This is a genomic window from Marinomonas pollencensis (assembly GCF_003387375.1).
GTDB lineage: Bacteria > Pseudomonadota > Gammaproteobacteria > Pseudomonadales > Marinomonadaceae > Marinomonas > Marinomonas pollencensis.
The window spans coordinates 1-50,954 of the sequence record NZ_QUNG01000019.1 but is presented as its reverse complement, the minus strand read 5'-3'; the positions used below and the strand labels follow the sequence as shown (position 1 = coordinate 50,954).

Annotated in this window: 46 protein-coding genes and 1 tRNA gene; 33 read left to right on the top strand and 14 right to left on the bottom strand. The window is 44.5% G+C overall.

Going from position 1 to position 50,954, the window contains the following annotated elements; all coding sequences use genetic code 11:
• Window positions 1-84: 84 nt before the first annotated feature.
• From DFP81_RS17380 to DFP81_RS18140, 4 genes are all read left to right on the top strand, one after another.
• Window positions 85-279, top strand: a complete 195-nt coding sequence (locus DFP81_RS17380; protein ID WP_115899156.1) for a PAS domain S-box protein — start codon at window positions 85-87, stop codon at window positions 277-279.
• Window positions 280-406: 127 nt separating this feature from the next.
• On the top strand, window positions 407-913 hold the full coding sequence (locus DFP81_RS17375) for a PAS domain-containing protein (protein ID WP_115899155.1): 507 nt from the start codon (window positions 407-409) through the stop codon (window positions 911-913).
• Window positions 880-1,017 carry a hypothetical protein gene (locus DFP81_RS18270; protein ID WP_181903130.1) on the top strand — a complete coding sequence of 46 codons (138 nt, stop codon included), beginning with the start codon at window positions 880-882 and terminating at the stop codon, window positions 1,015-1,017. The genes DFP81_RS17375 and DFP81_RS18270 overlap by 34 nt, the downstream gene beginning before the upstream one ends.
• The gene (locus DFP81_RS18140; protein WP_281272049.1) at window positions 1,008-1,139 is read left to right on the top strand and encodes a methyl-accepting chemotaxis protein; all 132 of its coding nucleotides are present in this window, start codon (window positions 1,008-1,010) and stop codon (window positions 1,137-1,139) included. The genes DFP81_RS18270 and DFP81_RS18140 overlap by 10 nt, the downstream gene beginning before the upstream one ends.
• 280 nt (window positions 1,140-1,419) lie before the next feature.
• Here DFP81_RS18140 and DFP81_RS17365 read toward each other — a convergent pair whose 3' ends face one another.
• Complete coding sequence (locus tag DFP81_RS17365; protein ID WP_115899154.1) at window positions 1,420-1,815, bottom strand: ArsR/SmtB family transcription factor; 396 nt, start codon at window positions 1,813-1,815, stop codon at window positions 1,420-1,422.
• Window positions 1,816-2,439: 624 nt separating this feature from the next.
• On the bottom strand, window positions 2,440-3,450 hold the full coding sequence (locus DFP81_RS17360; RefSeq protein WP_115899153.1) for a permease: 1,011 nt from the start codon (window positions 3,448-3,450) through the stop codon (window positions 2,440-2,442).
• 210 nt (window positions 3,451-3,660) lie between these two features.
• Here DFP81_RS17360 and DFP81_RS17355 point away from each other — a divergent pair, with 210 nt between their 5' ends.
• Window positions 3,661-5,367: a proline--tRNA ligase gene (locus DFP81_RS17355; protein ID WP_115899152.1), complete on the top strand. Its 1,707-nt coding sequence runs from the start codon at window positions 3,661-3,663 to the stop codon at window positions 5,365-5,367.
• A 166-nt stretch (window positions 5,368-5,533) separates the two neighbouring features.
• Here DFP81_RS17355 and DFP81_RS17350 read toward each other — a convergent pair whose 3' ends face one another.
• Window positions 5,534-6,256, bottom strand: a complete 723-nt coding sequence (locus DFP81_RS17350; RefSeq protein ID WP_115899151.1) for an SDR family oxidoreductase — start codon at window positions 6,254-6,256, stop codon at window positions 5,534-5,536.
• Between the two features lie 227 nt (window positions 6,257-6,483).
• Window positions 6,484-7,419 carry a DMT family transporter gene (locus tag DFP81_RS17345; protein ID WP_115899150.1) on the bottom strand — a complete coding sequence of 312 codons (936 nt, stop codon included), beginning with the start codon at window positions 7,417-7,419 and terminating at the stop codon, window positions 6,484-6,486.
• A gap of 142 nt (window positions 7,420-7,561) precedes the next feature.
• Between DFP81_RS17345 and DFP81_RS17340 the strand changes: the two genes are divergently transcribed.
• From DFP81_RS17340 to pyrC, 3 genes are all read left to right on the top strand, one after another.
• Complete coding sequence (locus DFP81_RS17340; protein ID WP_115899149.1) at window positions 7,562-8,434, top strand: LysR substrate-binding domain-containing protein; 873 nt, start codon at window positions 7,562-7,564, stop codon at window positions 8,432-8,434.
• Window positions 8,435-8,658: 224 nt separating this feature from the next.
• Window positions 8,659-10,491, top strand: coding sequence for a DEAD/DEAH box helicase (locus DFP81_RS17335; protein WP_115899148.1), 1,833 nt, complete (start codon window positions 8,659-8,661; stop codon window positions 10,489-10,491).
• A 147-nt stretch (window positions 10,492-10,638) separates the two neighbouring features.
• The gene (pyrC, locus tag DFP81_RS17330) at window positions 10,639-11,670 is read left to right on the top strand and encodes a dihydroorotase (RefSeq protein WP_115899158.1); all 1,032 of its coding nucleotides are present in this window, start codon (window positions 10,639-10,641) and stop codon (window positions 11,668-11,670) included.
• Window positions 11,671-11,860: 190 nt separating this feature from the next.
• Here the strand turns inward: pyrC and DFP81_RS17325 are convergent.
• Window positions 11,861-11,945: transfer RNA gene (locus tag DFP81_RS17325), tRNA-Leu, on the bottom strand.
• Window positions 11,946-12,126: 181 nt separating this feature from the next.
• Here DFP81_RS17325 and DFP81_RS17320 point away from each other — a divergent pair.
• The 5 genes from DFP81_RS17320 to DFP81_RS17300 all read left to right on the top strand — a co-directional run bounded on the left by DFP81_RS17320 (window position 12,127) and on the right by DFP81_RS17300 (window position 17,425).
• Window positions 12,127-12,858 (top strand): DUF599 domain-containing protein, encoded by a 732-nt coding sequence (locus DFP81_RS17320; RefSeq protein WP_115899147.1) that lies wholly within the window; start codon window positions 12,127-12,129, stop codon window positions 12,856-12,858.
• Window positions 12,848-13,549 carry an O-methyltransferase gene (locus DFP81_RS17315; protein WP_115899146.1) on the top strand — a complete coding sequence of 234 codons (702 nt, stop codon included), beginning with the start codon at window positions 12,848-12,850 and terminating at the stop codon, window positions 13,547-13,549. Before DFP81_RS17320 ends, DFP81_RS17315 begins: the two co-directional genes overlap by 11 nt.
• A gap of 184 nt (window positions 13,550-13,733) precedes the next feature.
• Window positions 13,734-15,662, top strand: a complete 1,929-nt coding sequence (htpG, locus tag DFP81_RS17310; RefSeq protein ID WP_115899145.1) for a molecular chaperone HtpG — start codon at window positions 13,734-13,736, stop codon at window positions 15,660-15,662.
• 190 nt (window positions 15,663-15,852) lie between these two features.
• Entirely contained in the window at window positions 15,853-16,698 is an 846-nt protein-coding gene (locus tag DFP81_RS17305; RefSeq protein ID WP_115899144.1) for a DNA ligase, read from the top strand.
• Window positions 16,699-16,723: 25 nt separating this feature from the next.
• A complete protein-coding gene (locus DFP81_RS17300; protein WP_245959207.1) occupies window positions 16,724-17,425 on the top strand; it encodes an alpha/beta fold hydrolase in 702 nt (233 codons plus the stop codon).
• 665 nt (window positions 17,426-18,090) lie between these two features.
• Here the strand turns inward: DFP81_RS17300 and DFP81_RS17285 are convergent.
• Window positions 18,091-18,408 (bottom strand): ArsR/SmtB family transcription factor, encoded by a 318-nt coding sequence (locus DFP81_RS17285; protein WP_115899140.1) that lies wholly within the window; start codon window positions 18,406-18,408, stop codon window positions 18,091-18,093.
• Window positions 18,409-18,588: 180 nt separating this feature from the next.
• Window positions 18,589-19,401, bottom strand: coding sequence for an exodeoxyribonuclease III (xthA, locus tag DFP81_RS17280; protein WP_115899139.1), 813 nt, complete (start codon window positions 19,399-19,401; stop codon window positions 18,589-18,591).
• 176 nt (window positions 19,402-19,577) lie between these two features.
• Here xthA and gorA point away from each other — a divergent pair, with 176 nt between their 5' ends.
• The 18 genes from gorA to DFP81_RS17190 all read left to right on the top strand — a co-directional run bounded on the left by gorA (window position 19,578) and on the right by DFP81_RS17190 (window position 40,261).
• The gene (gene gorA / locus DFP81_RS17275; protein WP_115899138.1) at window positions 19,578-20,954 is read left to right on the top strand and encodes a glutathione-disulfide reductase; all 1,377 of its coding nucleotides are present in this window, start codon (window positions 19,578-19,580) and stop codon (window positions 20,952-20,954) included.
• 253 nt (window positions 20,955-21,207) lie between these two features.
• Window positions 21,208-21,789 (top strand): DedA family protein, encoded by a 582-nt coding sequence (locus DFP81_RS17270; RefSeq protein ID WP_115899137.1) that lies wholly within the window; start codon window positions 21,208-21,210, stop codon window positions 21,787-21,789.
• Entirely contained in the window at window positions 21,786-22,922 is a 1,137-nt protein-coding gene (locus DFP81_RS17265; protein WP_115899136.1) for an ATP-grasp domain-containing protein, read from the top strand. The genes DFP81_RS17270 and DFP81_RS17265 overlap by 4 nt, the downstream gene beginning before the upstream one ends.
• A gap of 32 nt (window positions 22,923-22,954) precedes the next feature.
• Window positions 22,955-23,503, top strand: coding sequence for a DinB family protein (locus DFP81_RS17260; protein WP_115899135.1), 549 nt, complete (start codon window positions 22,955-22,957; stop codon window positions 23,501-23,503).
• Window positions 23,504-23,506: 3 nt separating this feature from the next.
• Window positions 23,507-24,265 (top strand): NRDE family protein, encoded by a 759-nt coding sequence (locus tag DFP81_RS17255; RefSeq protein WP_115899134.1) that lies wholly within the window; start codon window positions 23,507-23,509, stop codon window positions 24,263-24,265.
• A 9-nt stretch (window positions 24,266-24,274) separates the two neighbouring features.
• Window positions 24,275-24,712 carry a YHS domain-containing (seleno)protein gene (locus DFP81_RS17250; RefSeq protein ID WP_115899133.1) on the top strand — a complete coding sequence of 146 codons (438 nt, stop codon included), beginning with the start codon at window positions 24,275-24,277 and terminating at the stop codon, window positions 24,710-24,712.
• A gap of 11 nt (window positions 24,713-24,723) precedes the next feature.
• Window positions 24,724-25,188, top strand: coding sequence for a hypothetical protein (locus tag DFP81_RS17245; RefSeq protein ID WP_115899132.1), 465 nt, complete (start codon window positions 24,724-24,726; stop codon window positions 25,186-25,188).
• Complete coding sequence (locus DFP81_RS17240) at window positions 25,182-26,942, top strand: bifunctional lysophospholipid acyltransferase family protein/GNAT family N-acetyltransferase (RefSeq protein WP_115899131.1); 1,761 nt, start codon at window positions 25,182-25,184, stop codon at window positions 26,940-26,942. Before DFP81_RS17245 ends, DFP81_RS17240 begins: the two co-directional genes overlap by 7 nt.
• Before the next feature lie 61 nt (window positions 26,943-27,003).
• Window positions 27,004-27,891: an alpha/beta fold hydrolase gene (locus DFP81_RS17235; protein ID WP_115899130.1), complete on the top strand. Its 888-nt coding sequence runs from the start codon at window positions 27,004-27,006 to the stop codon at window positions 27,889-27,891.
• A 135-nt stretch (window positions 27,892-28,026) separates the two neighbouring features.
• Window positions 28,027-29,499: an aminoacyl-histidine dipeptidase gene (locus DFP81_RS17230; protein WP_115899129.1), complete on the top strand. Its 1,473-nt coding sequence runs from the start codon at window positions 28,027-28,029 to the stop codon at window positions 29,497-29,499.
• A gap of 150 nt (window positions 29,500-29,649) precedes the next feature.
• A complete protein-coding gene (locus DFP81_RS17225) occupies window positions 29,650-30,621 on the top strand; it encodes a transposase (RefSeq protein WP_115899128.1) in 972 nt (323 codons plus the stop codon).
• A gap of 285 nt (window positions 30,622-30,906) precedes the next feature.
• The gene (locus tag DFP81_RS17220; RefSeq protein ID WP_115899127.1) at window positions 30,907-31,749 is read left to right on the top strand and encodes a 2Fe-2S iron-sulfur cluster binding domain-containing protein; all 843 of its coding nucleotides are present in this window, start codon (window positions 30,907-30,909) and stop codon (window positions 31,747-31,749) included.
• Between the two features lie 49 nt (window positions 31,750-31,798).
• Window positions 31,799-33,076 (top strand): exonuclease subunit SbcD, encoded by a 1,278-nt coding sequence (gene sbcD, locus DFP81_RS17215; protein WP_115899126.1) that lies wholly within the window; start codon window positions 31,799-31,801, stop codon window positions 33,074-33,076.
• Window positions 33,073-36,807 carry an SbcC/MukB-like Walker B domain-containing protein gene (locus DFP81_RS17210; protein ID WP_115899125.1) on the top strand — a complete coding sequence of 1,245 codons (3,735 nt, stop codon included), beginning with the start codon at window positions 33,073-33,075 and terminating at the stop codon, window positions 36,805-36,807. Before sbcD ends, DFP81_RS17210 begins: the two co-directional genes overlap by 4 nt.
• A gap of 315 nt (window positions 36,808-37,122) precedes the next feature.
• Window positions 37,123-37,848: a septum site-determining protein MinC gene (gene minC / locus DFP81_RS17205; protein ID WP_115899124.1), complete on the top strand. Its 726-nt coding sequence runs from the start codon at window positions 37,123-37,125 to the stop codon at window positions 37,846-37,848.
• A gap of 66 nt (window positions 37,849-37,914) precedes the next feature.
• Window positions 37,915-38,724: a septum site-determining protein MinD gene (gene minD / locus DFP81_RS17200; protein WP_115899157.1), complete on the top strand. Its 810-nt coding sequence runs from the start codon at window positions 37,915-37,917 to the stop codon at window positions 38,722-38,724.
• A 1-nt stretch (window position 38,725) separates the two neighbouring features.
• Window positions 38,726-38,980, top strand: coding sequence for a cell division topological specificity factor MinE (gene minE / locus DFP81_RS17195; RefSeq protein ID WP_115899123.1), 255 nt, complete (start codon window positions 38,726-38,728; stop codon window positions 38,978-38,980).
• 225 nt (window positions 38,981-39,205) lie between these two features.
• Window positions 39,206-40,261, top strand: coding sequence for an aldo/keto reductase (locus DFP81_RS17190; protein WP_245959206.1), 1,056 nt, complete (start codon window positions 39,206-39,208; stop codon window positions 40,259-40,261).
• Between the two features lie 236 nt (window positions 40,262-40,497).
• Here the strand turns inward: DFP81_RS17190 and fusA are convergent, their stop codons facing one another.
• The 5 genes from fusA to DFP81_RS17165 all read right to left on the bottom strand — a co-directional run bounded on the left by fusA (window position 40,498) and on the right by DFP81_RS17165 (window position 46,881).
• Window positions 40,498-42,594 (bottom strand): elongation factor G, encoded by a 2,097-nt coding sequence (fusA, locus tag DFP81_RS17185; protein ID WP_115899121.1) that lies wholly within the window; start codon window positions 42,592-42,594, stop codon window positions 40,498-40,500.
• Between the two features lie 187 nt (window positions 42,595-42,781).
• Complete coding sequence (locus tag DFP81_RS17180; RefSeq protein ID WP_115899120.1) at window positions 42,782-43,951, bottom strand: cation:proton antiporter domain-containing protein; 1,170 nt, start codon at window positions 43,949-43,951, stop codon at window positions 42,782-42,784.
• 12 nt (window positions 43,952-43,963) lie between these two features.
• Window positions 43,964-44,635, bottom strand: coding sequence for a TIGR04211 family SH3 domain-containing protein (locus tag DFP81_RS17175; protein WP_115899119.1), 672 nt, complete (start codon window positions 44,633-44,635; stop codon window positions 43,964-43,966).
• A gap of 124 nt (window positions 44,636-44,759) precedes the next feature.
• Window positions 44,760-45,236 carry a DUF934 domain-containing protein gene (locus tag DFP81_RS17170; RefSeq protein WP_115899118.1) on the bottom strand — a complete coding sequence of 159 codons (477 nt, stop codon included), beginning with the start codon at window positions 45,234-45,236 and terminating at the stop codon, window positions 44,760-44,762.
• The gene (locus DFP81_RS17165) at window positions 45,220-46,881 is read right to left on the bottom strand and encodes a nitrite/sulfite reductase (protein WP_115899117.1); all 1,662 of its coding nucleotides are present in this window, start codon (window positions 46,879-46,881) and stop codon (window positions 45,220-45,222) included. The genes DFP81_RS17170 and DFP81_RS17165 overlap by 17 nt, the downstream gene beginning before the upstream one ends.
• Window positions 46,882-47,119: 238 nt before the next feature.
• Here DFP81_RS17165 and nfuA point away from each other — a divergent pair, with 238 nt between their 5' ends.
• The gene (nfuA, locus tag DFP81_RS17160) at window positions 47,120-47,701 is read left to right on the top strand and encodes a Fe-S biogenesis protein NfuA (protein WP_115899116.1); all 582 of its coding nucleotides are present in this window, start codon (window positions 47,120-47,122) and stop codon (window positions 47,699-47,701) included.
• Between the two features lie 87 nt (window positions 47,702-47,788).
• On the opposite strand, the gene DFP81_RS17155 is transcribed toward nfuA, so the two are convergent.
• Together DFP81_RS17155 and DFP81_RS17150 are read right to left on the bottom strand one after the other, a co-directional pair.
• Window positions 47,789-48,865 (bottom strand): 3-deoxy-7-phosphoheptulonate synthase, encoded by a 1,077-nt coding sequence (locus DFP81_RS17155; RefSeq protein ID WP_115899115.1) that lies wholly within the window; start codon window positions 48,863-48,865, stop codon window positions 47,789-47,791.
• A 99-nt stretch (window positions 48,866-48,964) separates the two neighbouring features.
• Window positions 48,965-49,726, bottom strand: coding sequence for a sulfite exporter TauE/SafE family protein (locus tag DFP81_RS17150; protein ID WP_115899114.1), 762 nt, complete (start codon window positions 49,724-49,726; stop codon window positions 48,965-48,967).
• Between the two features lie 107 nt (window positions 49,727-49,833).
• On the opposite strand from DFP81_RS17150, the gene cysB reads away from it, so the two are divergent.
• Entirely contained in the window at window positions 49,834-50,808 is a 975-nt protein-coding gene (cysB, locus tag DFP81_RS17145) for an HTH-type transcriptional regulator CysB (RefSeq protein ID WP_115899113.1), read from the top strand.
• Window positions 50,809-50,954 lie beyond the last annotated feature (146 nt).

Sequence of the window (50,954 nt, the reverse complement as noted above, 5' to 3'; positions counted from 1 at the left end):
AAATGCCTTGGTTATAGACAACCTGCGGTGGTGTTCGATGAACTACGAAGCGCAGCATAATTTAGAGGGTGGTGCACTTCGGAGTTGAATTCGCGGGTTATTGTTGATGTTAATAAGCTTTTTGTTGAATCGATTGGTTTTACTAAGCATGAGTTAATCGGCATGCGCCTTAAGGATTTAGTGGCTGAGAAATCTCTCAATAAAGACCACTGCCGCCAGATGTTCGAAAACCTTAATGCTAAGGCGTCATTGGCATGGCGCTGTTCAGCTAGTGAATAAAGCTGGAACAGAAAACTGGTGCCGTTCAATTATCCAAATGTCGCCTAGACCAAATGGCGCTATTGGGTTAGATGTATTTTCTTCTTAGCTAACTCGTACGATCACAAAATCACGAGAAACCGAGGACATGATTACGGTACTTAACCGTTCCAACGCGGTTATAGAGTTCAGCCTCGACGGGATGACTTTAAACGCCAATGATAACTTCCTTCATGCCATTGGGTACTCAAAAAGCCAGATAATCGGCAAGCATCAGCGAATCTTTTGCTCGGATGAAGAGTCTAATTCAGCGGCATACAGGGAATCCTGGGACACATTAAGGTCTGGAGTCTACGTTTCGGAACGTTTCAAACGAGTTCGTCGTGATGGTTCTGATATTTGGTTAGAAGCATCGTACAACCCTGTCTTCGATGACACCGGTGAACTTTATAAAGTCATCAAGTTTGCCACTAATATCACCGAGCAAATGAATCGAGAATTAGCCACGGTTGAAACGTCAAAATTCGCTTACGATACATCGCTAAAGACAGACTCGGCTGCAAAAGAGGCATTGAAGTCATTCAAACAACGACGGCGACAATGGGTCAGTTATCGGAGCAAATGGCTAAAGCAACCGTTGGCATCACAGAATTGAGTGAGCAATCACTGAAAGTGGCTGAGTTGGTTAGTAATGTCCGTGGCATCGCTGACCAAACAAACTTATTGGCATCGCTGACCAAACAAGCTTATTGGCATTAAACACAGCGATCGAAGCGGCTAGAGCGGGTGAGCAAGGGCGAGGCTTTACTGTGGTGGCGGATGGAGTACGTCAGTTAGCGTCCAGAACAACGGTGCGACTGGAGATATTATTAAAGTCGTAGAAGACAATAAGCTGCTGACTCAAAATGCAGTGGAGCTGATTGAAGAAAGCATGACTAAGGTCCAAGTAGCCAATGAGTTATCTGAAGAGGCTGGTGCGGTGATGAATGATATTCACTTAGGCGCTCGACAAGTGCTTGAGACCATCAGTCAATTAAACAGTCGACTTTAGTCAAAGTTGTAAGCATAACGGCATGGGGTGTTGGGGGATGGTTGTTCAATACAAGAAGAGATCATCCTGTAAAGTTGCACCATGCCGGTATTTGGCGTGCTTAATTGGCTTTACTCTTGGTTTATGAGCGCTAGCCATTCTTCACTGTTAGAGCCGATGACACATTCGCCACCAACGCGCATTGAAAAGCGTAATAAGCAACGTTTTGTCTCTTCTGCAAAATTCTCTTTCGGTAAAAACTTAACGGAATCGACAAGCGCTTTGCAGTGTGGGGCTGTTTGTTTTCTGAGGGTGTAGTACACCCATTTACCTTGTTTCTCGGGGGTAAGCAGACCTGCCTTATGGAGCAGTTTTAGATTGCGCGACACGTTATATTGCGTGTCACCAATGACATCCATTGCTTCTGCAACGTTGATTCTTTGATCAATATGAAGCAGAAGCCAGAAAAGACGTAGTCGTTTCGGGTCTGATAGCGCTTTTAGTGCATCGATGTACTTCTCGTCCATTATTGGCCTTTTAGAATGAATTGATTAAAGTCGTTATGTGTGTGCTGCTTGGGAGAATTCTGTATGCAGTGAGCACAGGGCTTTTGAAGATTATATCGTGCTTTGTTGTATAAGGCTGCAGTCATTGTGCTTCTGTTTATCTTGGTAAAGCCATTTACTCTTACGGACTAAAAACGACAAGCGTACTCATTAGTAATGATACTGCCATTTTATGTCATTCTCATTGTCATCAAGCGTATCTGAAGGTAATGATGTCTGTTCTTTGTCTGGATTGAAAAGTGAGTCAGGTAAGAATCGAATTTTCAAGAGCTTCATATTGGTATTCTACCTGTTCTTTCGCTCTGTAATAAAGGCAATTGGTTTCCTTCTCCAAGATCACTAACCCCGCTTTATGTAATGTTTCTAAGTCATTAGTCACTTCTTCTTACGGAGCATTCATCCTATCTGTCGCCTCAGTTATGCTAATTTTTCTACCTGCGTTTAATACAACCCAGAACAGTTGCAATCTGTTCGGATGAGACAGTGCTTTTAAGGCATTAATATACGTTTCTTTCACGATTTATCTCCTTGTTATTGAGGGTAGCCAGCTGGGTGCGCGCCATTCGGTTGAATGGCGCATTCCAGTTAAATGACGTATTGGAAGAGGGTGCCGCCAATGATGGCTGCTATAAGTATGATGGACACAAATGCGACGACGGCTTTTCGCTTCAGAACGGCCGAAACCAACGCTATTTCAGGCAAGCTGGCGCCTGTGCCGCCGATAATTAGTGCAATCGCAGGCCCTAATCCCATTCCTTTTAAAATCAGAACATTCAAAAGCGGTATGGCCATCTCGATGCGAAGATAAAGCGGGATCCCGATGACGGCTGCGATGAGGATGGACGACATATCGCCACCTCCAACATATTTTTCTACAAGCTCGCCAGGTAGGTATGCCGCAGATAAGCCGCTGATTAATGCGCCCAATAGGACGTAAGGGATTATTCTCTTGAACAGAGCCAGTGCAAAGCTTAGCGCGTTATTCATCTTTGTTGATGTTGATGGTGCCATGGAAATTGAGGCAGAGCCATTATTCATTTCTCCCAACTCTAGATCACAGGAATTTGACGCTTGCTGCATTTCGCAATGAGACATGTTGGCGGTATTGCTGCTCGAAGAGCGGCAGCTAGAAGGTGCTGTTGTATTTATTAATTCATCGCCGCGCTTTATTTCATTCTTCCAAGGAGATTTAGATATTAACCAGCCGCCAATGACGGCGGCGCTAAAGGTAACCGCTAGATAAACAGCAGCGACCTTAAAGCCAAAGGCGGCATAGACCATCGCCAGTACGATGAAGTTACATAAAGGGGCGGACACCAAGAAGCTTAATACTGTCCCAAGTGACACTCCCATTGATGCCATTCCCATGGTGACCGGTACGACAGAGGCGCTACAAAATGGGGTGAGCATGCCAAAACTAGCCCCTAGCAATGACCCCCATTTCTCGTGTTTGGTGAGTTTCTTTTGGAGCTTTTCTTGCGGAAGGTACTCGCGCATTAGTCCTGTAATGATGGAAACCACGGCAATCACAATAGTTAGTCCGCCGCCAACGTGGATGAACTCATCTAATGCGATCATTAATTTTTCAGTATTCATAGTTCTTCTCTAAGGGTTGTTAAAACAAGAATTGCAATGTATACACATAAGCGCTATTGTGCAAGTGTTTTTATTTGTTGTGATTTTCTCTGTATAGGTAGGTTAAATCTTGTTTCTCGGTATTTAATTTACCTTCGGCTTGAGTGGCAGCAAGATAAATCAGGCATTTATAGCCATCACTTATTTTATAAATGACAAGCGGAACTCACTATGCGTACTAGTAATTACCTTCTATCTACCTTGAAAGAAGCGCCTAAAGATGTAGAGACAACTAGCCAGAAATTGATGTTGCGAGCAGGAATGATCCGCCAATTAGCATCAGGGCTATACACCTGGTTGCCAACAGGGCTGCGGGTGTTGCGCAAGGTGGAAGGTATTGTTCGTCAGGAAATGAATAATGCAGGGGCGATAGAAATGCTAATGCCGATAGTTCAACCTTCTGGGCTGTGGAAGGAGAGTGGGCGGTGGACTAAGTTTGGCCCTGAATTGCAGCGTATAAAAGACCGTCAAAACCGCTCTTTTGTGCTGGCTCCAACTCATGAAGAAGTTATTACGGACATTGCTCGTAATGAATTGAAATCCTATAAGCAACTGCCTCTCAATGTGTTTCAAATTCAAACCAAGTTTCGAGACGAGATGCGGCCTCGTTTTGGTGTTATGCGGTCACGAGAATTCACTATGAAAGATGCATACTCATTTCATTTAGATAAAGAAAGCTTGGTAGAAACCTACGCGAAAATGCATCAGGCATACTGTAATATTTTCACCCGTATGGAGTTGGATTTTCGTGTTGTGTCCGCTGATAGTGGGGCTATTGGGGGTGCGACATCCCATGAGTTTCATGTGCTGGCTGAGACAGGTGAGGATCTAATTGCATTTTCAACTGACTCCAATTTTGCCGCGAACATAGAAAACACTGAGGCTTTATCGCCATTTAAGAGGCAGGCTATTGCCGAGAAAACAATGACGCGTATTGAAGCGCCAGAGGTTAGAACAGTCGTGCAATTTGCTAAGCAATATGGTATTTCCATTGAAAAAACAGTCAAAACATACTTGGTAAAAGCGTCCGATAAAATGCAGGAGGATGTTATTGCTCTGGTTGTTCGAGGGGATCATGAGCTAAATGAAACTAAGGTGGCGGCGCTTTGTGATGTGGCTTATCCACTCCATGTGCTTACGGATAGGGAAGCTTGCGAATATATGACTGGGGGCAAGGGGGCGCTCGGTCCGGTTGGGCTTGGTGTTCCATTGATTATTGATCGCTCTGCAGCTGTGTTGGGTGATTTCATCTCAGGTGCTAATGCTGAAGGTAACTACTTCTGTGGAATAAACTGGGGGACTGATGTAGATGCAACCAAGGTCGCTGATCTGCGTAATGTAGTTGAAGGTGATCCTAGCCCTTGTGGGCAAGGAAAGTTATTTCTTAAGCGCGGTATTGAAGTCGGCCATATTTTTCAATTAGGTAGCCAGTATTCAGAATCTATGGGGGCAACTGTCCTTGATGTCTATGGTAGGCAGCAGGCCATGGAAATGGGGAGCTATGGGATTGGTTGTTCTCGTGTTGTCGCCGCAGTAATAGAGCAAAATAATGATAATTTGGGGATTATCTGGCCAGATGCGATTGCTCCATTTCAAGTGGCCATCGTGCCTGTGAGTGGGCATAAATCCAGTCGATTATTAGATGTGGCAGAAAGCTTATACACAGAGCTTGTTTCTAAGGGTATGGATGTTTTGCTTGATGATAGAGGGCGTTTTGGTGTGATGCTGAAGGATATGGAGCTGATCGGTATCCCTCATATTATTGTGATTGGCGAAGAGAACCTTAATCAAGGTTTCTTGGAGTATAGAGAGCGGCGAACAGGGAAAAAGCAACTGATGAGTGTTGATGTGTTAAAAGCATATTTAGAGAACTTGTAAGTCATTAATGCATTGAATTTCAATGGATTGACTTTTTTATGGTATTAAGCGTCTACAAGATTGAGGCATCAGCCGATATCAGCTGATGCCTCCTTAATATTGCGCTCCTTGTTGTGATAAGTTGCTGCCCATTGACCCATAGATTTGTTTGCTTTAATTCGTGCATTTAAATGGAATGACTGACGCCGCCGTCTATGCGTAAATTTTGTCCTGTAATATAAGCTGCGTCATCTGACAGTAAAAAAGCAATGCTTGCAGCGACTTCTTCGGCTTTGCCATAGCGTCCCATAGGCACGCTCTCTCTGCGCTCATCTGTAGCAGGTAAGCTATCGATCCAGCCTGGCAGTACATTGTTAATGCGAATATTATTTTTCGCGTAACGATCGGCAAATATCTTGATGAAGCTAGCCAGCCCTGCGCGGAACACGGTGGAAGTAGGGAATACCTCGGAAGGCTCAAAGGCCCAAGTGGTGGATATGTTGACAATGCTGCCATGGCCTTGGGCTTCCATAATCGGAGTTACCAGCCGAATGGTGCGAACCGCACTGAGAAAATACACCTCCATACCTAAATGCCAATCTTCATCAGAAATATCGATAATGGGGGCGCGCGGTCCGTGACCGGCGGAATTCACTAGGGCATCAATCCGTCCCCATTTGTTCATCACCATATCGACCAATTTTTGTAAATCCTCGTTAGATTGGTTTGATCCGGTCACACCAATGCCGCCGAGCTCTTGAGCAAGGGCTTCGCCTTTGCCTGATGAAGAAAGAATAGCCACTTTATAGCCATCTTTTGCGAGCCTTCGAGCGGCGGCTGCGCCCATGCCAGAGCCGCCCGCGGTAATAATGGCTACTTTTTGTTGGGTGTTTGATGTTGTTTGGTTCATGGTCTGCTCCTTGATTCGAGTGAAACAATAGTATGTCTAAGAATAGGTTGTATTTCGCGCGATAAATATGCGTGTATAGCTGTAGAAAAACTATTGGTAAAAAAGTTTGCTGGTGTCCTTTTTCTGTCTTTTCCCTAGCGGGCTAGTCCACCGATTAGAAAACGCTAATAAAAAACGGCAACACCAGAAGCGCTGGAGTTGCCGTTTTTTTGGGGCAGGCTAAGCTCTTAAGGCACTGTTTTTTCGGCTTGGTTAAGCTGAGTGTTTTCAGCTTGTTTGGGGGTGTCGTTGGTTTTGCGTTTGCCAGTTTGTATCAGGACAACGCCTCCAAGTATCAGGCACAGAGCTAAAATAGTGCTGGCAGTAATCTCTTCTCCGACAAATGCGCCAATCAAAACGGCAACGACAGGGGCGATATAGGTTGCACCAGCGGCACGCACAGGGCCGAGCTTTTCAATGACAAAGTAATAAATGAAGAAAGCGGCGCCTGTACCGAGTATGCCCAAGCCAAAAATAGCACCTAATAAAGCGCGTTGATCATCGGCGATGGCGCCAATGCCGTCAAAAGGAGTTAACACGAGTAGGGTAAGAGTGGCGAAACCTGTTTGCCATGTGGCCAGAGCCAAAGGTGGTATTTGTAACGCAGATAAAAAACGCTGGGCATAAACAAAAGACACGCCAAGACTAAGTGTGCCAGCAATCATCCAAAGGGTTCCTGCCAATTCAGCACCAGCGACACCTTCCCATGGGCGGGCGCTCACGGTAATGCCAATAAATCCCACTAGTACGCCAAAAGCCATTTGCCCCGTTGGGCGATCTTGACGTAAAAAAAGAAAGGCGCAAATAAAGGTAAATATTGGAATGGAGCCGCTCAGCAAGCCCGCAATGCTGGTGGGAAGGCGAGCCGTTCCTGCAACAAAACCGTAATAGTAAAAAGTGGTGGCTAAGACGGACATAATGGCGAAGTGGGGTAGGTGCTTGAGTTGTTGGCGGGTAAGCACTTTTGCTTTGATGGCAACCAATAATAGTGGCACAAAGCCAAACAAAACTCGTAAGAATACTGTTTGTGTTGGTGAGATAAGGTCGGTTGCCCATTTCATAAAGATGAAGTTGGAGCCCCAGATTACGCCCAATGCGATCAGTGCGAGATAAGTTCGAAACACGATATGCTCCTTGATGACGGAATTATTGCTCCACCAGATTAATGTGGGCAATACGAGTTAGTCTAGATTGTAAGGCTAATTTGATTTGCTTTCGCGCGTTAAATAATTCTGCTAGGCTGTAGAAAAACTACAGGATGTAAGTATGCTATCACGTCGTAAATTGCCTTCTTTAAATGCCTTGAGAGCTTTTGAGGCCGCTGGGCGTAGGCTGAGCTTTCGGGCTGCCGCCGACGAACTGGGTGTTACCCAGGGGGCGGTTGCACAACAGGTTAGGGCTCTAGAAGAGCATTTAGGGGTTGTCTTGTTTCAGCGAATGCCTAGAGGGCTTGTATTAACGTCAAAAGGGGCGCTTTATCTGGCTGATATTGGGCGCGCGTTTGATGTGATGGGAGAAGCGACCGAGCAATTGTTGGCGAGCCCTGAAACTGTCACTATCAGTGTGCCGCCGAGTTTTGCCTCTAAGTTATTAATTCCGCGACTTGCTGAACTTAATGCGGCCTTTCCTGATGTGGAGCTGCGCACTGTGGCAACAGAATCATTGGCAGACTTTGATCGTGACCAAGTAGACATTGCGGTACGTTTGAGTAAAGAAAGCTTTCCGGATAATCTGCAAGCAATCGTGCTTTTTAGGCAGCAGCTTATTGCAGTGGCCAGTCCTTATTTTATTGCTGATAACGCGCTTCCTTTTACTCTGGAGCAATTGCATAAGTTGCCATTGCTTCATGATTCACATCAACAGTGGTCTACTTTCTTGGGTGTTCGAGGAAGGTTGCCAGGGGCGGTTTTTAATCAAACAACTTTGGCTTTAGATGCTGCTTTGGCAGGGCAGGGAGTGGCCTTGGCTTGTCGTGCTTTTGTTGCTACCGATCTTGACGCTGGCAGGTTGGTGCAGGTCACAGATAAGGTGCTTACAATAGAGCCGCCTTATTCACTGGTGCGTAAGAACTTACCTTGCCATAGAAAGGCGGTGGAAGAAATATGGCGGTGGTGTGCACAGCGACTCGCGTTTCAATGAATGACCGGTATTAAGGGACTTTTCGCGTCGCGTTTTGAGGGATTTTAGCCTCGGTTTCGTAGACTTAAGAATATCTGTCTTTTGCCTGGCTTAGGCTGGCAAAATTTTTATTGTTCGTATATAATACCCGATCAGGTTTTCCTCAGAGAATTTCCAGAGTAATTTCGTTAAGGCATGTAAATTGTTACAGGCCTTGCTCCCACCAAAAAAAGGTACACATTTACATGTCTGACGCTGAAATTCAGCCTACATTTGATTCGTTGGGCTTAATTGCCCCTGTTCTTAAAGCGGTTGCCGACCTCGGTTACGAGCAACCCTCAGCTATCCAAGCGCAAAGTATTCCATTTCTATTAGAAGGTCGTGACCTTCTGGGGCAAGCGCAGACGGGTACTGGTAAGACGGCAGCGTTCGCGCTTCCGCTACTGTCTCGCATAGACGTTACAGACAAGACGACACAACTACTTGTATTGGCTCCAACTCGTGAACTTGCTATTCAGGTTTCTGAAGCATTTCAAACTTATGCACGTCATATCCCAGATTTTCATGTTTTGCCAATTTATGGCGGCATGTCATACGACACACAATTGCGCCAGCTAAAACGTGGCGTTCAGGTTGTCGTTGGTACACCTGGTCGTGTGATGGATCATATTCGTCGTAAAACATTGAAGCTAGAAGGCCTTAAGGCGCTGGTTCTTGATGAAGCCGATGAAATGCTACGCATGGGCTTTATCGATGATGTTGAGTGGGTTCTTGAACAAACACCACCAACTCGTCAAATCGCTTTGTTCTCAGCAACTATGCCTTCTGTTATTCGTCAAGTGGCTAACCGTCACCTAACGAATCCAAAAGAAATTAAGATTGTTACGAAAACATCAACAGCGACTACTATTACTCAAAAATACTGGCCAGTAAGTGGTTTGCATAAGCTAGACGCTTTGACTCGTATTCTTGAAATGAACGAACACGATGGCATGATCATCTTTGTTCGTACTAAAGCAGCGACGGTAGAATTGGCTGAGAAGCTAACGGCACGTGGCCACGCTTGTGAAGCCTTGAACGGTGACATTAGCCAGAATTTACGTGAACGTACAGTAGATCGCATCAAGAAAGGTCAAATCGACATTCTTGTTGCAACGGATGTCGTTGCTCGTGGTTTGGATGTTGAGCGTGTTAGTCACGTAGTCAACTATGACATTCCATACGACACTGAATCTTATGTTCACCGTATTGGTCGTACTGGCCGTGCTGGTCGTTCTGGTACTGCTATTTTGTTCGTTGCTCATCGTGAGCGTCGTATGTTGCAAGCCATTGAGCGCGCGACTCGTCAGCCGATCGAGAAAATGAATTTACCTACTGCTTCTGATATCAATGAGCAGCGTGTAAATCGTTTCAAACAACGCATTACTGACACAATGGATAATGAAAACCTAGATTTCTTCTTGGAGCTTGTTGAGGGCTTCCAAAAAGAAAACGAAGTGGATCCATTGAAAATGGCAGCGGCTTTGGCTCATATGGCACAAGGCAAAACGCCTTTGCTATTGTCTGAGATGGAAGTGCGTCAAGAGCGTCGCGAACGTTCTGAGCGTAGCGATCGTGGGGATCGTTCTGATCGTGCACCGCGTGAGCGTAAGCAGCGTCCAGTGACCAAAGATGCGATGCCACTGAAAGATGATCCAAATACTGCGATGACGCGTTATGTGGTTCAAGTGGGTTACAGCGATGGTGTTAAGCCAGGTAACATTGTAGGCGCGATTGCCAACGAAGCGGATATCGAAAGCCGTTACATTGGTCACATCGAAATCTACGAAAACTTTGCCACAGTTGATCTGCCAACAGATCTTAAAGCGGAAGCGATTGATAAACTGAACAAGACTCGTATTTGCGGTCAGCGTTCTGAAATTGCTAAGTTGGAAGATGCTGATGCATTGAACAAGCTGGCTGCTGCGCCATCTCGTCGTCGCCCTGGTGGTAACGGCTCTGGTGATCGTCGCCGTCCAAGCAATCGTGATAATCATCGCGGAGACCGTCGTCCAAGAGGTCCTCGCAAAGACAGCTAATCCTGTTTTGATTGCGTGAATTTTTAAAAAGGCCGAGCAATTATTTTGCTCGGCCTTTTTTATGGCTGACGAATGGTGTTGCGCTGTCTCTCTTTGACGATTCTGTTAGAATCACTGTGCTTTCTTATTATGACTAAAAGGCCTGTGATGAACGAAATTACTATAATCAAACCAGATGACTGGCATTTACACTTTCGTGACGACGAAATGCTGTTGGAAACCGTACCTGCGACCGCTCGTTGTTTTGAGCGTGCAGTGGTGATGCCTAATCTTGTTCCCCCTGTGACCACGGCAGCGTTAGCGCTCAGCTATCAAGAGCGAATTCTGGCCGCGCGCCCTGAAGGCAGTACTTTTACGCCATTAATGACGATTTACCTAACAGATAAAACATCCGTCGAAGACATTAAAGCAGCCAAAAAAGCAGGCGTGTTAGCGGCTAAGATGTATCCAGCAGGCGCGACAACCAATTCAGATTCGGGCGTTAACTCGCTGGAGTCTTTATACCCAGTATTTGAGGCGCTTGCTGACAATGGCATGCTGTTGTTGATCCACGGTGAGGTCACGCAGAAACACATCGATATTTTTGATCGTGAAAAAGAATTTATCGATCAGCATATGGTCAAAATTGTTGAGCGTGTGCCAAATTTAAAAGTCGTTTTTGAGCATATTACGACGAAAGATGCAGCGGACTTCGTGTTGGCTGCTCGGGAAGGTGTGGCAGCGACGATTACCCCTCAACATTTATTGTTAAATCGTAATGATATGTTGGATGGCGGTATGCGTCCTCATAACTATTGCTTGCCAGTATTAAAACGTAATATCCACCAAGAAGCATTACGCGCGGTAGTGAAATCGGGCTCTTCTAAATTTTTCTTGGGTACAGATTCTGCGCCACACGCGAAGCACCGTAAAGAGTCAGATTGTGGCTGCGCGGGTTGCTACAGTGCTTGGTCTGCACTTGAGTTATACACTCAAGTGTTTGATGAGCTAGACGCTTTGGATAAATTGGAAGGTTTTGCTAGCTTACATGGTGCAGATTTTTATGGATTGCCACGCAACACACAAACCGTCACTCTAGTGAAAGAGGCTTGGCAAGTTCCTGATAGTATTGTTTTACCAAATGGCGACCCGATTGTGCCTTTCTTTGCTGGCAAGCAGGTTAGTTGGAAGCTGAAGTGATCTTAGGAAGTGTTTGCTGGAAGCTTACTTAAAAGCATGTCGGCTACTTTATAAAAGAAAGTCGAGCTCAGTGATGGGCTTGGCTTTTTTTGTAAAAAGCATCAGGCTGTATTTGCTGAGTAAATAGTAAAATTTCTGAGTTTGTTAAAAAATAGGGGAGTAACAAGAAAAGTAATAAGAGGTGTTTAGATGGTGCGGATGGAGAGACTCGAACTCTCACGCCGTGAAGCACTGGAACCTAAATCCAGCGTGTCTACCAATTCCACCACATCCGCATGTCGTGTTGACGCGTGCATAATACGTTTATTTCAGAGCGATGCAAGTGTTTTTTACAATTTAATGTTTATTGATTGCGCTTTTATCTTTTGTTTTTTTACGTGTAGTAACAAGGACAAACTGCAGAAAAAGTGATTTAATGAAGGCCTTCTTTTAATCATTCGATGATAGAGTTCCCAAATGGAAAGTAGCTCAGTCTCCACGCTCCTTGATCCCCTTGATCTTGTCACATTGTTTGTCTTTATTGGGTGCTGGGGAGGGTATGCTTTTTACGCTGTCTATAATTCTAAGCGCCGTTCTTGCTTGGTGAGTGTATTGCATCAATTCCGTTTGGCTTGGATGTCTCGATTGCTGCGCCGCGATAATCGCATCGCCGATGCTTCGGTCATGGCGAACCTAGAGCGCAGTAGCTTATTTTTTGCTTCCAGTTCTCTGTTGATTATTGCCGGCCTATTTGCCGGTTTTAAGTATTCTAAAGAGGCGTTGGAAGTGTTGTCAGATTTTTATCTGATGGCACCAGGAAGTCGACAAGAATGGGAACTTAAAATTATCGTTCTTGTGCTTATTTTTGCCTATGCATTTTTCACTTTTACTTGGTCTGTAAGACAATATAACTTTTGTTCTGTGTTGGTGGGGAGCGCACCATTAGCAACGGAACGAGGGATAGAAGAGAGTGAGCGAGAGTTATATGCTATGCATATGGCGCAAATATGCAGTTTGGCAGCGAATCAGTTCAATTATGGTTTGCGTGCTTATTATTTTGCCATGGCGTTTTGCGCTTGGTTCTTGGGGCCTTACTTTTGTATGGCAGCAAGTATTACTGTGGTTGCTGTCTTGTATCGCCGTGAATTTAGATCAAAAACTTTTAAAACATTGAGTCGAGGACTCGTCATTAAGTCACATGCTTCCTAATTTTCCTAAACCATTACCCGATCACGATAACCCCACTAATCGCACGGTTAAAGTCGACGATAGGCTATACCAATATTTAATTGATGTGTCAGTTCGTGAACACGATATTTTAAGAGCGCTGCGTCGTGAAACCGCGCAATACCATATGGCCAGAATGCAATTGGCTCCGGAAGTGGGTCAATTACTGAGTTTGTTGGTCAAGCTTCAAGCTCCACAAAAACTCTTAGAAATAGGGGTGTTTACGGGATATAGCACCTTGTCGTTGGCGATGGCAATGCCAGAATCTGCTACTCTAGTGGCGATTGAAAAGAAACAAATGTGGTTGGATATTGCCTCCCGTTACTTGGATGAGGCGGGCGTGCTAGACCGCGTGACCACCTATTGTGATAAGGCGCTACCGGTGCTCGAATCTCTGCTGGATGAAGCGGGAACCTTTGATTTTATTTTTATTGACGCGGACAAAAAAAATCTACTGGCTTACTATCAGTTAGCTAAGCAATTGCTGCGTCCCGGTGGCTGCCTTTTGGTCGATAACACCTTGTGGTGGGGAAATGTGGCCGATGAGGCGTTTGATGATAAAGACACCTGCGTCGTCAGAGAATTAAATAAAACCATTCATCAAGATATGGACGTTGAACTGTCTTTGATTCCGATTGGCGATGGTTTAACCTTGGTTCGGAAGAATCTTTGATTTGCCTTTAAAACACGCCCAACTGATAACCAGCTCATATTCTTAGCTTTTTTCTGTTTTTTTCTCCTTTTTTATAAATAGGCCTCTTGAAATCCATTGAAGAGGCTTTATTTAGAATGCACAAGCATTTAGAAATACCCCTTGGTTCTTCCAAGGGTTCATTCAAATAGGAGCAAGCTACAACATGGCAACTGATACTCAAAAAGAAACGTTAGGGTTTCAAACCGAAGTAAAACAACTACTTCATTTGATGATCCACTCTTTGTATTCCAACAAAGAAATTTTTCTAAGAGAGCTCATTTCTAATGCGTCTGATGCAGTAGACAAGCTTCGCTTTGAGTCTGTCGCTAACGCCGACCTTCTCGCTGAAGACCCAAATCTACGTGTGCGCATTGAATTTGATAAAGACGCTAACACTGTCATTATCGATGACAACGGTATGGGCATGTCACGTGAAGAAGCCATTACCAATCTAGGTACGATTGCTAAATCTGGCACCTCTTCTTTCCTTGAAAAATTAACCGGCGACCAGAAAAAAGACAGCCAATTGATTGGTCAATTTGGTGTTGGTTTTTACTCTGCTTTCATCGTGGCAGATAAAGTAACGGTTGAAACGCGTCGTGCTGGTGCCGCAGAAAGTGATGCGGTTCGCTGGGTGTCTGACGGTTCTGGTGAGTTCACTATTGAGAACATTGACAAAGCGACTCGCGGTACGCGCATTACTCTGCACCTTAAAGCAGATGAAAAAGACTTTGCTGATAACTTCCGCCTTCGTTCTTTGGTTACCAAATACTCTGACCATATTTCCATTCCTGTGGAAATGGAAAAGCCGGTTTACCCAGAAATGGACGAAGAAGGTAACCCTAAGCCAATAGACGAAACAAAAGCACCAGAATTTGAAGCGGTTAACTCTGCGAAAGCGTTGTGGACTCGCCCTCGTAACGAAGTAACGAAAGAAGAGTACGAAGAGTTTTACAAGCACGTTTCCCATGATTACCAAGCACCTTTGAAATGGTCTCACAACAAGGTTGAAGGTAAGTTGGAATACACAAGTCTGTTGTATATTCCTTCAAAAGCACCGTACGATCTTTGGAACCGCGACATGCAGCGTGGCCTAAAACTGTACGTGCAACGTGTGTTTATCATGGATGAAGCGGAAGCTTTCCTACCGCCTTATATGCGTTTTGTAAAAGGTGTAGTGGATTCCAATGATCTGTCTTTGAACGTCTCTCGTGAAATTCTACAGAATGACCATGCGGTTGACTCTATGCGCTCTGCATTGACCAAACGTGTATTGGACATGTTGGCGAAAATGGCGAAGAACGAGCCAGAAGAATATCAAAAATTCTGGAATGAGTTTGGTAACGTGATCAAAGAAGGCCCAGCAGATGACATGGGCAATAAAGATAAGATCGCAGCCTTGATCCGATTCAGTACCACCAAAACGGATGCGCCTGAGCAGACGGTTTCTTTGGCTGAATACATTGAGCGTATGCCTGAAGATCAAGATAAGATCTACTACATTTACGCGGAAAGCCATAATACGGCGAAAAACAGCCCTCATTTAGAAATCCTTCGTAAGAAAGGCTATGAAGTGCTGCTATTGAGTGATCGTATTGATGAATGGATGATGTCTTCTCTACAAGAGTTTGAGGGCAAATCTTTCCAAGATGTAACCAAGGGCAAACTGGACATCGCTGAAGACGAAAGTGAAGAGGCGAAAAAAGAGAAAGAAGAGAAAGCAGAGCAAATTAAACCTTTGCTTGAACGTATGAAGAAGGTCTTGGACGAGAAAGTTGCTGATGTGAAAAGCACTGACCGTCTGACCAGTTCTCCAGCGTGTCTTGTGGTCGGTGAGCATGATATGGGCTTGCAAATGCGTCGTTTGCTGGAGCAAGCGGGTCAGCAATTGCCTGAATCTAAACCAAGTTTAGAGGTCAACCCAGATCACCCAATTGTGGCTAAAATGGACTCTGAATCTGATGAGGATCGCTTCTCTGACATGGCTTGGTTGTTGTTCGAGCAAGCAACCTTGTCTGAAGGTGGCCAACTTGAAGATCCAGCTACCTTTGTTAGCCGTATGAACAAATTGATTGTTCAATTGAGCCAATAAGCACAGGTTAAATCTTCAACACTGTCTTACACTAAAAGCTCACACCTTTCGTTAGGTGTGAGCTTTTTTCGTATAAGGCGTGCGAGTAATGCACCTTTTTTAGAACTGACTATTGTTATGCCCCGTTAAGGATAGCTTGGTATAGCGACCATGAAGCTTGTCAGTTTAGTAATATTCCAAGGAGTGGATAATGAATAAGCCAATATTGAGACTGTGCTGTTTCGTCTGTTTTGTGTTTTTTTACAGCAGTGCGCATGCTAACCAGCCAGCAGTGCAACTGGCAAAAACATACTCTGATGACTTATCAGTGAGCGATTTTTTAATCAGTGAGAAGTACGATGGAGTTCGGGCTATTTGGACAGGTAATAAGCTCGTAACACGTGCCGGTAATCCAATACATGCGCCCATCTGGTTTACTGAGCGGCTACCAAATGTGTGGTTGGATGGTGAGCTGTGGTCAAAGCATAATGATTTTCAGTTTATTGCCTCTGCCACATCAAAGCAGGTACCAATTGATCACCAGTGGCGTCAGCTGAAGTATATGGTCTTTGATGCACCAGACTACCAGCATACTTTTTTACAGCGCAGTCAGCGCTATCTCAAATTAATCGATGATCTTAACTTGCCTTTCGTGAAACCCGTTGAGCAATTTACGGTAGCTACTAATGAGCAGTTGGCTGCCCGGTTAACGGAATACATTAACCAAGGGGCAGAGGGCTTAATATTGCATCGTAAAAGTGCTTTATTTCGCACTGGGCGCAGTGATAACTTATTGAAGTTGAAACCTTTTATGGATGCCGAAGCAAGGGTGGTTGGGGTTACCTTGGGAAAAGGAAAATACCGCAATCAGATGGGGGCTTTGTTAGTCGAAATGCCATCGGGAAGACGTTTTAAAATTGGCTCGGGATTTACCGATGCACAGCGTGCTAATCCTCCTCAAGTAGGCTCTATTATTACCTATCAATATCATGGTTACACCGCCCGCGGAATTCCTCGTTTTGCGAGTTTTTTACGGGTCCGTAGCGATCATCCATGATAATCCATTCACTAAAGGTATATTTTTGAAAGAGATTTATTGTTTACCCGGCACTATGTGTGATGACCGATTATGGCAATTGATACGGCCGCTATTAGGTGACATCAAATTGCGTCATATTGTGCTTCCGATGGAGGACTCACTGGAGGGTATGGTAATGGCCTTAGCTGAGCAGTTACCTGATAAACCGTTTCACTTGTTAGGGTTTTCCATGGGAGGTTATTTGGCAAGCGCTTTTGCGGTCAAATATCCTGCCCGAATAAAGCAGCTAATGGTGATATCAAATGCTGCAATGGGCCTTATGGATAATGAGGTTGCACAGCGTAAACAAGCGCTAAATTGGGTGCTTAAGCAAGGTTACAAGGGGATTCCGGCTAAGAAAGCGATCGCTATGTTAGGGGAACGTAATAAAGAAAGTCGCTTTTTGCTCAGCTTAATTCAGGCCATGGACGCAAGTTTGGGAGAGGCGGTGTTGATTCAGCAGCTAAGTTGCTCTCTAGAACGCCCAACTTTATGGCCTAAGCTCAACGACTTAGAATTAGACTGCTGCTTTTGTGTTGGTGAAGAGGATATTTTGTTGCCTAACGATATATGTGAACGACTGCTCAGCTATCCCAATGTATCTTGTTATTCTGCTAAACACAGTGGGCACATGATTCCACTTGAGCAACCAGTGTGGCTCGCTCAAAAAATACAAACGTTTTTTTTCAAGAGCTCGCAAGACTGAACAGCAATCGCACATCATTTCACGCCAGCGAAAAAAGCCTATTACCTAAAGGCAGTGCTGGTGGAGCTTTTAATATGGGTGTCTTATTAAGTCTCTAGTGTGGGTGTCTTGCTAAGTGTTAAATAGCTCGCCAGACTGAACAGCAATCGCACATCATTCCACGCCAGCGAAAAAAGCCTGTTACCTAAAGGCAGTGCTTTTAACATGGGTGTCTTGTTAAGTGCTTGGGTGTCTTGTTAAGTGCTTGGGTGTCTTGTTAAGTGCTCAAAAAAATACAAACGTTTTTTTTCAAGAGCTCGCAAGGCTGAACAGCAATCGCACATCATTCCACGCCAGCGAAAAAAGCCTGTTACCTAAAGGCAGTGCTGGTGGTGCTTTTAACATGGATGTCTTGTTAAGTGCTCTGGTGGTGCTTTTAACATGGATGTCTTGTTAAGTGCTTGGGTGTCTTGTTAAGTGCTCAAAAAAATACAAACGTTTTTTTTCAAGAGCTCGCAAGGCTGAACAGCAATCGCACATCATTCCACGCCAGCGAAAAAAGCCTGTTACCTAAAGGCAGTGCTGGTGGTGCTTTTAACATGGGTGTCTTGTTAAGTGCTGTGCTGGTGGTGCTTTTAACATGGATGTCTTGTTAAGTGCTTGGGTGTCTTGTTAAGCAGCTAGCATCAGTTAGGAGATGGGCAGAATAAGTCATGTAAGGTACGAATAAGGGTAATGACTTTTTTGTCGCTAATTCGGTAGTAGATGGTTTGCGAGTCACGTCTTGTATCTACTAGCTTGTCTTTTCTGAGTATGGCTAAGTGTTGTGAGAGAGCGGATTGGCTGAGTGGCACTTTATTATTTAGTGCAGTAACGGACATCTCTTGATCTAATAAGTAACAAAGAATCATGAGTCGATTTTCATTGCTGATGGCTTTCAAAAAAGCGGCGGCTTGGCCAGCCTGAACTGCCATGTCGTCCGTTGCTATGTCGTTTTTTGGCATGGGCTTCCTTTGTTTGTCTTATGTGACAAGATGTTATGTTTGTAATCATTTTGTTAATTCATCCACATTGTCTGTGGATAAATCTGGGGGTAGTCTTTAATGACGCTGTTATCTGTCAGAAGGGGCGCCTATCGGATCAATTTGGTTAAGATATGATCAGATGTCGCCCCGACGAGTTTACTAATCTATGTTAAAGGTTGACCAAATAGGAGCGTGGTCAGAAGGCTTCTCCAATGCCCTTAGTTCATAGTCCACATCCGATGCTTCTAAATAAGGAGTAAGACCTTTAGAGGACATAATCACATCAATTCGTAGGCCGCGTTTCGGTTCATCTGCGAAGCCTTTGGAGCGGTAGTCAAACCAGCTAAAACGGTCGTTTTTAGTTGGATTTAGCAGGCGGTAGCTGTCGTCAAAACCCCAATCAGTCAAGGTTTTAAACCATTCGCGTTCTTCAGGTAAAAAGCTGCATTTACCGGATTTCAACCAGCGTTTTGCATTTGCTTCGCCGATGCCAATGTCTAAATCTGTGGGGGAGATATTGATGTCGCCCATCACGATAATTTTCTCATCGGGGGAATGACTGGCTAAATAGTCCATTAGGTCGGCGTAAAATTTCCGTTTTGCAGGAAATTTAGTCTCATGGTCACGGCTTTCACCTTGTGGAAAATAGCCGTTGAGGACCTTGACTTGGCCTTGCGCTGTGTCGAAGGTGGCGATGATCATGCGACGCTGGGCGTCTTCATCGTCGCCTGGAAAACCATATTCGACAGAAGTCGCTTCTTGTTTACTAAAAATCGCTACGCCGTAATGGGATTTCTGCCCATAGTAATAGGCATGGTACCCCACTGATTTTGGGATCTCATGGGGAAAGGCGTCGTCGTGTACCTTAATTTCTTGTAGACCAATAACGTCAGGAGCATGTTTTTCAACGAGCGCTTCAATTTGATGAGGACGTGCCCGTAAACCGTTGATGTTAAAAGAGACAAATTTCACTGTCGTTCCTTGTTAATCGAATTTCGTTAATCATACCCAGTTGTGTATCAGGCATAAAGTGGTTGATCGCCATGGTTTCATTGTTTTTACTCATCTTGCTGATAGAAGGTCTTTTTACTTAGTTCGTGCTGCTGGTACACTGCATGGCATCTATATTCAGTTTGACGGAGATAATAATGTCCTATCAATACGATTTGTTTGTTATTGGTGCAGGTTCTGGCGGTGTTCGTGCGAGTCGTGTGGCCGCATCTAAAGGCTACAAAGTGGCGGTTGCAGAAGGCAGCGCGCTAGGTGGTACTTGTGTGAACATTGGTTGTGTTCCGAAAAAACTGTTTGTTTACGGTTCGGAGTTTGGTCATGGTTTTGAGCAAGCGTCAGGTTTTGGTTGGAGTGCGCAAGGCGTTGGTTTTGATTGGCCTACATTGCGAGACAATAAAACCCAAGAAATTGAGCGCTTGAATGGCATTTATTCAAACATGTTGAACAATGCTGGAGTGGAGATTATTTCGGGTTTTGCCTCTTTTGTGGATGCTCACACGGTAGAAGTTGGCGGTGTCCAATACACTGCAGAGCGCATTTTGATTGCAGTCGGTGCGAAGCCTTTTATTCCTGAATTTGCTGGCAGCGAGTTGGTTGTTAGCTCTAATGAAATGTTTTTCTTAGAGCAATTACCGAGTAAGGCTTTAGTGGTCGGCGGTGGTTATATTGCGGTTGAGTTTGCTGGCATTTTAAATGGTTTGGGAGTGGATACCTCCCTTGCCTATCGTGGCGATCAGCTATTACGTGGTTTCGATCAAGATGTTCGCGAATTTGCTTCAGAAGAGTACCGCAAGTCTGGTATTGATGTTCGTTTGAATACGGATGTTAAGTCGATTGAGTTGGCGGACGCAGCACAGCCAGAAGGTGAGCGTATTGTACATTTCCAAGATGGACATTCTGAAAGCTTTGGTTTGGTACTTTATGCCACTGGCCGTGTGCCAAATATTGATAAACTGGGCTTGGACAAAGCTGGCGTTGAAACAGGCAAAAACGGCGCGGTGAAAGTGGATAATAATTTCACTACCAGTGCGGCGAGTGTGTTTGCCTTAGGTGATGTAACCGATAACATTCAGTTGACACCAGTGGCGATCAAAGAAGCCATGGCGTTGATCTCTTACTGGTTTGACGGCAAAGACATTGATTTTGATTACGACAATATTCCTACTGCTGTGTTCAGCCAGCCATCTATTGGTACGGTCGGTTTGAGTGAGCAAGAAGCAGAAAAGCGTGGCTTGGATTTTAGAGTTTATCAAACCGATTTCCGCCCTATGAAGCACACTTTAAGTGGTAGCACAGAGCGAGCCTTGATGAAATTGTTAGTAAACAATGCCGACGATAAAGTCATTGGTGCGCACATGGTAGGCGATTATTCCGGTGAGATAATGCAAGGCTTAGGTGTCGCATTAAAAGCGGGCGCGACCAAAGCAGATTTTGATGCAACAGTGGGTGTTCACCCGACCAGTGCAGAAGAATTTGTAACATTTTCGGATGCGGCGTTAAAAACTAAAAAATAGTAAAGGGCAGCTTCTCTGCTCCTTTTCTGAATATTACTTACCTCTAAAGGCGTTGTTGTTTCTAAACTCAGAGATAACAACGCCTTTTTTATTTTTTAATCTTTTATCTGATTGATTTATATGGGTTCTAGGCTTTAATCCGCGCCTAGCTAAGAACTATTGTTAAAAAATAAATGTTTTAACTGTAATAGAACTTACCTTGCCGACGACTAACCATTAACTAACATGGTTAACCGCCGAAGCGAGGCTTTTCTTGATTAACGAATTTCAACAGCTTATTAGCATAGAGGGCTCGCCCATCTGGCTTATTATGGTCGGAATTATCTTCCTCTCCTATTTGCTGGAAGATGTTGCGATTGTGACGGCGGCTTCTCTTTCTGCCCAAGAAGCCTTAGCCCCGAGTTACGCATTAATTGCCATTATGTTTGGTATTATCAGTGGCGATGCTGGGTTGTATCTGCTTGGTGTCTACGCTAAAAAAATACGTTTTTTACGCTATCGTATTTATCATAATAAATACTTTTCTCCGCTGAGAAGCCGCTTTCAAAAAGGGGTTTTCTTAAATCTTTGCGTTATCCGCTTTATTCCGGGGTTACGTACCGCAGGATACACCTTAAGTGGTTTTTTCTCGGTTTCGTTCAGACTCTTTTTAACTTCCGCCATGCTATCGACCACCCTATGGGTCGCCTTAGTTTTTTCTTTGATCTATCAATTGGGTAGCAGCGCTTGGGTGCAAGCGGCTCAATACCAATGGATGCTCATTTTAGTGGCCGCTGCTTGTTTGTACGCGGTGAATCGAATTGTTCGTTATTCCATTTCAAGAAGGTTGTCATGAATCGACATGCTCACAACATACCCTGTATTGCAGAAGGCAAAATTAATGCTGGAATGCCTTATTTAGAAGAAGACGTTAGCGGTGCCGTCTCGTCTTATGAATTTTTACCCAGCTGGTTTTTCTATACCCCTGTGGTATTGCAGAGTCTGCTATTGGCGGTGCGTTATGGCGATGTTCGTTTGCCTCTGGTCGTAAATCCGACGATTTTCTTAAGCGGCATGGTGGGGGAATCGAAGCACGATATTTTAAGTTTAGCAGGTCCAATTGCTGCACCATGGATTTCGCCTTTTATCTCTATGATTAAGACAACGGACTCAGTAGGTCAGCAAGAAGTGCAAGCGCAGAATTCCCTTGCTGAAGCGAGTTTGAGCTTTCCTATTGTGGCTAAGCCTGATTTAGGTTGTCGGGGAGTGGGGGTGAAGTTGTTGAAAAACACGCAGCAGCTTAAAGAGTATATAGCCTCGTACCCAGACAATGCCCGTTTTTTATTGCAGGAAAAAGCGCCTTATGAAGCCGAAGCTGGTGTGTTTTATGTACGCCATCCGAATGAATCAAAAGGCAAAATCATTTCAATTACCTTGAAGTACACGCCGTCAGTGGTGGGTGATGGTGTGAAAACACTCAAAGAACTGATTGAGCAGAATCCAAGGGCAGGGCAGCTAAGCCATTTATACCTTCCGCGTCACCAAAACAAACTCGATTGGGTGATTCCAACTGGGCAGGAATTTCAGCTAGCGTTTGCTGGAAGCCACAGTCGAGGATCGATCTTTCGCGATGGGAATCAGTATATTTCTGAGGCGTTAACTCAAAAGCTGGATACCATTTTGGCTGATGTCGATGGCTATTACTACGGTCGTTTGGACATTAAGTTTCGAGACATCAACAGCTTTATGGCGGGCGAACATTTTACCATTTTGGAACTTAATGGCGCGAGCAGTGAAGCGGCGCATATTTGGGATCGTAAAACACCATTAAAGGACATTTATAAAACCTTGCTAGCACAATACCGGATCTTGTTTGAAATTGGCGCGGCGCAGAAGAAGCGTGGTTATAAACCGCCTTCCCTTAAAACATTGATTGGCGCATGGAAAGAAGAAAAAGCGCTTATGAAACAGTATCCAATGACGGATTAACGCAGTATTTCATGGTTTTTTTGGAGTGATTTATGTCATTGAATTCTAGCAAAGTATTAACCCACAAAGCCTTACACGAAAACGCGATAGTTGCAGGCTGTTTAGAAAGCTTAGAGCAAGGTCGACAGTTTTTAAAATCCATTAACGATGAGCAATATTGTTACCTGGCTAGCCCTCATGTTACGAGCTCTATCGGTGAGCATTTTCGCCATTTATTGGATGTATTTTACAGTATTTATCGCCGTACAGATTTTATCGATTATAACTTACGACGTCGTGGGCATGCCCTTGAAACCTCACGGGCCGCAGCTCTGGTTACCATTGTTGAGTTAACGCAATGGCTGCAGGTTTTTACAGATGAGTCCCTCGATACACCGATTTCTGTATTGGCTGAGGTATCGCTAAGTCATGCGCAAACTTGTGAAATGGAATCCACGTTAGGGCGCGAGCTGACCTTTGCTTCTTTACACGCTACCCACCATTTTGCCATGGCAAAGGTGGTAGTGAGCTTATTAAATGTGAAGGTAGCAGGCCGTTTTGGCTATGCGCCTGCAACAGTCACCTATTTTAGGGAGCAATAGAGTATGTGTTCAGTCTCTTGGTTGCTTCACGAAGAGGGCTACCAGCTATTTTTTAACCGCGATGAACAGAAGCATCGAGCTTTAGCATTACCGCCTCAGCACTTGTCATTGAGTGGTGTTAGCGTCTTGATGCCGATCGATCCAGTAGCGAATGGCAGTTGGATCAGTGTTAATGAGTTCGGCTTGACCCTGTGCCTGTTAAACAATTATCAAGGGCAGGTTCCAAGTGGGCAATTAATCAGCCGTGGACAGTTAGTAAAGCGTTTATCAAGCGAAGCGAATATTAAAACCTTAACAGCGGCGTTTGATACTCTGGAGTTGTCTCGCTTTGCCCCATTCACCTTATTGGCCTTTGATCCGCAGTTAACGCGCAGCGAGCAGAAAGTCATGGCTTTTGAATGGAATGGGCTACAGGCTGCAGTTTTTCCTGAATGGTCGCCCCGTTTTTCTTCTGGTGTGGACTTAAAGAGTGTCCAGCAGGCACGAGGTCAAGCATATAAAGATTGTATTGAGCAGGGAGAAAGCTGTTCAAGGCTACTTGCTTTGCATAAGAGCCATGACTCAGAGCAATTACATCATTCCTTTTGTATGCATCGAGAAGATGCACATACGGTCAGTTTTACCCATGTTGAAGTGACTCCCTACGAACACAGTATGTCCTACCTTGGTGGTGCTCCTTGTGAGAATTTGACCACCGCAGCACTGGCGTTGCAGCGAGTTTCTCTACCCCGTCACACCAGAGTTAAAAGATTCGATTATTAGAGGTTTACTATGAAATATTTATTATCACTGCTGTTATTCGTTAGTGCATTTAGTTATGCCCAAGATCCTATTTATACGGGGTATTTTAGTGATAAAGCACTCAAAGGCTACGATACGGTTGCGTATTTTACACAACATAAACCGGTAAAAGGAGATGCTCAATTTGTTAGCGAATACAAGGGCGCGGATTGGTACTTTTCAAGTGCAGAAAACTTAGCTTTGTTTGAGCAAAACCCTAAGAAATACGCGCCGCAATACGGTGGTTATTGCGCTTGGGCGGTTGCAGAAAAGCGTGCTTTTGCCCCAGCTGATCCTCATCAATGGGCGATAGTAAACGATAAGCTGTATTTAAATTATGACGCTGATATCAAATCAAAATGGGATAAAGCCCCAACCGATTTTATTCATAAAGCCGATAGAGTTTGGCCACAGTTGATTAGTGAATAATGGAGAGTGCTATGAAAAGTAAACTATTACCTTATGCTCCGGTTATTTTTATTGCGTTTGTTTTTATTCAATCACTGTTTTTTAAATTCTCGGGATCTTACGAAACCCAGTATATTTTCGGTATTTTAAGTACCTGGTCAGGTTTCCATTGGTTTCGTGATTATGGGGCTTATTTGGTCGGTAGCGCGGAGTTGGTCGCAAGTATCTTGTTGTTTACGCGCTTGCGTTTTTATGGCGCCTTGATGACAGTCTGCGTTATGTCTGGGGCGATTTACTTCCATCTTTTTACTCCTCTTGGTATTCACATGCCAGAGTTTAATGCCGCAGGTGAAATAGTCGGTAATGATGGCGGTACCTTGTTTATTTTGGCTTGTGCTGTGTGGTTTACCGGTAGTTTTATAGTGATTCGCAATATCATGGCAAAGCGTCAAACGCCTTGCCAAGCGTTGAATGAAGATGGGGAGCCATTATGTTAAAAGAGATTCTATTGAGCAGCCCATTTCGTTTGCCCCGCGTTACACCGTTTGGCGTTGGCGAATCTTTATTAGAGTGGATAACCGGGTTAGATAAGCTAGACGCCTTGTATCAAAAGCGCCCAGAAAACTTGAGCAGCTTTGAATTTATGAGCTATACCTTGGAAGCGTTAAATATCCAGTATGAGGTAGCTTTAGGCGTGCGTGACAATATCCCTAGTAATGGACCTGTGGTTATTGTTGCTAATCATCCGCTGGGCGCCATTGAAGGTGTTATCTTAGCCGACCTAATTGGCAGCATTCGCAGTGATGTGAAAGTGCTCGCTAACCAGCTACTTAAGCGCTTGCCTGAGATCAATGATTTGTTCATCGGTGTGGATGTATTTGGAGGTAAAAGCAGCCGAGCGATAAATAGTGCGGCGATTGTAGAGGCGAATCGCCATCTTGCGGACGGTGGTTTGTTAGTGGTGTTTCCCGCAGGAGAAGTGTCTACTTACCCTAAAGGGTCTGCTAACTTAGCGGACATTGAATGGCGTAATTCGGTGGCGAAATTTGTTAAACACAGTCAAGCGACCACAGTTCCTATTTTTATCAATGGTCAAAATAGCCCTTGGTTTTATCGCGCGGGTACGCTTCACCCATTATTGAGAAGCGCGATGCTAGGTCGTGAGCTACTTAACAAAAGCTCGAGTAATATTGCGATATCTATTGGCTCCGCCATCCCTTTTAGTGAAGTGAGTGATTTTTCATCAGATAAGGACATGGTGAACTATTTTCGTCTGAATACCTATTTGATGGGGTCGACCAACTTAGAAAAAAGTGATCAGGCTGCTCCTGTTTTCACCTTGCCTATTATCGATGCCCTTGACGCCGATGTATTAGAGGCTGAAATAAATGCTTTGCCGGCATCCGATCATTTATTGGATCAGGGCGACTTTGCCGTGTATTGCGCACCAGCCCAATCGATCCCGTTTTTAATGCAAGAAATTGGACGTGTTCGTGAAGCCAATTTTCGAGCCGTGGGGGAAGGCAGCGGCTTAGCCTGTGACCTAGACGATTATGATCTTTATTACCTACAGCTGTTTGTTTGGCATAAAAAAGACAAGCAATTAGTTGGTGCTTACCGCTTGGGTATGGTCGATGAATTGATCGCTGAAAAAGGACTGGAAGGCCTGTATTCACGTAGCTTGTTTCATTACGACCAAGCGTTTATAAACACTATGGATGAAAGTATTGAAGTGGGTCGATCAGTGGTTGCAGAGCCATATCAAAAAAGCCTCAATGCTTTATTAATGCTGTGGAAAGGCATTGCTACTTTTGTATATCGTCACCCGAAATATACTCATTTATTTGGGCCTGTCAGTATCAGTAATGATTACAGCTTAGTGGCTCGCCAGCTTATGGCGGAAACCTTATCTGTGCATTATTACGATGAACAAAAAGCACGCTTAGTGACGCCCTCGACACCTTTATCTCAAAATAACGGCTCATTCTGGGAATCGGGCTTGCTATCAGCGTTAGCAAGTGTGCAGCTGTTGTCAAAAGTCTTGTCCCGCATGGAGCAAGGAAAAGGTCTGCCCGTTTTACTTCGTCAATATTTGAAAATGAATGGCAAGTTAGTGTGCTTCAACGTCGACCCAGCATTCCAAAACTGCCTAGATGGATTGATTGTAGTGAACTTAAAAGAAGTGCCCCTCACGACCCTAGCAAAATACATGGGAAGAGAAGAAGCTCAGCACTATTTAAACGGCCGCTAGTGTTATCAAGACACCCACATCATAGTGTTATCAAGACACCCACATTAAAGAGAGCAGAATTATGGGGTTTATTACGCAACTAGTAGCTAGAGTTATTACGGGTACGGCATTACCAGAAGAAGCAGAAAACAATGTGAATCTAGCAGCGCAAATTCGCAATACCCCAGATTTAATCGAATCATTTATTTTGCAATCCGGTGGTATGGGTAATGCTTATAAAGGAAAGTTACATTTTGTTAGTAGTGACTCGCAGGAGGTTAGCCGCCCCACGGTGCTCTTTGTGCACGGTAGCCCTGGTAGCTGGGAGTCCTTTGCACCGTATTTTCTGCAAGAAGAGTTGTTGGAACAGTTTCGAGTGGTTGCGCTTGATCGACCGGGCTGGGGGCGCTCTACTCTTGAAGAAAATTTTTTCCCTAGCCAATTATCGGTGCAAGCGAATTTGCTTGGCCCTGTCATAAAGACTCTTTACGAGCAAAATCAACAGCAAAAAATCGTCTTGGTTGGGCATTCATTAGGAGGGTCTTTAGTGCCAATATTGGCGTCTCGGTACCCAGAATTTGTACGAAGTATATTGATTTTGGCGGGAGATGTTAACCCGGTATTGGCAAAGCATCGTTGGTACAATAGTTTGCTTGCATGTGTACCACGTTATTGCGTCAAAAAGCATTGGTATCATTCGAATCTAGAAATTTTGGGATTATCTAAAAGTCTGCTTAAGGAGCAAGAGGCAATGGTGAACCTCTCTGTGCCTATTCATATTATGCAAGGGACTCACGATAAGTTAACCGACCCTAGAAATGCAGATTTTGCCGATTCGCTCTTTAAAAAAAGTGATTTGACAGTGCAAAAGCTGCCTAATAAAGGTCATATGATTAACTTGTTGTGTGTTGACCTTGTTCATGAGTCGATCATACAAGCCTATGAGAGCATTGATAATATTGCTTCATGATGTCAGAGCATAGGCTTTGCAATTCATCAGGGCATACGTTTTCTGCATAGCCTCTAATGCTAATTTCAATTGCTTCATACTCTGTGTTTGCAATAATGCGCTTATGCATATTTGCGAAATAACAAAGAGATAGCTATGAATCAAATTCTAACGACCCTTGAACCACATGCCATTTGGAAACATTTCCAAACCCTTTGCAATATCCCTAGGCCCTCATACCATGAGGCTGCTTTGCGTGAGCATTTGATTGCTTGGGCACACGAACTTGGTTTAACAACGTATGTTGACCCTGTGGGTAATTTATTAATCCGAAAAGCGGCTACTAAGGGTATGGAGTGTGCCGAAACGGTTGTGTTGCAAGGGCACTTAGACATGGTGGCGCAAAAAGATGCTGGGGTTGAACATGACTTTGAGCGCGATCCGATTGTCACCCGAGTGCTCGATGGATGGGTACACGCTACGGGGACGACCTTAGGTGCAGATAATGGCATAGGTGTTGCCGCGGCATTGGCTGTTTTGGAGTCTAATAACTTATCACATGGCCCAATAGAAGCTCTGTTTACCATTGAAGAAGAGACCAGTCTGCGTGGTGCTCTTCAGCTTGAGGAAGGGATTCTCAAAGGGAAAATTCTACTTAATTTAGATTCAGAAGACCGTGGTGATGTGTACATTGGTTGTGCTGGTGGAATAGATATCAATGTAGATAAGCAATATGACGCTTTACCAGCAGAGGAAGGAGTTCAGGCTTTAACGATTACTATTGCTGGTTTACGCGGTGGACATTCGGGTTTAGACATCCATAAAGGCCGTGCGAATGCCAATGTATTGTTGGTTAGATTGTTAAACAAACTTAAATTAACAAGCGACTTTGCCTTAACGTCTTTTAGCGGCGGTACTTTGCGTAACGCCATCTCTCGTGAGGCGAGTGCCACATTTAATTATGATCCTAAAAACAAAGTTGCCATAGAAGAGTGTATCGAGAAATTTAAACAAGACACCCACGTGGAATACGCTGCTATTGAAACCAATTTGAAGCTAATACTAGCTGAAGGTAAAGTAGATAAACAATTGGCAATCGAATTTCAAAATGCATTAATCAATGCTTTGAGCTGCGCCCCTCATGGTGTTCACCGAATGAGCCCTGACTTAGAGGGAGTAACAGAAACCTCTTGTAATCTAGGCGTGATTAATCTTAAAAATAATTCACAAGGCGGCAAGTCATTTGATGCCTGTTTATTGGTACGATCTTTGGTTGACTCTGCTGTTGAGCATCTCTCAAACACGGCTAAATCTGCATTCAGTTTGATTGATGCCAGTGTCGTTTTGGAAAATGGGTATCCAGGTTGGCGTCCTGATCCCCAGGCAGGATTATTGAAACACTTTTTAGCTGTTCATAAAGAGGTGACAGGACAAGAGGCGAATGTGAAAGTGATTCATGCCGGTCTTGAGTGCGGGATTATTGGTGCAAAGTATGAGGGAATGGAGATGGTTTCTTTCGGGCCTAATATTCGGGGCGCACATTCACCTACTGAGAGAATGGAAATAGACTCCGTCGGTGATTTCTGGAATTTACTCGTTGCATTATTAGCTTCTGTACCGAAAAGATAAAATGCCCAAGTTAAGCATAAGAAAGGCGCAATGAGCGCCTTTCTTATCTCCCCCTTATTTCAGCGTAATGCTATTAATAAAACCTTGAGGAAGTAAAAACTTCTTCTATACTGGTTTTATATACAGTATTTTTTATTTGGAGAAAGCAACGTGCCGAGACCTAGAAGTCAGCAAATAAGTCTTGATGATACGCCTTACTATCATTGCGTCTCACGTTGTGTGCGTCGTGCTTTTCTCTGTGGAGAAGACGCTGAAACTGGGCGGAATTATGAGCACCGTAGGGCTTGGGTTGAAAAAAGGCTCTTATTTCTAGCGACGATTTTTTCTATTGACGTTTGCGCTTATGCGGTGATGAGCAATCACTTCCATCTAGTGCTCCGTATTAACAAAGATAAAGCAGGGACGTGGTCAACATCAGAAGTATTAGCTCGATGGCATAAATTACACAAAGGTACTGAGTTTACTCAACAGTATATGAAAGGCGAGCTTCAATCAGATTTTGCTCGAACTTTAGTAGAAGAAGCTGCCTTAGCGTATAAAAAACGCTTGATGGATATCAGTTGGTTTATGAGAGAGTTAAATGAGCCGATTGCGAGGCGAGCTAATCTTGAAGACACTTGTACAGGAAGGTTTTGGGAAGGGCGCTTTAAATCTCAAGCACTGTTGGATGAAGCCGCATTGCTTGCTTGCATGGCGTATGTTGATTTGAATCCATTGCGCTCAGGGATAAGTGACTCTCCTGAGAAGTCGGAGTTCACAAGTGTTAAGAAACGAATAAATAGTCTAAAGCATCAATCGCAGCCAACAGGGTTACTCCCATTTATCGGTAACCCTAGAAAAGATATGCCCGACGGATTGCCTTTTTTGTTGTTGGACTACTTAGAACTGATTGATATGACTGGACGTATTGTTAGACAGGATAAAACCGGAGTGATTGATGCGTCACTTCTACCAATACTTCAGCGGCTCCATATATCCTCTGATAATTGGCTTTGCATATCGACTAAATTTTCTCAATACACATCGAGTGTGGTTGGGGGAGAGCTTTCTATTTCGCAATATTGTCAGAGCAACCGAAGGTTACGAAAGCCTCGACAAGGCTGTGCGAAACTTTTTGCTTAAATCACCCTACGTTAGCCTATCCAACACTAGTTAGCTTTTGAGAATACCTGGTGGTATTAGTTGTTGCTTTTTCCTATCTATTTCTTTCTTTTGCCCTAATCGTTCGTGATTCACTCTTTTTATGTGTGTTGAGCTGACTGTCTTAGCTTTTTGTAATGTGTGACTAGCCGTATCTATGTGGGTGTCTTAATAATTTTCCTAAAGTGGGTGTCTTGATAAAAGTAAAGTGGGTGTCTGGATAGTTCATGGCATAATAGGGTGATTATGATTAGATTAGGTTGAAATATGAGCTCTCAAACGTGGTCTATCTGTTTAGATGGTAAGGAAATGGAGGTCCGGGAAGGGGATAACCTGTTGTCTTCGTTGCTGTCTCATGGAAGTGATGTACGTTATGGTTGCCGGGCTGGGGTGTGCGGGGCATGCCGTTTGTTTGATAATGAGCATGGACACCCACTTCTATCATGCCAAACAACGGTTCTTTCAAATTTATCCTTATCCATCCAACTGCCCTTTGTTTTTACTACTTTTTCTTTACTTGATAGTGAGATGCTTGGTGATGATGCCGTCGCACTGACCTTGTTAGGGCCAAGCGATGACGCTTTTGGCGATAGGGTTAATGTGCGTGTCCCAATTGATGGTATTGATGAAGAAGAGAAAGCGTTTGAGTGTATTGCGGTGAATGCAGCGGGCGATAATCTGTCTATTGTGCTTCAAAAGTCTCGGTTGCCTGCCGCGGTTTGGTCATTCATTTTGTCGTTGGGATCGCAGGATTCGCTTCAGGTAAGCAGTGTATCTGGAGTCCGTAAAGGCCGTTTGTTGTATGAGTTGGGGCTTGATGAGAAACCGGTTGTGGTGGTCTGTGCGGCGCATAACCGAGTATTTGAACCTTATTGGAAAAAGGCGTTGGGAGGTGTTTCTAGTCAGTATCTAGGACATTACTCTTTGGATGATGTCGCCGTTTTAGAGGAAGATAAGGGGCTGACTGAGTTTCTTAGGATAGCTCGAGAAGCTGCTGGTGGAGCGTTGTTGCATATTATTTACCACGGTCAAAATGTTTCTGAAAGCGCTTGGGGTCAGGTGCTTCGCCCTCTACGAATACGAGTTAATCAATTGCATTTTGTGCGCTGATGAATGAAGCGGCTTTGCAGTATTTAGAATTTATTGAAATAGGTTGTACATGAAAATTCTACACACGTCCGATTGGCATCTTGGCCAACATTTTATGGGCAAATCGCGCCGCGATGAACACGCCGCTTTTATTGCCTGGTTGCTGGCGCTAATCGAGCGAGAGTCGGTTCACGCGGTTATTGTTGCGGGTGATGTGTTTGATACGGGGTCACCGCCTAGCTATGCTCGAGAAATGTACCATCAATTGGTGTTGGATTTAAAAGCAGTGAATTGCCAGCTGGTGATTGTGGGTGGCAATCATGACTCCGTCAGTATGCTAAATGAATCTAAAAGCCTGTTGTCATATTTAGGAACTCACGTATTAGCACAGGCACAGCCTGATGATCTTGAATCCCATGTGATTCCTTTACTAGATCCAGGGCAAGAGACTGCAGCCTGGCTCTGTGCCATTCCCTATTTGCGACCAAGAGATGTGATGAAGAGTATCCAAGGTCAGTCTGAGCAGGAAAAAAAGCATGAGCTAATGACGCAAATTGGAGATTTCTACCAATCTGTTTATGAAGTGGCGAAGGCCAAAAATACAACGTTGCGCTCTCCTGTTCCAATTATCGGTACGGGTCATTTGACTGCGATGGGTGGCCAAATAAGTGAGTCGGTACGTGATCTGTATGTTGGTACTTTAGAGGCCTTGCCAACTTCTGTGTTTCCTGCGTTTGATTATTTAGCATTAGGGCACATACATCGTGCCCAGGCGATAAGTCAGGATGGCAAGTTTCGTTACAGTGGTTCTCCTATTCCGTTAAGTTTTGATGAGCTGAGTCGTGAGAAATCCTTGGTTATTATAGACACTGAGGCGTTAGCTGAACGAGCAATGGCACGAGATTTGTTCTCGGATGATGATCAGCCAATTAAAATTGAAAGCATTCCACGGTTTCAGTCGATGCAGAGCCTTGCAGGGAGTTTAGAAGAAGTGTTCCAGGCTATTGAACAGTTGGATTTGGCGCGCGAAAAAGAGCAAGGTAAAACCTTGTGGTTAGAGGTGACGGTATTGGCTGACGACTATTTAAGCGATGTGCAAAAACGCTTAATGGAGGCAATAGTGGATAAGCCTATCGAGCTTTTGCGAGTGATGCGAAAGCGCAGCGATGCGCTAAGTGATTCCGCTTTTGAGCAACGCCAAACCTTGTCCGAACTAAGTGTGGCAGATGTCTTTGAGCAAAGTTTAAAAGCTAATATGTCTTTAGAGGAAGAGGATAGCCAGCAATTGACGGCTTTATTTCAGCGCTGTTTGCTAGAAATGGAAGAAGATAAGGAAGCAGAAGCATGAAAATTTGCAAGCTGCGTCTAAAAAATCTGAATTCACTTAAAGGTGAGTGGGAAATCGACTTTACCAAGAGCCCGTTTGATGATGCCGGTGTGTTTGCCATCGTAGGGCCGACCGGTGCGGGTAAATCGACGTTATTGGATGCCATTTGTTTAGCCTTATATCATCGCACGCCGAGAATGACAGTTTCGGCGAATGATAACGAATTGATGACACGTCATACCGCTGAATGTATGGCGGAAGTAGAATTTGAAATAAAGGGAAAAGGCTACCGAGCGTTTTGGAGTCAGCGTCGAGCTCGTGGGGTAAGTGATGGTAATTTACAGCCTATTAGCTGTGAGCTGAGCGAGCGAGACGGTACGATCATTACCACTAAAATCAACGAGAAAATTGCCCAAATAGCCGATCTGACGGGCTTAGATTTTGGCCGTTTTACTAAGTCTATGTTATTGGCTCAAGGTGGTTTTTCTGCTTTTTTGAACGCCTCTCCTAATGATCGTGCAGAACTACTGGAAGAACTAACCGGTACGGAAATATATGGTGATGTATCAAAATGGGTGTTTGAAAAGCACAAACAAGAAAAACAAGCCATTGCAGCATTAGAGTCGGTGAATGAACAGTACCAACTCTTGAGTGATGAGGACTTAGCAGCACTTCAGCAGCAAGAACGTGATTTAGAAAAGCAAGCCAAAGACAGCGCTGAGTTGCTCATAAAACATCAGAAAAGCTTAGCTTGGCTAACAACTAATGACCGTCTTGAAAAACAGAAATCACAGCATTTACAGGGGGTCGAGGCGGCGACTCAGGCGTTGGCAGATTTTGCTCCACAGGGAGAACAGCTAGAGCAAACCCTGTTAGCCCAGAGGCTACAGCCTAGCTATGATAAGTGGCAAGCGCTTGCCATTCGATTTGATCAGCAAGCGGTGGAAATTTGTGCTGCTGAAGCGTCACAAGTCGATTTAGCGTCTCAGTTAGACAGCGCCGAACAAGTCGCCAATCAAGCATCACAAAGTTTGTCACAAGCTCGGTTAGAGGCCGATGCCCTAAATGAAAAAATCAATCATGAAATCCAGCCGTTATTGGCCAGTGAAAAGGTAGCGCAATCTCAGTATGAAGAAGCTGAAGCGCGGTTAAAGCAAACGCAACAGAAGCATCAGCTTCAGCAGACGCAAATAGATGACTTAAAAGACAAGCAAATTAATATAGAACAAGCTTGCCTAAAAAGTGAAGCCATCTTAAATCAGTGGTCTTCCCCTGAGATGATTGAAACTCAATTATCGAGTTGGCAGCATCAATTACAGGGGATTAGTGCGAATACTGAGGCGAGTATAGGCCTTGAACAGTCGATCAAAACATTGCAACAGGAGCATCAAGAGGCCAAGCAGCAAGCGCAATCATATGATGCGAAGCTGGCGCAATCCAAGTCGAACCTTGAGGCTATTCAGCAACAGCTTGCGCAAGTGACAGATGAGTTTATGGCCTTGTCTTCACAGCAGACGATGGAAGAGTGGCAACAGGGTTACCATCAGGCTCGCTGGCGTCAGCAACAAGCACAAAATTTGTTAAAGCAAAGTGATCAGTTTCAAGGACAGCAAAAACAGATTGCCGAGATGGATGCGTCACTTGTGACTATGGCAGCTCAGATCGAGCAGCAAAACCGTCATTTATTACAACAAAGAGAGCGCTACAAAGAGAAGCAAGATCATCTCAACCTAGCGGCTAAGCTAGTGGATGCCGAGCGTCATATCTTGGTGTTAAACAGCTTACGCGAAACCCTAACAGAACAGGATGCATGCCCTTTATGTGGTTCTGACAATCATGATTTGAGTAAGGCGCTGTACCAAGAGGTAACGGACAGCCAACAAAACTTACAACGTTTAACCTCTGAGCTAGAGCAGCTTGCCAGTAATGGGCAACGCTTATCTTCTGAGTTAGATCAATTGCGTGCTAAGTTCGAGTGGAGCCAACAGCAGCGTGGACAAATGGCCGAAGCGTTGCAAGTTATTGCTGGTGAACTGAATGAGATTGGCGCCCAGCTGAACATACAAGATGATATTGATCTGCTCAATCAGGAGCAAATATCCGTCTTTGTCCAAGAAGTTGATCTGCTCAATCAGGAGCAAATATCCGTCTTTGTCCAAGAAGTTGATCAGCAATGGCAAGGTTTGCGACACAATGCCGCAAGACTTAATGAATTAAATCAAGAGCGCCTTCGTTTAGAGGAACAAAAGCAGGCTTTGACCTTAGCCTGCCAAGCCTCACAGCAGCATTGCGCGCAGAGCCAGTCTCAGTGCCAGTTGCTGTTGCAAGCGTTAGAGTCAGAGCAGAATAACTGGCAACAAAAACACATTGAGCAGGCTCAACTGACTGAGTCTTTGTTGGGTGAGATGCGTCAAGCTAGCCTCCCTGCTTGTTATTTTGAATTGTCTCTGGCTGACGCTTTGTCCCAGTTGCAGGGCGCGATGAGTGAATGGCGCGAAAGCCAAAAAGGTTATCTGGCTCTGCAACAACAAAAAGAACAGCTTGCTTATGAATTAACAATATCACTGAAAAATATTGAGGAAAGCCAACACCAGGAATCGATAGCTCGAACCAAAGTGTCTGAAGTCGCCCTCGTTTTGAGTGAGGTAAAAGCATCATTGGCGTCATTGCTAGGAGGCGGTAGTGTTACTTCATTAAAACAAGCGGTTGATCAGAAAGTTGCTTTAGCCGTGGCAGCGCAAACACAGGCAAGTGAATCGTTACAACAGGCGACGCAGGCTTTAGTGTCGAACAAGGCCCGCTTAGCGACCCTGGTGGCAGCGCAAAGTTTATTGCGAGAAGAGCGTGATCAAGCAGAGACCGATTGGCAACGCACGCTATTAGAAAATGGCTTTGAAGGAAGTGAACAGTGGCGAGCGTCTTGTTTGCCTATTGAGCAGCTAACAGCGTTAAAAGAACAAGCGCAAGCGCTTAAAGACGCCTTGTCTCAACAGCAGGTTTTACTGAAACAAACGCAGCAAGCGTATGAACAACACTTGGCAGAACAACCGCAGGATGCTTTGCAGCAAAACGCCTCTATTGAGCAGATATCCGCTAAGGTCGATGAGTTAGCGGCGTTGCGCCAGTCTCGGGATCGAGAATGGGGTGTGGTGACGCAGAAAATCAACGAAGAACAAGCACGCCGAAAGCAGGCCAAATCGGCGGCTCAGTTGTTGCTAGAGCGCCGCGAAGCCATGAAGCATTTAGAAAGGCTGAACTATTTGATTGGCTCAGCCGATGGCGCTAAATTTCGTCGTTTTGCCCAAGGGTTAACCCTAGATCATTTGGTTTATTTGTCCAATCAGCACCTTTTGGTGTTGCATAAACGATATCAACTGCAACGTAAGCAGGATGAGGCTTTGGCCTTGTCTGTGGTGGATACCTGGCAGGCAAATGCTTCCCGAGATACGAAAACGTTATCTGGAGGGGAATCTTTTTTAGTCAGTCTTGCGCTTGCTTTGGCCTTGTCTGATTTGGTTTCACATAAAACTAGTATTGATTCGCTGTTTTTAGATGAAGGTTTTGGCACGTTAGATAACGAAACGTTAGAGTCCGCTTTGGATGCCCTGGATAATTTACAGTCTTCTGGAAAAACTATCGGCATCATAAGCCATATACAAGCGTTGAAAGAGCGTATTCCGGTACAAATCCGGTTAACTAAACAAGGTGGATTAGGCGTCAGTAGGCTGTCTGCAGAATTTGCTGTGAAATAATAGAAGAGATTTTATATAGGGTGCATTGCTCGGTAAAAGTTTTCCCCAGAAACAGCGGAACAACCTTGTAAATAAACCGTAAAACATTATATTAATCAATTGCTTATTGTTACGCTCATAATTGCGTACAAAATAGAATCTAAGATGCTTTAGAGAGGGTAAGCAATGTCTATGTTTGCTGAAAAGACTTTGCTGAACGCCTTTCTTTAATCAGTAACCTTGATAGAATAAGTTAATTTCATACTTGGCTCAATGAAGGCTGAGTTCGCCCATTACTCATAAAGAGTATTTGGGGATAACAAAAGGATAGTTTGCATGACAGACTCAAGCTTCCAGTTAAAAGGAAGTGTAGTGACTACGGTGTTGCTTGAAATTCAAACGCTTTCAAGGCAAAACATTATTGCTCAGTTGAAAGAAAAGATTGCTCAAGTACCGCATTTCTTTAATCAAGCGCCGATTATTGTTGATTTATCGAAAGTGGAGCAAGAAGTTCCCTTTAATGAGTTTGAGTCTTTGGTAGATTCGCTTAATGGTTTGGGGCTTGGTGTGATTGGTTGGCGCTGTGCCCAAGAGAATAAACCTCTCTGGTCCGCTGATGTGACGATTCCTTTATTACCAGCGAGTAAGACGCGTCCGATCCATGTACCTGAGCCTATTCGTGAAGCCTCTAGTCCTGATGTGGTAGTGAAAACGGTTGTCGAAGAGCGCTTGGTGCCGCAATCGACAAAGATCATTAGCAAGCCTATCCGCTCTGGACAGCAAGTCTACGCGGAAGGGGATTTGATTATTTTAGCGCAGGTGAGTGCAGGCGCTGAAGTGTTAGCCGATGGCAATATTCACGTTTACGGTGCACTTCGTGGACGGGCGTTGGCCGGAGTAAAAGGCAATCTAGATGCGCGAATTTTTTGTAAAAGCATGGAGGCTGAACTTGTCTCCATAGCGGGCAACTTCATGTTAATGGATGCTTTGCAAAAAATGGTTTGGAAAGACGCAGCACAAGTGTTATTGGTTGACGATAGTTTAGAAATTATACCGCTGTAACAGCATTAATAATATTATATATATTTTATGGATTGGCTCTTAGTTGGGTCATCGGGGGATATGGCATTGGCAAAGATCATAGTGGTCACCTCAGGCAAGGGCGGTGTTGGTAAAACAACATCCAGCGCGGCGATAGGGACGGGGATTGCATTACAAGGGTTTAAAACAGTTATTATCGATTTTGACGTGGGGCTACGTAATCTGGATTTGATTATGGGTTGTGAGCGCCGCGTGGTTTATGATTTTGTTAATGTAATTAATAAAGAAGCGACTTTGTCACAGGCGCTTATTAAAGACAAACGTACTAAGGATCTGTTTATTCTTCCTGCTTCTCAAACCCGAGATAAAGATGCGTTAACCCAAGAAGGGGTTCAAGGTGTCTTGGAAGAATTAGCAAAAGAATTTGATTATATTATTTGTGACTCGCCAGCAGGTATTGAGAAAGGTGCTCAAATGGCCCTTTACTTCGCAGATGCCGCTATTGTGGTCACCAACCCTGAAGTCTCTTCCGTTCGAGATTCTGATCGTATCTTGGGCATCTTACAAAGCAAATCGCGTCGTGCTGAAGAAGGTAAGGAGCCAATTGAAGAGTATTTATTGTTAACTCGCTATCACCCTGAGCGCGTGGCATTAGGTGAAATGTTAAGCGTCTCTGATGTAGAAGATATTCTAGCGATTCCTTTACTAGGGGTTATTCCTGAGTCGGAAGCGGTATTGAAGGCTTCCAACCAGGGGACGCCTGTTATTTTGGATACCGAGTCAGAAGCGGGCTTAGCTTACACTGATGCGGTGGATCGCTTAATGGGAGAAGAGCGCCCATTACGCTTTCTGGATATCCAGAAAAAAGGATTTTTCAAACGATTGTTAGGGGGTTAGTGTGGGGATTTTCGATTACTTTAAGAGCAAGGGTGAGCCAAGCTCGGCGTCGGTTGCCAAAGATCGTCTGCAAATCATTGTTGCGCATGAACGTAGTAAGCGTAAACAGCCGGATTACTTGCCTCAAATGCAGCAAGAAATCATTGATGTGATCAGAAAGTACGTTAAAGTTGGCAGTGATGATGTTCAGATCCAACTGGAGAACATTGAAGACTGTTCTATTTTAGAAGTGAATGTCACCTTGCCTGATAATTAAGTTATGTCTTGTCCCCTAGTAAGGTTGCCAGCGCTACGTTGGTGCTTTGCTGGGGTGGTATGTCTTTTGTTTCCCGCCAAATCAGATCGGGCCCTGTGCTTTGCTTTCTGTCAATCCTTATTGTTTTCATTGATAAAACTGGCTCGTAAGTTTGTTTTTTATTACATTAAGGCTAACTACCTTGGCGCGATGTGAATCGTGCTGCTCTAAATACAAAAGGACGAAATGATGAAATATGTACCACTTGGCCGAACGGGTTTAGAGGTTTCTCGTGTGTGTTTAGGTACCATGACTTGGGGTACTCAGAACAATCAAGCGGAAGCGGATGAACAAATTGAATATGCACTGGCGCAGGGTGTGAATTTTATAGACACCGCAGAAATGTATTCCGTGCCACCGACCCCTGAATCTTACGGCAAGACTGAGACCATCATAGGTAACTGGTTGGCGCGTAACCCGTCACGCCGTCACGAGTTTATCTTGGCCACTAAGATCGCAGGTGCAGGCTTGCATTATATACGAGAGGGTGGGCCTATTACTGGAGAAGCAGTAATTGCCTCGGTGGATGCGTCATTAAAGCGCCTGCAGACTGATTATATCGATTTGTACCAGTTGCATTGGCCGAACCGAACTTCTCCGCATTTCGCCAAGCATTTTCCAGGGCGTATCCGTTTTAGTGATATTGATCGTGATGAGCATTCGGCGCAAATGTTGGATATTCTTCAGGGCATTGATGCTTGTATTAAAGCGGGTAAGATTCGTCATTTTGGCTTGTCTGATGACACCACTTGGGGGATTAATGAATACCTGCGCTTGAGTGAAAAGCATGATTTACCCAGGGTTGCTTCTATTCAAAATGAATTTAGCTTATTGCACGCAAAAGATTGGCCTTATTTGATTGAAAATTGTCTTCATGAGGATGTGGCGTATCTTCCGTGGTCTGCATTGGCAGCAGGGGCATTAACGGGTAAATATATTGGTGGTGCTCGACCTAAAGGAAGTCGCTGGTCTTATGCTCAGCGTAATGGCTTGTTTAGGGATACGCCTTTGGTTGAAGAGGCGGTAAAAGGTTACATGGCGGTCGCTGAGAAGCATCAACTGACCCCTGCTCAGTTGGCTTTGGCGTGGTGTGATCAGGTAGATGGTGTCACCTCTACAATCATAGGTGCAACCTCTCTTGAACAGTTAAAAGAAGACATGGCTGCTTTTGATATGGCGCTATCAGAAGAGGTGTTGGCGGACGTGATGGCGGTATTTAAGGCTTACCCAGTGCCTTTTTAATCCTTATCACTCGTTGTAACCGAATGGTTTTGAATGGCGTTTCAGTAAGGCCTGTTTTGTGCAGCGCTTTTTGAAGCGCTTTTTTATGTCTTGTAAAAACCAGTGCTTATAAAAAGAGTTAGAAAACTGCAGCGCTAATTTTCTCTCTCATATGATCTGGACTCTACTTCTGATGGACAATAAAAAACCCGATGTGCAAGCACATCGGGTTTTTTTAAGACGGTAGTAAAAGAATATTACTTGTCTTTTTTCTCTTGTTCTTTCTTATCTTTCACTGCAGCGATAACAGTTTCTGCAACGTTAGAAGGACATGGTAGGTAGTGAGAGAACTCCATAGAGAACTGACCACGACCAGATGTCATTGTACGTAGGCTACTGATGTAACCAAACATTTCAGAAAGAGGAACGTCAGCTTTGATGCGAACGCCAGTCAAGCCTTTCTCTTGGTCTTTGATCATGCCGCGACGACGGTTAAGGTCACCGATTACATCACCAACGTGATCATCAGGAGTGAACACATCCACTTTCATGATTGGCTCGATCAACTGAGCGCCAGCTTTAGGGATAGACTGACGGAAAGCGCCTTTTGCTGCGATTTCGAAGGCTACAGCAGAGGAGTCAACTGCGTGGAAACCACCGTCAAACAACTCAACTTCAACGTCTAGTACTGGGAAGCCAGCTAGAACACCTTCGTTCATCATAGACTTAAAGCCTTTCTCTACGGCTGGGAAGAATTCTTTCGGTACGTTACCGCCCACAACAGTAGAAGAGAAAGTGAAACCAGAACCTGGCTCACCTGGTTTGATGCGGTAATCGATTTTACCGAACTGACCAGAACCACCAGATTGTTTCTTATGCGTGTAAGTATCTTCGATTTCTTTCGTGATAGTTTCACGGTAAGCAACCTGTGGTTGGCCAACAACAAGGTCAACACCGTAAGTACGCTTCAAGATATCGACTTTAATGTCTAGGTGAAGCTCACCCATTCCTTTAAGGATAGTCTCACCAGAATCTTGGTCAGTTTCTACGCGGAATGTTGGATCTTCTGCAACCATTTTACCGATTGCGATACCCATTTTCTCGTTACCACCTTTGTCTTTAGGTGTTACAGAGATAGAGATTACTGGCTCAGGGAAAACCATGGCTTCAAGTGTACAAGGGTGCTTAGGATCACAAAGAGTGTGACCAGTTTGTACGTTTTTCATGCCGACGATTGCTAGGATATCACCTGCTTGTGCAGTGTTGATTTCTTTACGGTCGTCTGCTTGCATTTCAACCATGCGGCCTACACGTTCAGTTTTGCCTGTGAAGCTGTTTAGAATCGTGTCGCCTTTGTTGATCTTACCAGAGTAAACGCGTACGAAAGTTAGCGCACCGAAACGGTCATCCATGATTTTAAACGCAAGAGCTTTAAACGGCTCGCTAGCATCAACAATGGCTTTTTCGCCGTTTGGATTACCTTCTTCGTCTGTAAGATCTTGTGGAATAACATCTGTTGGGCTTGGTAGGTAGTCAACAACTGCGTCAAGAAGAAGCTGCATGCCTTTGTTTTTGAAGGCAGAACCACAGTATGTTGGGAAGAATGCAAGGTCACGAGTACCTTTACGGATACAACGTTTGATGTCTTCGATGGAAGGCTCTTCACCATCCATGTATGCCATCATTAGGTCGTCGTCTTGCTCTACTGCTGTTTCGATCAGAGTTTCACGGTATTCTTCAACTTGATCAACCATGTCAGCAGGAATGTCTTCAACGCTGTAGTTTTCTGGTTGGCCAGAATCATCCCAAACGTAAGCTTTGCGGCTTAGAAGGTCAACAACACCAACGAACTCATCTTCAGTACCGATTGGAAGTACCATGATAAGTGGCGTAGCGCCCAATACTTTTTTAACTTGGTCTGTAACGCGATAGAAGCTTGCGCCTAGACGGTCTAGTTTGTTAACGAAGATAAGACGTGCAACGCCAGATTCGTTAGCGTAACGCCAGTTAGTTTCTGATTGTGGTTCAACACCACCAGAACCACAGAATACACCAACACCACCATCAAGTACTTTCAAAGAACGGTAAACTTCTACTGTGAAGTCAACGTGTCCAGGTGTGTCGATAACGTTGAAACGGTGATCTTTCCAGAAACAACTTACAGCCGCAGACTGGATGGTAATACCGCGCTCCGCTTCTTGTTCCATGAAGTCAGTTGTAGATTCGCCTTCATGTACTTCACCGATTTTGTGAATGATACCGGTAAGTTTAAGAATACGTTCTGTAGTAGTAGTTTTACCCGCATCAACGTGAGCAAAAATACCGATGTTTCTGTATTTTGATAAGTCAGCCATTAGATTACTCTAAATAAGTTAGGGACGAAATTTGCGCGTTAGTATACAAGACTTTTTTTGATTTGTAGTCAGGTATTTCGCGGTATTCTATTATATTTTATATGTTTAATGAAAGGGGGCTCTGAAAAGCATTTCAGAACCCCCTTTCATTCTTTGAAATTATTCATTACAAAGTCGCTGTTTATGCCTAATCTCTGCGCAACCTATCCGATATCGCAATCGGATTAGGGAAGTTTAGAATCACCACATAGGTTGATAAGGCGAAGCTGAGTATAGCGGTTGCCTGGATCACATGCGAAGCTTCTGTGCCAATTAATCCAATATTGGCCGCTAAATAGGCAATTAACAGTGAAAATTCACTGACTTGCCCTAAACGAAAGCCAACTTCCCACGATGTGCTGGCATCCTCATTGATGCCTTTTAATAAAAAGCGGAAAACTACGGGTTTAATCAGCATGGCACCCACGGCTAAAATCAAAGCGGGCACAATAACTACACCAAGTAAGCTTAAATTGAAGCTGGCACCAATACTGAAAAAGAACAAGATAAGGAAAAAATCTCGTAGCGGGCGTAAATGCGTCGCGATATATTGTGAAATGGGGCTAGTCGCTAACGCCACGCCAGCAATGAAAGCCCCCATTTCGGCTGACAGTCCAGCGTACTCGGCGGCCACTGCCATTGATAAACACCAACCGATAGAGACCAAGAAAATATACTCGTGAAAGCGATCGAAGCGTGTGATCAGCTTTAAAAGTATGTATTTCACAAATAAGAACGCGGCAGCAATCAGAAGTGGTAGGGCGAAAAGAGGCATCAGGTACTGCCAAATACCGTTATCCCCCCCTCCAGAGACGCTGTACAACGCCAATAAAACGCCAATTGCGATTATGTCCTGCAACAGCAGTAATCCAACCACCAGTTCGCCTGTGTGCTTGTGGTGCAGTACGGTGGTGGGCAGTAGCTTGATGCAGACAATGGTGCTTGAGAACATCATCGCAATGCCAACAATCAGGCTCTCTATCTCGGTATAGCCGAACGCTAAGGCGATAAAATAGCCAAGCACAGCAAAAGCCACTGAGCTTAATAGGGCGATCCAAGAGGCTTTCTTTAGCATATTGATAAGATGGCTTGGCTGCATATCAAGGCCAAGCAAGAATAACAGGAAGATAATGCCTACATGGCTCATATCATCCATCAGTTTGGGTTCGTTAATTAACGATAATGCGGAAGGGCCAAACAGCACCCCAAGAGCGATGTAGGCGATGATCATTGGTTGCCGGGTGTATAAGGCAATCGATGCAACGACAGCCGCTCCACCAAAAATCAAAAAAAAGGAGTGTACTATCGATGCATCCATTTAAAGTCCTATTTAGCTCCAGGAGCTTGTGCTGCTCTTTTTCTTACGTGATAGAAGTGGGATCAAGAGGCCAATGATTAAGCCGCCGACTAAGGTGCCAGCGCCAATGGCAAACCACTTTTGTTGAGTGGTGCTTTTTTGTTGATCGGCAACGGCTTCAGCGGTAGCGAGTTGCTTTTTTAATGACTCAAGTTGATAACTGACATCACTGTTTTGTGTCACTATGGTCTGGGCTTTGTCAGTGAGTGCTTGATTTTCTTGGATCTGTTTAATGAGTTGTGTTTTGTCGCTTTCCAGAGACGCCACTTTGTTATTCAAGTCAGAAATTTTTTGTTTGCTTTCTTGAAAGTCGCTGTTCAGTTTTTGCTTGCTTTCGGACAGTGCAGAAAGTTTTGCTTGCAGTGAAATTACCTGATCTCTGGTGACGGCGTCATCACTCAAAAAATAATCGGCAATCCAACCTTCGTTGCCGCTTGGGGTTTTCACCTTGGTATAGCCGTTTTCTTGTTCTAACACTTCGAGTGGGGTGCCGCTTTTAATGCCGCGTTCAACCGCACGGGTACTGTTATTTTGACCTTCCCTTATCGCAACAAATTGGATATCTGATACGTAGGCGGTCGCTGCTTGAGCGGCGCTTGACAATAATAGTCCTGCAAAAAGGCAGGTTATGCTTTTTTTCGACACGTTAAGATCCTTTAACAATCAATCACTTTATCAAATCATACGATAATCAGGGCAGCCGAAATACGCAATAGAAAAAGGCCCTTAAAAGGGCCTTTTGTCGGAATGCTGACAAGAGATTTAAACTTTAACGACGTAAGAACATAGGTCTTGGTTCATTCACATCGCCTTGGTAGGCAATTGAGAATGACTTATGCAGCGCTAGCGCCTTTTCTAGATCGACTTCTTCGCCAAATTGAAAGCCATTAAAACCAACACGAAGTAGGTAGCCAAGCTGGTCTGCAATGAAGCTGCCAAGGGCGCGAATTTCGCCTTTGTAACCTAATCGCTCTCGCAACAAGCGAGCGTAGGAAAAACCACGCCCATCAACAAATGCAGGGAAGTTAATGCCAATCACAGCAAATTGCGTTAGATCGATATCTGTTAAAGACTCGACGCCTTCGCCGGCATCGATCCAGATACCTGCTACTGGGCCAATGGTGTTTTGTTCAGCTAGCCATTTAGACATAGGGACGATAGACGTTTCAGTTGCTGCGCTTTCGCTGTCCTGTTGCCAGGTGTACAGATTGTCGACGATTTCGCCGTTTTTAATTAGCTTTGGCATAAGCGGCCTCTTTAAATGGTGTGATGCCAACGCGGCGGTAAGTGTCGATAAAACGCTCTTCATCGGTACGGTTGCTGACGTAAACGTCCATTAGTTTTTGGATGACGTCGCTGATTTCTTCTTGGGCGAAAGAGGGGCCAAGAATCTTGCCGATGCTCGCATCATGTCCAGAAGCGCCACCAATGGATACTTGATAGAACTCTTGGCCTTTTTTATCTACGCCAAGGATACCAATGTTGCCAACGTGATGGTGACCACAAGCATTCATACAGCCAGAGATATTTAGGTCAATATTGCCCAAGTCGTATAGATAATCTAAGTTATCAAATGTTTGTTGGATTTGCTCTGCAATTGGGATGGATTTAGCGTTTGCTAGGGCACAGAAGTCACCGCCAGGGCAGCAAATCATATCGGTTAGCAAGCCCAGTGTTGGTGTTGCGAATCCAGCTTCTTTGGCCGCTTCCCATACGTCAACCAGCTGATCTTGACGAACATCAGACAGTACTAAGTTTTGCTCGTGGCTTACGCGCAGTTCGCCAAAACTGAACTGGTCAGCTAGGGTGGCCGCTTTTTCCATTTGATCGGAGGTCGCGTCACCAGGTGCTTGACCTGCTTTTTTCAAAGTTAAAGTAACAATGCGGTAGCCTGGTTTTTTGTGCTCAAAGGTATTGCGCTCATACCAACGTGCGAAGCCGGCACTCTCTGCTAGCTTGCTGGTCAAGGAAGCAGGGTTGTTTTCTAGTGCTTGGTAAGCAGGTTCGGTAAAGAAGCCTTGCAAGCGTTCAAACTCACTCATTGGAACTGTGCTTTCTTTGCCGCGTAGGTGAACCCACTCAGCGTCAACGCGCTTGCGGAATTCTTCAATGCCAAGTGCTTTAACAAGAATTTTTATGCGAGCCTTGTACTTATTATCACGGCGACCTTGTTGGTTATAAACGCGGATAATAGCGTCAAGGTAGGTCAATAAGTCTTCGCGCGGCAAGAATTCATTGATGGTTACACCGACCATTGGGGTACGACCAAGACCGCCACCGACAATGACCTTAAAGCCAATGTCTCCGGCTTCGTTTTTCTTAATGTGCAAGCCAATATCGTGAACTTGGGTTGCTGCACGGTCAGCAGATTCTGTGGCGTTTACTGCAATTTTAAATTTGCGAGGTAAAAAAGCAAACTCTGGGTGGAATGTGGACCATTGGCGAATCAGCTCACAATAAGGGCGAGGGTCAACCACTTCATCGGCGATTACGCCAGCGTATTGGTCTGTAGTGGTGTTACGAATACAGTTACCACTAGTTTGAACGGCGTGCATCTGAACTTTGGCCAATTCAGCCAGAATATCAGGAACGTCTTCAAGTTTAGGCCAGTTTAATTGTAGGTTTTGACGTGTACTAAAATGACCATAAGCACGGTCATAGCGACGACTAATATCTGCTAGTGTGCGCAACTGGTCGCTTGAAAGCATGCCATATGGAATAGCGATGCGAAGCATAGGCGCATAGCGCTGAACATAAAGCCCATTTTGTAGGCGTAGCGGTAAGAAGTCTTGCTCGCTCAACTCGTCGTTAAGATAGCGGCGTGTCTGGTCGCGAAATTGCGCTACACGCTCATCAACAAGCTGTTGGTCAATTGCGTCGTATTGATACATAAAGTAATAAACCGTCGTTAATAAATTTTCAGTTGCGCTACTCTACCAAAAATCCTTTATTCTAAAAATGAATATTTCTCTATATCTATAGCGGTTTTGCTAATAAGGCTTATTGGATTTCCACAATGCGCAAATAAAGAAAAAAAATACCTTAGTTTTTTACTCGGTCTTTGGCATTGCTGGTTATCTGCTGTAATATGGTCACATTGACAATGTGACCGATTTTAGAAGGGTTATTATGAACATTACTATTACCGATGGCGCTCAAGAGTATTTATCTTCATTGCTTGAGAAACAGGGAGTTGAGGGTATTGCTGTGCGTATATTTATCCAGCAGCCTGGTACGCCTTATGCTGAAACATGCCTAGCTTATTGCCGCCCTGATGAAGTGAATGAAACAGATGAAATTTTAAATCTGCCTAAGCTAAAAGTTTACATTGAGAAAAATTCAGTGAACTTTTTGGATGAAGCTTTTGTTGACTATGCGACTGAGAAAATGGGTGGGCAGCTGACGATTAAAGCACCTAATGCAAAAATGCCGAAGGTGAGTGCGGATAGCCCGATTGAAGACCAAATTAACTATGTGTTGTATTCTGACATCAATCCAGGTTTGGCTTCTCACGGTGGTGAGGTGAGTCTAGTGGAAGTGGTAGATGGTCAAGTGGCTATTCTACAATTTGGTGGCGGTTGCCAAGGCTGTAGTGCCGTTGATTTAACCCTTAAAGAAGGGGTTGAGAAAACCTTGATTGAAAAAGTACCAGGTTTGACTGCTGTGAAAGACGCCACGGATCATACGGTTACTGATAACGCGTTCATGTAATCTTAGTCAAGCGAAATAAAAAGGGTGTCAGTCTTTCGATTGACACCCTTTTTTTGTCGCCAGTATTGGCTGTCGATATCTTAGAAATTAGCCGCGTTGACGTTGTGGTAACGCTGTTTTTAATTTTTCTGCCATGCTCAACAAGGTGTTTTCTGTTGTTTCCCAGTCAATGCAGGCGTCTGTGATTGATACACCATATTGAAGGTCGTTTTTGTTGGCAGGCACTTTTTGATTGCCCCAGCCAATATTACTTTCGATCATCAAGCCCATGATGGAATTGTTGCCATCTAGGATTTGCTGAGTTGCATCTTCCACAACAGACACTTGACGCTCAGGCTTCTTGTTTGAGTTTTCGTGAGAGCTGTCGATCATGATGTTGTGCTTAAGGTTGGCCGAACTAAGAGCGGCTTCTGCTTTAGCTACATTGGCAGCGTCATAGTTTGGCAAGCCATTGCCACCACGAAGTACAACGTGTCCATATTCATTGCCTTTGGTGTTAACGATGGCCACTTGACCTTGTTCGTTAATGCCTAGGAAAGAGTGTGGATGAGACACAGATTGCATCGCGTTAACAGCAACAGACATAGAGCCATCTGTGCCATTTTTAAAGCCAACAGGGCCGGATAAGCCTGAAGCCATTTCGCGGTGAGTTTGAGACTCTGTGGTACGTGCGCCAATGGCAGACCAGCTAATAAGGTCTTGAATGTATTGTGGTGAAATTGGGTCTAGCGCTTCAGTGGCTAATGGCAAGCCTAGTTCGGCCAGGTCAATAAGCAGCTTACGCCCAATGTGCAAACCTTTATCAATGTCGAAAGTGCCATCTAGGTTCGGGTCATTAATGAGGCCTTTCCAGCCAACTGTCGTGCGTGGCTTTTCGAAATAAGCGCGCATGACGATATACAGAGTGTCATCTACTTTTGCTGCGAGCTCTTTTAGTCGACGCGCATAATCTAAAGCGGCTTCGGTATCATGAATAGAGCAAGGCCCGATAACGATGGCCAGACGATGGTCTTTTCCATCCATGATGTTTTTGATTGTCTCACGGGCTGCTGTTACGCCGTGGCTCACCGCATCGCTGACAGGCAAATCTTGCTTAAGTTTTGTTGGGGTTACCAAAGAGGTAAAAGAGGCTATGTTTAAGTCCTCAAGGGGTGTGTTGCTCATTACGGAGTTTCCTGCTTGCTGCATTTTATTGATAGCGTTTAACAGTATCTTGTTTTCGGCTTTTTATGAACCGCCAGTTGGCGGTTTTGTTACGTTTTTTTAGAAGAAAAGGTATTTGAGGCCAAAAGCCATTAAAGCGGTCGCTAAAACAGGCTGTAAAACCTTGTTAGGCACATAAGTTGAAATCTGGGTGCCCAAATATATAGCGGGGATAGAGCCGATTAACAATCCAGCCAGTAGGATGTAATCAACGTTGCCCAGAAAAATATGTCCGACCCCAGCGACAAGTGTTAATGGGACCGCGTGGGCTAGATCTGTACCAACGATGTTTTTTGCGCGCATGACTGGAAACAATAGCATCATAATCGCGGTGCCTAAGGCGCCAGCGCCCACTGAAGTAAGGGTGACTAATACACCTAATGCTGTGCCGCAAAAGAAAATGACTTTCAAGCTGCGCTGTTCTGACATCTGAAAATCAAAGCGGTTTAACAATTTACCACGGAAGATAATAACCAATGCCGTGATGAGCAGCATGATGCCTAAAGTGCCAGTCAAAATTTGCTGATAGTGATCGGGCTTTTCAAATTGTGATAAGGCGTAAACGGTAAATAAAGAGGCCGGTAGGCTACCTGCTGTCATGGCACTGACTATTTTCCAGTTAACATTTCCTCGTTTAGCATGTAAATATACGCCAGTGCTTTTAGCAATGCCGGCATACATTAAGTCTGTGCCAATGGCAATGTGAGTGGGGAAACCAAATAATAATAAAAGAGGGGTCATTAAAGAACCGCCACCTACGCCTGTGATGCCCACCGCAAGACCAACGGCAGCGCCGGCAAAAATATACCAAATAAAATCCATCGTAATCTTTCTTTCGCTGATTTAAGCTGGCAACACTAGAGGTTTTTCTCTATTCTATAAAGTAATGTTTTCTTCTGTTTTTAACTCTTTTTGGAATAAGGTAGTCGATGAAGTTACAGCAGCTTAGATATATTTGGGAAGTAGCACGTCATGACTTGAATGTGTCGGCTACTGCGCAGAGCCTTTACACCTCACAGCCAGGTGTTAGTAAACAGATTCGTCTTTTAGAGGATGAGTTAGGGGTTGAGGTGTTTGCTCGTAGTGGGAAGCATTTGACTCATGTTACACCGGCAGGTGAAAAGATCATTGAGCTTGCGGGTGAGGTTCTAAATCAAACGCAGAATATTAAACGGGTCGCTAAAGAATTTAGTGATGAGCGTAAAGGGTCATTGGACATTGCGACCACGCATACGCAGGCCCGTTACGCCTTGCCTAAGATTATCCATGACTATATGGACAGCTATCCTGATGTTACTTTGCACATGCATCAAGGCACACCAATGCAAATTGCTGAAATGGCCAATGATGGTGTGGTGGATTTTGCTATTGCGACTGAGGCGCTAGAGCAGTTTGGCAATTTGGTCATGCTGCCTTGTTATACATGGAATCGCTCAGTGGTAGTGCCTAAGGATCACCCTTTGGCGCAAGCTGAGACTTTAACGCTGGAGTTGTTGGCGTCTTACCCGATTGTTACCTATGTATTTGGTTTTACTGGGCGGTCGCAGCTGGATCAGGCATTCCAGGAGGCGGAGCTTGAGCCGAATGTGGTGTTTACGGCGGCGGATTCGGATGTGATAAAAACCTATGTGCGCCTCGGGTTAGGAGTTGGTATTGTCGCTTCAATGGCCTATGACGCCAATCAGGATACAGATTTGGTGGCGTTAGACGCCTCGCATCTGTTTGCTGACAGTTGCACTAAAATTGGGATTCGTAGCAATACTTTCATTCGTGGTTACATGTATCAGTTTATTGAATCTTTTGCCCCGCATTTAACAAAAGACCTGGTTATTGAGGCAATGGAATCGCCCAATCGTCAGGATGTGGATGCTCTTTTTCAGGGGGTTGAGTTGCCGCGCTTTTAGACTGTTTAGGCGGCATGACAAGAAGGCTCTTTTCGCTTTAGAAAAGAGCCTTTTTTGTTTGCCCAGCGAAGCTGGCAAACCCGTCAGGTTGAAAGAAACCTGTCTTACCCCGACTGAGGGGAAGAGAATCCGAATCGCAAGGGCGT

What these genes read in the sequence shown, in the direction of transcription:
- DFP81_RS17375 (WP_115899155.1), top strand. Translation starts at nt 407, where the DNA reads ATGATTACGGTACTTAACCGTTCCAACGCGGTTATAGAGTTCAGCCTC.
- DFP81_RS18270 (WP_181903130.1), top strand. Translation starts at nt 880, where the DNA reads ATGGCTAAAGCAACCGTTGGCATCACAGAATTGAGTGAGCAATCACTG.
- DFP81_RS17365 (WP_115899154.1), bottom strand. Translation starts at nt 1,815, where the DNA reads ATGGACGAGAAGTACATCGATGCACTAAAAGCGCTATCAGACCCGAAA.
- DFP81_RS17360 (WP_115899153.1), bottom strand. Translation starts at nt 3,450, where the DNA reads ATGAATACTGAAAAATTAATGATCGCATTAGATGAGTTCATCCACGTT.
- DFP81_RS17355 (WP_115899152.1), top strand. Translation starts at nt 3,661, where the DNA reads ATGCGTACTAGTAATTACCTTCTATCTACCTTGAAAGAAGCGCCTAAA.
- DFP81_RS17350 (WP_115899151.1), bottom strand. Translation starts at nt 6,256, where the DNA reads ATGAACCAAACAACATCAAACACCCAACAAAAAGTAGCCATTATTACC.
- DFP81_RS17340 (WP_115899149.1), top strand. Translation starts at nt 7,562, where the DNA reads ATGCTATCACGTCGTAAATTGCCTTCTTTAAATGCCTTGAGAGCTTTT.
- DFP81_RS17335 (WP_115899148.1), top strand. Translation starts at nt 8,659, where the DNA reads ATGTCTGACGCTGAAATTCAGCCTACATTTGATTCGTTGGGCTTAATT.
- pyrC (WP_115899158.1), top strand. Translation starts at nt 10,639, where the DNA reads ATGAACGAAATTACTATAATCAAACCAGATGACTGGCATTTACACTTT.
- DFP81_RS17320 (WP_115899147.1), top strand. Translation starts at nt 12,127, where the DNA reads ATGGAAAGTAGCTCAGTCTCCACGCTCCTTGATCCCCTTGATCTTGTC.
- DFP81_RS17315 (WP_115899146.1), top strand. Translation starts at nt 12,848, where the DNA reads ATGCTTCCTAATTTTCCTAAACCATTACCCGATCACGATAACCCCACT.
- htpG (WP_115899145.1), top strand. Translation starts at nt 13,734, where the DNA reads ATGGCAACTGATACTCAAAAAGAAACGTTAGGGTTTCAAACCGAAGTA.
- DFP81_RS17305 (WP_115899144.1), top strand. Translation starts at nt 15,853, where the DNA reads ATGAATAAGCCAATATTGAGACTGTGCTGTTTCGTCTGTTTTGTGTTT.
- DFP81_RS17285 (WP_115899140.1), bottom strand. Translation starts at nt 18,408, where the DNA reads ATGCCAAAAAACGACATAGCAACGGACGACATGGCAGTTCAGGCTGGC.
- gorA (WP_115899138.1), top strand. Translation starts at nt 19,578, where the DNA reads ATGTCCTATCAATACGATTTGTTTGTTATTGGTGCAGGTTCTGGCGGT.
- DFP81_RS17265 (WP_115899136.1), top strand. Translation starts at nt 21,786, where the DNA reads ATGAATCGACATGCTCACAACATACCCTGTATTGCAGAAGGCAAAATT.
- DFP81_RS17260 (WP_115899135.1), top strand. Translation starts at nt 22,955, where the DNA reads ATGTCATTGAATTCTAGCAAAGTATTAACCCACAAAGCCTTACACGAA.
- DFP81_RS17255 (WP_115899134.1), top strand. Translation starts at nt 23,507, where the DNA reads ATGTGTTCAGTCTCTTGGTTGCTTCACGAAGAGGGCTACCAGCTATTT.
- DFP81_RS17250 (WP_115899133.1), top strand. Translation starts at nt 24,275, where the DNA reads ATGAAATATTTATTATCACTGCTGTTATTCGTTAGTGCATTTAGTTAT.
- DFP81_RS17245 (WP_115899132.1), top strand. Translation starts at nt 24,724, where the DNA reads ATGAAAAGTAAACTATTACCTTATGCTCCGGTTATTTTTATTGCGTTT.
- DFP81_RS17240 (WP_115899131.1), top strand. Translation starts at nt 25,182, where the DNA reads ATGTTAAAAGAGATTCTATTGAGCAGCCCATTTCGTTTGCCCCGCGTT.
- DFP81_RS17235 (WP_115899130.1), top strand. Translation starts at nt 27,004, where the DNA reads ATGGGGTTTATTACGCAACTAGTAGCTAGAGTTATTACGGGTACGGCA.
- DFP81_RS17230 (WP_115899129.1), top strand. Translation starts at nt 28,027, where the DNA reads ATGAATCAAATTCTAACGACCCTTGAACCACATGCCATTTGGAAACAT.
- DFP81_RS17220 (WP_115899127.1), top strand. Translation starts at nt 30,907, where the DNA reads ATGAGCTCTCAAACGTGGTCTATCTGTTTAGATGGTAAGGAAATGGAG.
- sbcD (WP_115899126.1), top strand. Translation starts at nt 31,799, where the DNA reads ATGAAAATTCTACACACGTCCGATTGGCATCTTGGCCAACATTTTATG.
- DFP81_RS17210 (WP_115899125.1), top strand. Translation starts at nt 33,073, where the DNA reads ATGAAAATTTGCAAGCTGCGTCTAAAAAATCTGAATTCACTTAAAGGT.
- minC (WP_115899124.1), top strand. Translation starts at nt 37,123, where the DNA reads ATGACAGACTCAAGCTTCCAGTTAAAAGGAAGTGTAGTGACTACGGTG.
- DFP81_RS17190 (WP_245959206.1), top strand. Translation starts at nt 39,206, where the DNA reads ATGATGAAATATGTACCACTTGGCCGAACGGGTTTAGAGGTTTCTCGT.
- fusA (WP_115899121.1), bottom strand. Translation starts at nt 42,594, where the DNA reads ATGGCTGACTTATCAAAATACAGAAACATCGGTATTTTTGCTCACGTT.
- DFP81_RS17180 (WP_115899120.1), bottom strand. Translation starts at nt 43,951, where the DNA reads ATGGATGCATCGATAGTACACTCCTTTTTTTTGATTTTTGGTGGAGCG.
- DFP81_RS17170 (WP_115899118.1), bottom strand. Translation starts at nt 45,236, where the DNA reads ATGCCAAAGCTAATTAAAAACGGCGAAATCGTCGACAATCTGTACACC.
- DFP81_RS17165 (WP_115899117.1), bottom strand. Translation starts at nt 46,881, where the DNA reads ATGTATCAATACGACGCAATTGACCAACAGCTTGTTGATGAGCGTGTA.
- nfuA (WP_115899116.1), top strand. Translation starts at nt 47,120, where the DNA reads ATGAACATTACTATTACCGATGGCGCTCAAGAGTATTTATCTTCATTG.
- DFP81_RS17155 (WP_115899115.1), bottom strand. Translation starts at nt 48,865, where the DNA reads ATGAGCAACACACCCCTTGAGGACTTAAACATAGCCTCTTTTACCTCT.
- DFP81_RS17150 (WP_115899114.1), bottom strand. Translation starts at nt 49,726, where the DNA reads ATGGATTTTATTTGGTATATTTTTGCCGGCGCTGCCGTTGGTCTTGCG.
- cysB (WP_115899113.1), top strand. Translation starts at nt 49,834, where the DNA reads ATGAAGTTACAGCAGCTTAGATATATTTGGGAAGTAGCACGTCATGAC.